This is a genomic window from Pseudomonas atagonensis (assembly GCF_011369485.1).
Classification (GTDB): Bacteria; Pseudomonadota; Gammaproteobacteria; order Pseudomonadales; family Pseudomonadaceae; genus Aquipseudomonas; species Aquipseudomonas atagonensis.
The window spans coordinates 1-56,722 of the sequence record NZ_VXCA01000015.1 but is presented as its reverse complement, the minus strand read 5'-3'; the positions used below and the strand labels follow the sequence as shown (position 1 = coordinate 56,722).

Sequence of the window (56,722 nt, the reverse complement as noted above, 5' to 3'; positions counted from 1 at the left end):
CCGCAGCGATGCCCAGGCGCCGGCCTGCGGCGTGACACTTTCCGGTAACCGCCAGACATACAGTGCCTGCAACACAAACAGCGCGAGCAATAACCAGTAGGTCAGTTGCAGCGGGGCCGGGGCGAACTCGGCGAGCAAGCCACACCCCATGCCGCCCAGCGCCATCCCCAACAACGGCGCCACACTGTTGATCAACGGCCCTTGGTGGCGGTCAGTGTCGAGCAATGTTGCGCTCAGCACCGCCGTGGCCATGCCAGTAGCAAAGCCCTGCAACACTCGCGCACTGATCAGCCACGCCACACTGTCGGCATAGATGAACAGCAGCATTGCCAACGCGTTGAGCAACACGGCACTGAAGATCACCGGCTTGCGTCCGACGTGATCGGACAGCGAACCGACGGTCAATAAAGCCGCCAGGAGGCTGAGTGCATATACACCGAAAATCAGCGTCAGCACTGCGGCCGAGAAATGCAGTTGATCCTGATACAAGTGGTACAACGGCGTCGGCGCGGTGGAAGCGGCGAGAAAACTGAGTAAGGTGATCGCCAGAAACCACAGGCTGGAACGGTTGGAAGCAAGGCTAATCATGTGCACACTCCGCAAAAGCTAATTTTTTGCTTTTGCGGAGTGTGCTACCGCCTCGCGCTTAAAGCAAATTCTTTGTGTTAAGGTCTGCCGCATGGCTATTAAAGAAGGTTTACGCCCCGGCGGCCGCAGTGCCCGGGTGCAAGAGTCGATTCATTCGGCTGTCCGCGCGCTGCTGCAAGAACAGGAGCGCTCCACGGTGACAGTGCCGCAAATCGCGGCGCGCGCCGGGGTTACACCGTCGACGATCTACCGGCGCTGGGGCGATCTCGCCGCGTTGTTGGCCGACGTCGCCCTCGCCCGCATGCGCCCCGACAGTGAGCCGGCACTAACCGGCAGCCTGCGCAGCGATATTCGGGCATGGGCCGAGCAGTATCTGGACGAGATGAGCTCCGAGCCTGGACGCAACATGATGCGCGACGTACAGGCGAGCGCGACGCCGGGGTATTGCGTGACGATCATTGCGGCACAGTTGCAGATCATCATTGACCGTCACCCCGAGGAAACCGCGCCGAGCATCGACCGCTTGATCAATTTGGTGGTGGCGCCGGTGGTGTTCCGGATTCTGTTTTCGGCGGCGGCGCTGGAGGTGGATGAGCTTCATCATCTGATCGATATTGCGCTGCGTCACAACTGACGCCTGCTCGCGATGAGGCCCGCCCGGTCAGCACAAAAACCACCCGGTTCCACACCTGCGACACCCCGCCACGCCACGACCTTGGTCGACACTGACTAACCGCCGCACTCATGCGAGACTGTCCGCCCGGGCTGGAATGCCCGGGCGTCTTTTGTCAGGAGTGATGCATGTCGTTGTCCACCGGGCTGATCGCCGCCGTCGCCCTGGCCTATATGGCCATCATGTTCGCCATCGCCTTCTACGGCGACCGTCGCAGCGCGCCGTTGCCGCCGCGAATGCGTGCGTGGGTGTACAGCCTGTCGCTGGCGGTCTATTGCACCAGCTGGACATTCTTCGGCGCGGTCGGTCAGGCCGCCGAGCAGCTGTGGTCATTCCTGCCGATCTACCTCGGGCCGATCCTTCTGCTGGTCGGCGCGCCGTGGGTGCTGCAAAAAATGGTGATGATCAGCAAACAGGAGAACATCACCTCCATCGCCGACTTCATCGCCGCGCGTTACGGCAAGTCGCAAACGCTGGCCGTGGTCGTGGCCCTGATTTGCCTGGTCGGCGTGCTCCCCTACATCGCCCTGCAACTCAAAGGCATCGTGCTCGGCGTGAATCTGCTGATCGGTGCTGGTGCCGACGCGATGGGCACGCGTGCCCAGGACACCGCGCTGATTGTGTCGCTGGTGCTGGCGCTGTTCACCATCGTCTTCGGCACGCGCAACCTCGACGCCACCGAACACCATCGCGGCATGGTACTGGCCATTGCCTTCGAGTCACTGGTCAAGCTGTTCGCATTTCTCGCCGTCGGCGCATTCGTCACCTTCGGTCTGTATGACGGCTTCGACGACCTGTTCAATCAGGCGATGCTCGCCCCGCGCCTTGAGGAATACTGGAAGGAAACCGTCAACTGGCCATCGATGGTGGTACAGACCGGTGTGGCGATGATGGCGATCATCTGCCTGCCCCGGCAATTCCACGTCACCGTGGTCGAGAACATCGATCCACAGGATCTGCGTCTGGCCAAATGGGTATTTCCCGCGTACCTCGCACTGGCAGCATTGTTCGTAGTCCCAATCGCCCTGGCCGGTCAGATGTTGTTACCGAGCGACGTACTGCCAGACTCGTTCGTGATCAGTCTGCCACTGGCCCAGGCCCATCCGGCGCTGGCAGTGCTGGCGTTCATTGGCGGCGCGTCGGCGGCCACCGGCATGGTGATTGTCGCCAGCGTGGCGCTGTCGACCATGGTCTCCAACGACATGCTGTTGCCGTGGTTGCTGCGGCGCAACAATGCCGAGCGCCCGTTCGAAGTGTTCCGCCAATGGATGCTCTCGGTGCGGCGCGTGAGCATCGTGGTGATCCTTTTGCTGGCGTACGTCAGCTATCGTTTGCTCGGCTCGACGGCGAGTCTGGCGACCATCGGCCAGATTGCCTTCGCCGCGGTCACGCAACTGGCACCCGCCATGCTCGGTGCGCTGTACTGGAAACAGGCCAACCGGCGCGGCGTGTTCGCCGGTCTCGCTGCCGGCACGTTCCTATGGTTTTACACATTGATTCTGCCGATTGCAGCACACAGTCTCGGCTGGTCGCTGAGCAGTTTCCCTGGGCTGGCGTGGCTGCACAGTAACCCGCTGAACCTACCGATCACCCCGCTGACCCAAGGCGTGGTGCTGTCGCTGGCCGGCAACTTCACGCTGTTTGCCTGGGTCTCGGTGCTTTCGCGCACTCGGGTCTCGGAGCACTGGCAGGCCGGGCGCTTCATCGGCCAGGAAATCAGCGCCCGCCCCAGTGCGCGCTCGATGCTGGCGGTGCAGATCGATGATTTGTTGCAACTGGCGGCACGCTTCGTCGGTGAGGAACGCGCCCGACAGAGCTTCATTCGGTTCGCCTACCGCCAGGGCAAAGGCTTCAATCCCAACCAGAACGCCGACGGCGAATGGATCGCCCACACCGAACGCTTGCTCGCCGGTGTTCTCGGCGCTTCTTCGACGCGAGCCGTCGTAAAAGCCGCCATTGAAGGTCGGGAAATGCAGCTGGAAGATGTCGTGCGCATCGCTGACGAAGCCTCGGAAGTGTTGCAGTTCAACCGCGCCTTGCTGCAGGGCGCGATTGAAAACATCACGCAAGGCATCAGCGTGGTCGACCAATCGCTGAAACTGGTGGCCTGGAACCGTCGCTACCTGGAGCTGTTCAACTACCCGGATGGCTTGATCAGCGTTGGCCGCCCGATTGCCGACATCATTCGCTACAACGCCGAGCGCGGCTTGTGCGGCCCCGGCGAAGCCGAAGTGCACGTCGCCCGGCGCCTGCACTGGATGCGCCAGGGCCGTGCGCACACTTCCGAACGTCTGTTCCCCAATGGCCGGGTGATCGAACTGATCGGCAACCCGATGCCGGGCGGCGGTTTCGTCATGAGTTTCACCGACATCACCGCGTTCCGCGAGGCTGAACAGGCGCTGACCGAGGCCAACGAAGGCCTGGAGCAACGCGTCAGCGAGCGCACTCAGGAACTCTCGCAACTCAACGTCGCGTTGACCGAAGCCAAAGGCAACGCCGAAGCGGCGAATCAGTCGAAAACCCGTTTTCTCGCGGCGGTCAGCCATGACCTGATGCAGCCGCTGAACGCTGCGCGACTGTTCTCCGCCGCCCTCTCCCATCAGGACGACGGTTTGAGCGGCGAGGCGCAGAAACTGGTGCAGCACCTCGACAGTTCGCTGCGCTCAGCCGAAGACCTGATCAGCGATCTGCTGGATATTTCGCGACTTGAAAACGGCAAGATCAACCCGGATCGCAAGCCGTTCGCGCTCAATGAGCTGTTCGACATTCTCGGTGCCGAGTTCCAGGCGCTGGCGCAGGAGCAAGGCCTGAAATTCCGCGTGCGCGGCAGTCATCTGCGCATCGACAGCGACATCAAACTGCTGCGGCGGATTCTGCAGAACTTCCTCACCAATGCTTTCCGCTACGCCAAAGGCCCTGTGCTGCTGGGCGTACGACGGCGCGACGGCGAGTTGTGTCTGGAAGTGTGGGATCGCGGCCCGGGCATTGCGCTGGATAAACAGAAAGTCATTTTCGAAGAATTCAAACGCCTCGACAGCCATCAGACCCGCGCCGAAAAAGGCCTGGGCCTTGGCCTGGCGATTGCCGATGGTTTATGCCGCGTGCTTGGCCATACATTGCGTGTGCGTTCATGGCCGGGACGCGGCAGCGTTTTCAGCGTCAGTGTGCCGCTGGCCCACTCACAAACCGTACCGGCCAGCGCGATCAGCGAAATCAACGGCAAACTGCACAGCGGCGCGCAGGTGCTGTGCATCGACAATGAAGACAGCATCCTGATCGGCATGAACAGTTTGTTGAGTCGCTGGGGTTGTCAGGTCTGGACGGCGCGCAATCGTGAGGAGTGCGCTGCGTTGCTCAACGAAGGCGTACGACCGCAACTGGCGCTGGTGGATTACCACCTCGATGACGGCGAAACCGGTACCGAGCTGATGGCGTGGCTGCGCACGCGCCTGGGCGAACCGGTGCCGGGGGTGGTAATCAGCGCTGACGGCCATCCCGAAACGGTGGCGCAGGTGCATGCGGCGGGGCTGGATTATCTGGCCAAACCGGTGAAACCGGCGGCGTTGCGGGCGTTGTTGAGTCGGTATTTGCCGTTGTAAAACCTTGACACCACAAGACCTGTGGCGAGGGAGCAGGCTCCCTCGCCACAAAATCGGGTTTACTCAGGCAACTCGACCAATCCGTCGACATCCGTCATCGCCCGCTCCAGCAAATCGGCCGGCAAGCTCTTGCTCGCGCGCGCGCCCAACAGTTTCAGCTGTTCGCTGCGGCTGACCAGGTTGCCGCGCCCTTCAGTGAGTTTGTTGCGCGCCGAGCTGTAGGCTTTGTCCAATTGCTGAAGACGATTTCCGACTTCATCCAGATCCTGAATGAACAGCACGAACTTGTCGTACAGCCACCCGGCCCGCTCGGCGATTTCCCGGGCGTTCTGACTCTGGCGTTCCTGCTTCCACAGGCTGTCGATCACGCGCAATGTCGCCAGCAACGTGGTCGGGCTGACGATGACGATGTTGCGATCGAAGGCCTCCTGAAACAGCGCTGGCTCTGCCTGTAGCGCTGCGGAAAACGCCGCTTCGATCGGCACGAACAGCAAGACGAAATCGAGACTGTGCAAGCCTTCCAGACGTTTGTAATCCTTGCCCGCCAAGCCTTTGACATGATTGCGCAGCGACAGCACGTGTTGCTTGATCGCGATTTGCCCGAGGGAGTCGTCCTCGGCCGCTACGTACTGCTGATACGCGGTCAGGCTGACCTTCGAATCGACCACCACCTGCTTGTCGCCCGGCAGATAAATGATCACGTCCGGCTGGAAGCGCTCGCCGTCCGGACCCTTGAGATTGACCTGGGTCTGGTACTCGCGACCCTTCTCCAGCCCGGCGTGTTCCAGCACCCGCTCAAGAATCAGCTCGCCCCAGTTGCCTTGGGTTTTCTGGCCTTTTAGCGCACGGGTCAGGTTGGTGGCTTCATCACTCAGGCGCAGGTTAAGTGCCTGCAAACGCTCCAGTTCCTTGGCCAGCGAGAAACGCTCGCGGGCTTCGGCCTGGTAACTTTCTTCCACGCGCTTTTCGAAGGATTGAATGCGTTCTTTCAACGGATCGAGCAACTGCCCGAGGCGCTGCTGGCTGGTCTCGGCGAAACGCTGTTCACGCTCATCGAATATCTTCCCGGCCAGTTCGGCGAACTGTGCACGCAGTTCATCGCGCGAACCTTGCAGGTCGCTCAGACGTTGTTGGTGGCTTTCCTGTTGCTCGCGCAGCTCGGCATTCAGTGAGGCGGCTTGAGCGTCGAGACGGCGCAGTTCGGCTTCCTTGTTGGCGCGTTCGATATTCCAGGCATGGGAGGCGTCACGCGCATCGTCGCGCTCGATCTGCAACAACTCGACTTCGCGGCGCAGCGCTGCCAGATCAGCCTGTTTGGCAGCGTTGGCCTGACCGAGATCGGCAACCTCATCACGACTGGCGTCCAGCTGCGCGGTAAGTCCGTCCTGCGCCAGTTGCGCCATGGCCAGCCGCTCTTCCAGCAGGGCCACTTCGGCCTGGCCGCTACTCGCCCGGCGCTGCAGTTGCCAGGCCAGCGCCAATAACGGCAGCCCTGCCCCTGCGAGACCGAGCAATACGCTGGTCAAGTCCATAGCCATAGCGACTCCTGCCGTTGGAATAAAGCCTGAAGGTTAACCAAGGTGTCAGAACTTGGACAGCTCAGTCTTCGATGAGCCCGAGTTCCTGCTGTGCACGCAGATCGCCGGCGCGAGCGGCCTGGCGAAGAAGGTCCTGACCGATACGGCGATCCCGAGCATTGCCGCATTCGCGGCACATCAATTGGCCGAGACGGCTTTGCGCAACGACCACGCCTTCGCGCGCTGGTTGCTTGAGCAGGCGGCCGGCGAGGTGTTTGGCGTTGTGACTGTCACTCAGGCGCGGGCTGTCGAGCAGCCATTCGGCCACGCGTACAGAAAATCGCTTGGGCGAGGTAACACGAGGGGATTGTGAGGTAACAGAGTCTGATACTGAGCGAAACTTCATAAAGCACTGTGGGACAGATCGGAAGGCGCGCCACTCTACTCTCTTTTTCTTACAGGTAAAGTCGAAAAAAACTCGGCACGCCCGTCCTAGAGCAAGCGCTCGGGACAATCCACAGAAGCTGTGGATAACTCAGTGGACAACCGTCTTCAATCCGCCGCAAAGCCTTGTGGAATGGGGGCTGCGCTCAAACTGACGATTTTTTCACCAACAAAAAAAAGCGATGTTTTTCATTGACTTAAACTTTCGTTACAGGCAGCCACCGGGGTCAGGTTTGGTGTGACAGCGACGTTACAGCCTGCGCAACTAATGTGCACAAGTACCTGTTACCCGGTTATATCGATGCGCTTTTTCGGGTCATTTTGGCCCTTGACCTGGGGATAAGCCATTTGGCGACGGATATGGACGCACGCTTTTGTGGCGACGGATGGTCGACTTTCCGATTGGATGGACCCGATCTACACGTCATCACTCGCACCGTCGCTACCGTTTATAATCTTTTTTGCAGGTGGGTTTGCTTTGCCCGGGACGATCCGTTAGTATCCGCGGCGTTAGTACCAAGCTGAAAGTCAATTCCGGTCGAACACATCCCCACGGTCAACCTTCTTCCCAGAAGCCTTCACCGAAAAAAGCGGGAACGACCCCTCGATGGTTTCCAGGTAAATCTTTCGACGACACTGCCTTTGAATGATGCAAAGGGTGTTGCGAAGACCACTTACTCTGACCGAACCAGCCTGCAAATTGATCAGGATCTTCACCCCGGGCCCAGAACCTTTGCCCTTGATGTGTTGCCTGCCCTCCTAAGTACCTACCTGCCAGCCCAAGCGCGCCAACTTATCAGCGCTTCAAACTGGCTGCTTTGTTCCAGTCGGGTTCTTTGTTCGACCAATGGTGGTCGACATTACTGGAACGTTTTAACGTTGCACGGTTCTTATCCGTGTCATTTGTAGGAACACCTAATAACTATGTCTACTCAAATCCAGACTCAGGATGCCATTCGCACCCTAACCAACGCTTTTGCTCCAATGAACTGCCTGATCATGGCCGCTCGCAAAGGCTGCTTCAGCTTCACCGTGGTCAATGAACACGGGATCGCGCGCCACAGCGAGCGTCTGTACCCCGATCAATACTCCAGCGCCGAACCGCTGCAGGCCGTGATCGATCGTACACGTCAGGCATTGATTGCCTGAGAGCCGAAAAGGCTGCAAAAGCAAAGCCCCGCCTGAAACGCGGGGCTTTTTATTGCCCGATGTTTCACTTTTGAGCATTTATGCCTAAGCACCATCCGATATAACGGTTATAACTCGAAGCCGGAAATATTTTAAAAACAGTCCTTTACCTCACCAAGATGACACTACACTTCAACTCAAGCGGCTTGATCCGCTTCCGGCGAACCTGAGTCGATCCACCGCTGCCAAGGCCCCTTCAGGTTTCGCCGCCCAATAACAAGATTCGAGGGCTTTATGGGTATCGCTGCCAGCGAACTGTGCCGCTACGTGATCCGTCCTACATTAATCTACCTGGGACGCCACTGCGCAACTGCCGAATCCCTGCTGCTGGGCATTGCCGCCAGCCAGTCCGCTCTCGGATCCGCCCTGCATGACCGCCGTGGCCACGGCCTCTACCGCATCGCCGAGCATCGCCATCAAGCGCTTTGGGATCATTACCTGGCGCTCGATCCGGAGCGTGCCAGCCTGGTTCGCGGACTGGCCAGCCAGCATGCTTTCCTCAGCGGCCCACACCTCGAATTGACCGTTAACCTGCGTTACGCCACCGCCATCGCCTGGCTGCTGGTCGAAGAACAACACACCACCCTCCCCGCCGCCGACGATTTACTCGGGATGGCGCGTATCTGGCGTCAAACCTTTCAGCCTCAGGGTCGCCTGCGCGACTTTACGTGCGCCTGGCAAACCTGTGTTTCACCGCTGAATCAGGTCGCTTGCTGACTGGCCGGTTTCACAAGATCGCACAACGAGTCGCGATTTTGGTCGGATTGTCCTACAAAACCGCTCTAACTCAAGGCATACGGACTATAGCGCCGGAGCGAAAATGTTGGTAATTTTCGCCCCGGTGATCACCAGGAGTTCTAATAATGAAAAAAGTAATGCTCAAAACCACCCTTAGCCTCGCCGTTACCATGGCATCCACCCAGATTTTCGCAGCTGGCTTTGCCATCAACGAACACAGTATCAGCGGGATGGGCACCGGTTACGCTGGGCGATCTTCTTCTGCCGACGACGCAAGCACTGTTTACGGCAACCCTGCCGGCATGTCGCGCATCAAGCGCGAACAAGTCACCGGCGGTGTTGCATTCCTCGACGCAAAAACCGATATCAGCGACGCCAGCTCCAGCCCTAATGGCGGCAGCAACAAAGGCGACATGGTGCCCTTCACCTCCGTACCTATGGGTTTCTATGTAAAACCGATCGATGATCACTGGGCCTTCGGCCTCGGTGTCTACGTGCCGTTCGGCCTGATTACCGACTACGAAAGCGGCTTTGCCGGCCGTTACTTCGGTAGCAAGTCGGAAGTACAAGTCATCACCTTCCAGCCGACCATCAGCTACGCCTTCAACGATAAGGTGTCGATCGGTTTCGGCCCGACCATCAACCGCATCGACGGTACGCTGGAGTCCAACCTGTCGATCACTCAGGCTTTGCCGGACGGCAAGGTCAAGATCAAGGGTGACGACACCGCGCTGGGTTACAACATCGGCGTGCTGGTACAAGCCACCGACACCACGCGCCTGGGCCTGACTTACCACTCGAAAGTCGACTACAAGCTAGAAGGTGATACCAAGGTCAACTACGGCGCACTCGCGGCAGTGGGCTTGGGTGCCAACCAGAAGTACGACGCCTCGCTGAAGATCACCACGCCTGAATCGATCGACTTCTCGGTCACTCAAGCGATCAACGACCGCTGGAATGTCTACGCCGGTTCGACCTGGACCCGCTGGAGCCAGCTGGAAAAAATCACTGTCAAGAACTCCGGTGTACAGCCACTGCTGGCCGGCCAGTTCGGCGAGATCACCGAAGATCAGAACTGGCACGACTCCTGGGCTTATGCCGTGGGTACTTCGTACCAGTTGAACAAGGAATGGGTACTGCGTACCGGTCTGACCTTCGACCAGTCGCCGACCAACAACGTCGACCGTTCGCCACGTATTCCTACGGGCGACCGGACCATCTTCAGCATCGGTGCCGGCTGGAGCCCGACCGAAGACCTGACCATCGACGTCGCTTACTCGTACCTGAAGGAAGAGTCGGTCAAGATCCGCAACGAAAACGATCGTGGTCAGACCTACAATGCCAAGTATGAAAACTCGGCAAACGGTTTCGGTGTCGGCGCGACCTACCGCTTCTGATGCTGCACGGCGAGGTTGATCCCTCGCCGACAAAAAGCCCCGCCCTCTTCGCAGAGGCGGGGCTTTTTTGTGGGTGACTATCAGGGTTTCAAAGGTTTCGAGGCGATGGCCTTCTCGATTGCCGCGATAAATTCCGGATCGTCCGGTTTGGTCAGGCTGGAAAAATTGGCGATGACCTTGCCCTGACGGTCGATGACGTATTTGTAGAAATTCCACTTTGGCGCACTGCTCTGTGCCGCCAGCACCAGAAACAAGTGCGTGGCGTTATCACCGCGAACCTTTTGCGGCTCAGTCATGGCGAACGTCACGCCGTAGTTGGCGTAGCAAACCTTGGCGGTCTCGGCGCTGTCTTTGGATTCCTGCTTGAAGTCATTGGAGGGGACGCCGAGCATTTCCAGGCCTTGCCCTTCGTAGCGTTTATGCAGCGCCTCAAGGCCTTCGAACTGTGGTGCAAATCCGCAGAAGCTCGCGGTGTTGACCACCACCAGCGGCTTGTCGGCGTAGCGTTGACACAGGTCGATGGATTCCTTGGCGCGCAATTTCGGTAGCGAACCTTGCAACAGTTCCGGACAGTCAGCGGCCTGGGCCAGGCCGGTCAACGCCATCAGCAACGCGGGAACAGCACACCAGCGCATGAGCATGTCGAGCATCCTTGAGCAGTCGTCAGACCTCGACGTTACTCGCCGCGTCCGGTTCTAGCAAATGCTCATGCCCAATTGCATCAGCGCCAGACCGCCCTGATGCCATCCCCACCACACCAGCGCCAGCAGAGCGGCGCCGAGTGCGGTGAAGGCGATTCGCGGCCAGAGTCGGCTCATGCGGCGCTCACACGTGGCTGCAGGCGTTCGACCGGTCGCTCACGCACCGGCCAGTTCAACGCGGCCGCCAGCAGACTCAGAAGAATTGCCACCTGCCAGATCAAGTCATAACTCCCGGTACGGTCATACACCACCCCACCCAGCCAGCCGCCGAGGAACGAGCCGAGCTGGTGGAACAGGAACACGATGCCACCGAGCATGGACAGATTTCGCACACCAAACAAGGTCGCCACGGTGCCGTTGGTCAACGGCACCGTCGACAGCCACAGGAAACCCATGGCCATGCCGAACAGGTAGGCGGATGTCGTCGTCACCGGCAGCCACAGGAACAACACGATCACCACCGCGCGCAGCAGGTACAAGCCGGTCAGCAATCGCGGTTTCGACATGCGCCCACCGAGCCACCCGGCGGTGTAGGTGCCGAAGATGTTGAACAACCCAATGAGCGCCAGCACCGTGGTGCCGACGGTAGCCGGCAAGTGCTGATCGACCAGATACGCCGGCAAGTGCACGCCGATGAATACTACCTGAAAGCCGCAAACGAAAAAGCCGAACGCCAGCAGCCAGAATCCCGAATGCGAACAGGCTTCGCGCAGTGCTTCAGAGAGTGTCTGCTCATGACCGAGCACCGGCAGCGGCTTGTCCTTGAGCATGCTCACCAGCGGCACGATCATCGCCACCAGCAGGCCCAGCACCAGTAGCGCGGCAGACCAGCCGAGCCAACCGATCAGACCGAGGGTGCCGGGCAACATGGCGAACTGACCGAAAGAACCGGCGGCGCTGGCGATGCCCATACCCATGCTGCGCTTCTCTGGCGGAACGGCGCGGCCGACTACGCCGAGGATGACTGAGAAGGACGTGCCGGACAGACCGATGCCGATCAGCAAACCGGCGCTCAACGAAAGAGTCAGCGCCGAATCCGACAAGCCCATGAACACCAGGCCCAAGGCGTAGAGTACGCCGCCGACCAGCACCACTTTCGCCGCACCGAAACGGTCGGCGAGCGCGCCAGTGAATGGCTGCGCCAGTCCCCAGATCAGGTTCTGCAAGGCGATGGCGAAGGCAAACACTTCACGCCCCCAGCCAAACTGCGCACTCATCGGCGACAGGAACAGACCGAAGCCGTGTCGCACGCCCAATGACAACGCCAGGATCAGCGCACTGCCCAGCAACACCCAACCGCACGTACGCCACATCGATGTCATTGTTATTCTCCAGTCGCGGGTATATACCCGCTTGAATCCGAAAAAACTGGCATCAAGCCAGTTCATCCAGCAATTTGAGCAAGGTTTCACGCTTCTCGGCACCCAGACGATCAATCAACCGCTGTTGCGCCGCTTCCCAGGCCGGCAACGCCGCTGCCAGACGCTGCGCACCGGTTTCGGTAAGCCGGACGATGCGGTTACGCATGTCTTCGCCCTCGGCCAGCGCCACCAGTCCCTCACCTTCCAGCACGCGCAGATTGCGCCCCAGGGTGCTGCGATCCAGGCCCATGGCTTCGGCCAGTTCCGAGATGCTCGGTTGATCCAGCCGCTGCAGATTGCACAGCAGAGAATACTGGGCAACGTTGATCCCGAAGCCATCGAGAGCGCCGTCGTAATGCCTGCTGACGCCACGCGCGGCGCGACGCAGGTTGGTGCACAAACACTGAGAAGGAAGCATGATGCGTGTATATACCCGCGACTGTGTTAAATCAAGTTACAGATGAGTTTACCCGTCACATTTGTGACACCTGACAGACCGCCTTCGGGAGAAAGCCCCCTCCCACATTAGATCTCTGGTGCACAAAAAATCCTGTGGGAGCACTTTCCAGACTGGATCTCTGGTGCACAAAAAATCCCTGCGGGAGGGGGCTTGCTCCCGAAGACGGCGGCACGGTTACAGAGATCTTTCAGATCAGAACCAACCCAACAAGCACCGCCATCTCCAACAACTCCAGCAATGCCCCCGCCGTATCGCCAGTCGTGCCACCCAACCGCCGCACCATCAAATGCCGCAACCAGACGAACACAACGACCGCCACCAGCAGCGCAATAACTGCCTTGAATCCGGCAATCACCACACAGGCAAGCGCGCTCACCGCCAAAACCCGCCACCCGGCTCTGCGCGGCAAATGATCGGCCAGCGCCTGGCCCAATCCACCCGCCCGCACATACGGCGTGGTCAGGAACAACCCGAGCAGCGCCGCCCGCCCCAGTAGCGGCACGATGATCAGCGCCAGCGTCTGCTGCTGCTCGATCAGCGCCAGCAATGCGGCAAACTTGAGCAGCAACACCAATACCAGCGTCACCACCGCAATCGGCCCGCTGCGCGGATCTTTCATGATCGTCAGCGTGCGCTCGCGATCACCAAAGCCGCCGAGCCAGGCATCGGCGCTGTCCGCCAGACCATCCAGATGCAACGCACCGCTGAGCAGCACCCAAACCGTCAACAGCGATGCCGCGTGCAACAACAGCGGCGCGCCAGCCAAGGCCAGATTCAGCGCCCAGAGAATCACGCCAAACAGCAACCCCACCAGCGGATAAAACAGCAGCGAACGCCCGAGCTGTTCCGGCGTCGGCATGCCCGGCAAACGAATCGGCAAACTGCTGAGAAATTGCAGGGCGATCCACAGCGGCAACATGTCAGCAACCTTCCTTGAGCGAGCCATCAGCTTCGACGGTCAGCGAGAACAATGCGCCATGCCCGACTTCGACATTCAGCAGTTGCTCACGAGGCAAACCCCGCGCCCGCGCCAGCAACAGGCGCATCACTCCGCCGTGACTGATCAGCAGCACCCGCTCACCCGCGTAGGCCGCCTGCAACCGTGCGACCGCCGCGAGTACCCGAGCGGAGAAATCGCTGACCGGCTCACCCTGCGGCGGCGGGAATGCATACGGATCCGCCCAGAACAGCCCCAACGCATCGGCATCGGTGTCCATCAACGCCGCCGCGCTCTGCCCTTCCCACGCGCCGAAGTGCAGTTCCTGCAGATCCTTGTCCAGATGCACCGGCATATTCAGTTGCTCGCCGAGTTCAGCGGCAAACCGTGCACATCGTTGCAACGGCGAACTGATCAGATGCTCCCAGGGCCCGCCCGCGACCACGGCTGCACGCATCTGCGCCCAGCCCTTTTCAGTGAGCGCATCATCAAGACTGCCGCGCAAGCCGCCGCCCAGTTCGGTCTCTCCGTGGCGCAGCAGATCCAGGCGCAAGGTCATGCCGGACGGTCCGCCACTGCTGCCTCGGCGAATGTCGCCATCTGTCCATGCAGATCACAGGCCAGACGCATCAGCGGCACGGCCAACGCGGCACCGCTGCCCTCGCCCAGACGCAGACCGAGTTCCAGCAACGGTTCGGCGTTCAACGCTTCCAGCACATGGCGGTGGCCCGGTTCCGCGCCACGATGACCGAACAACAGCCACTCGCGGCAGGCCGGATTCAGGCGCACGGCCACCAGCGCGGCGACCGTGCAGATAAAGCCATCGACCAGCACCGCTACACCTTCCTGCGCGCAGGCCAGATAGGCACCGACCAACGCCGCCATTTCAAAACCGCCGAGGTTGAACAGCGTCTGCAACGCGTCACCACGTTGCGCCGCGTGCAAGGCCAGCGCGCGTTCGATGACTTGCGCTTTATGGCTGACACCTTCGGCATTCAGCCCGGTGCCCGGGCCGGTCAGGTGCACCACCGGGCAATCGAGCAAGGCACAGGCCAGCGCACTGGCCGCCGTGGTGTTGCCGATGCCCATTTCACCGCCGATGAACAACTGAGTGCCCGCCGCTTTCGCCCGTAACACGCTGTCACGCCCGGCCTGCAAAGCAAGTTCGCCCTGGGCCTGGGTCATCGCTGCGCCCTGGACAAAATTCGCCGTGCCCGCACCGATGTTCAAGTGACGCACGCCCGGCAAATTCAGCGACGGCGTCACCGTGCCCAGATCGACCACTTCCAGTTGCGCCTCAAGCTTGCGCGCCAGCACGCTGATCGCCGCCCCGCCACTGACGAAGTTGAGCAGCATCTGCCCGGTGACTTCCTGTGGAAACGCGGAAACGCCTTCAGCGACCACGCCGTGATCGCCGGCGAAGATCGCAATCCAGACCTGTTCGAGCGTCGGCTTGACCTGACCTTGCAGACCGGCCAGTTGCACGGCCACCGATTCCAGACGACCGAGCGAACCGGCCGGTTTGGTCAGTTGCTGCTGGCGTGCCGCCGCTTGCTCGACAACGTCGATGTTCACCGGTTTGCACGGGTTCAGCCACCAGGTTTGGGTCATAACGCAGGTCCTTTCAGAGTCAGGGGCAGGCCGGCGACGGTCAGGACAACACGCTGACAACGCTCGGCCAGAGCTTGATGCAGCCAACCGGCTTCATCGACGTAGCGGCGAGTCAATTCGCCCAGCGGCACGACACCCATTCCGGTCTCGTTGCTGACAAAAATGATTTCCCCCGGCAGTGACGCCAGGCAGTCGAGCAGGGCTTCTCGCTCGGCGGCGAGGCGTTCGGCATCGTCGAGCATCAGCAGATTGGTCAGCCACAGGGTCAGGCAATCCACCAGCAGGCAACGCTCGGCGGCGGCGTTTTCACGCAGCACGCGAGCCAGTTCCAGCGGTTCTTCAATGAGTGCCCACTCAGCAGGACGGCGAGCGCGGTGATGAGCGACGCGCTCGCTCATTTCACCGTCCAGCGGTTGGCTGGTGGCGATGTAGGTCACGGCCAGATGGCTTTCGCTGGCGAGTTTTTCTGCCAGGCGACTTTTGCCGGAGCGGGCGCCGCCGAGGATCAGTTGAAGCATAAGGACATCCTGAAAAATGTACGGCGAGACAATTCAAATCCCACAGAGCTGACGCAACAAACCGGTATCCAGATGCTTCTCCACCAGATCCGCCAGCCGCTCGATATCGCGCTCGCGCAAGCCGTGGTAATCCACCTCCTGCACGTCACTCAACCCGGCCCAGCGCAACAATGCCGCACTGGCTGCCGGTGATTCGAACAAGCCATGCAGATAGGTGCCGAACACCTGTCCGTCAAGACCTTGCGCACCGTCGCAACGACCGTCATCCAGATGCACCGCCGCATGCTTCAGCGCCGGCCCGCTGGTCACACCGGCATGAATTTCATAGCCACTGACCTCGGCATCTTCCAGCGCCAGACGCCCGCGCACGTTGCGCAATTGTTTCTCGGCTTCCAGCGTGGTTTCGAACGCCAGCAAACCCAGACCGGCACTCGAACCGGGCGCACCTTCCAGGCCGAGCGGGTCGTGCACCTGCTCACCAAGCATTTGCAGACCGCCGCAAATCCCCAGCACTTTGCCGCCGTAACGCAGGTGACGGCTGATCGCGGTTTCCCAACCGTTGGCGCGTAGAAACGCCAGATCACTGCGCACGCTTTTCGAGCCAGGCAGGATGATCAAGTCCGCCGGTGGAATCGCCTGGCCCGGGCCGACAAACTGCAGGTCGACTTGCGGATGCAAACGCAGCGGATCGAAATCGGTGTGGTTGCTGATCCGTGGCAGCACCGGCACCAGCACTTTCAACACTTGTTCAGCCTTGTCGGTCTGGCGCTGATCGATACCGTCTTCGGCCTCAAGGTGCAGATCCATCACGTATGGCAGCACGCCGACCACCGCTTTGCCGGTGCGCTGTTCGAGCCAGTCGAGGCCCGGTTGCAGCAAGGCAATGTCGCCGCGAAAACGATTGATGATGAAGCCTTTGACCCGCGCCTGCTCGCTCGGCGACAGCAGCTCCAAGGTGCCGACCAGATGGGCGAAAACCCCGCCGCGATTGATATCGGCGATCAACAACACCGGGCAATCCACCGCTTCGGCAAAGCCCATGTTGGCGATGTCGCCAGCGCGCAGATTGATCTCTGCCGGAGAGCCCGCGCCCTCGACCATGACCAGCGGATACGCAGCGCTGAGCCGTTCGTGCGAGGCCAGCACGGCTTGCATCGCGATGGCTTTGTAATCGTGATACGCCACGGCGTTCATGCTGGTGACGGCACGGCCATGGATAATCACTTGCGCGCCGGTGTCACTGTTCGGTTTGAGCAGCACCGGATTCATATCGGTGTGCGGTTCGAGGTTTGCCGCTTGCGCCTGTACCGCTTGCGCACGACCGATCTCGCCGCCGTCAGCAGTCACCGCGCTGTTCAGCGCCATGTTCTGCGGTTTGAACGGCACCACCGCGATGCCCTGACGCGTTGCCCAGCGGCACAACGCCGTCACCAAAGTGCTTTTGCCGGCGTCGGAGGTGGTGCCTTGCACCATCAGGGTGGTCATTGGTTTTCCTTGGCGAATGCTTGCAATGCTTGTTCGAGTCGCGTCTCTTCAGCCGCATCGGCCGGCAGGCCGAAACGCAAACTGCTGTTGTGGGTAAAGATGCGCAGGAGGATGCCGCGTCGGGCCATGAATTCATGCAGCGCTTGCGCCTGCTCGGTGATCAGCCACTGAAACAGCGCGCAACCGCCCTGCGGTTTGAAGCCATAGCGTTCCAGCAACAGGGCCAGGCGCTCGCTCGTTTCATCACTGCGAATCCGTTGACGCGTATGCCCTTCGGTGTCTTGCAGACAGGCCTGGCCGAGCACCCGCGTCGGCCCGCTGACCGCCCACGGCCCGACCTGTTCGGCGAGCAATCTGAGCAACTTGCGCTCGGCCAGCACAAAGCCCAGACGCACGCCGGCCAGACCGAAAAACTTGCCGAACGAACGCAGCACAATCAGCCCGACTTGATGCGCGTAAGGCGCCAGACTGAGTTGCGGCGTGTTGTCCATGAACGCTTCATCGACTACCAGCCAGCCACCACGTTGCGCGAGCCGCGCATGCCAGTCGAGCAAGCGCGCCGGCGTCAGGCTCAGGCCGGTCGGATTGTTCGGATTGACCACCACCAGCACATCGAGGCTGTCGAGAAAGAACTCGACTTCCTGTTCCAGCACTTCGCGCACGATATAGCCACTGCGTCGCCACGCCTCGGCGTGCTCGGCATAACACGGCGACAACACGCCGACCTTGCCGGCACGGCGCAAGCGCGGCAGCAACTGAATGGCCATCTGCGAACCGGCCACCGGCAGCACTTGTGCGGCACCGTAGTAATCGCACGCGGCCTGCTCCAGTCCGTCATCGGTTTCCGGCAATCGCGCCCAGGCGCGCAGCGGAATCTCGGGAATCGCAAACGGCCACGGCGCCAGACCGCTGGACAGGTCGAGCCAGTCCGCCTCGGCAATGCCGTAATCGAGTGCGGCCTTGCGCAGCCGGCCACCGTGCTCAAGCATAGAATTCAGCCCCCACGCAGAGAATCAGCAGCCATAACCATACCCCGCGCTGAACCAATTGCCAGCCACGATCAATGGAATCGGCATCGGCCGCCGGGCCTTCACCGAGTTGCGGACGCTCGTGCAGTTCGCCGTGATAGATCGCCGGGCCGCCCAATTCCACGCCCAACGCACCGGCGCCAGCGGCCATCACGGGGCCAGCGTTGGGGCTGTCCCACTTCGGCGCCTGGGTCCGCCAGCATTTCAAGGCGAGTCGGGTTTTGCCGAGCAGCGCGTAGGTCAGCGCCACCAGCCGCGCAGGAATGTAGTTGAGGACATCGTCGATTTTTGCCGCACACCAGCCGAATCGCTCGAAGCGTTCGTTGCGATAGCCCCACATCGCGTCGAGCGTATTGCTCAAGCGATAGAGCACCACGCCGGGCGCACCGGCCACGACAAACCAGAACAGCGCGGCGAATACTGCATCGCTGCCGTTCTCCAGCACCGATTCAGTGGCAGCGCGGGCGACGGCGCTGCTGTCGAGTTCGCTGGTCTGGCGGCTGACCAGATAACCGACACGCTTGCGTGCCTCGTCCAGATCGTCAGCGCGCAACGCCTTGGCGACTGGCTCGACATGTTCGCCGAGACTGCGCATGCCGAGGGCGCAATACAACGCCAGAATGTCGACGACCCAGCCCACGTACGGCGCCCAGGAAAACGCCGTGGCGAGCAAGGTCAGTGGCAGCACTGCGATCACCCACGCCGTGACGCCATGGCTGCGCCAGCCACGCCCCCCGGCGTTGAAACGTTGCTCGATGCGCCCGGCAAAATTGCCGAACGCCACCAGCGGATGCCAGCGTTTCGGTTCACCCAGCAGCGCATCCAGCGCAACCGCGGCGACACTCAACAACGCCACACTCATTGACTCACTCCCCAATAATTCTCAAACAGCAACTCATTGAGCGGACGCGCCTGCGCCCACCCTTCGAGTACCAGCATCGGCGCCGGATAGAATTCCTTGACCGGGCCTAGACACAAAACGGCCAAAGGCTTGGCGCCGGCCGGCAATTTCAGCAGATCGGCGAGCGCCTGCGGTTCGAACAACGACACCCAGCCCATGCCCAGGCCTTCCGCACGGGAGGCCAGCCACAGGTTTTGAATCGCACAGGACAACGAAGCCATGTCCATTTCCGGCAACGTACGGCGACCGAAGATGTGCTTCTCGCGATCATCCATCAACGCGGCGACCAGCACTTCGGCGCAGTCGGTTATGCCTTCGACTTTGAGTTTCATGAACTCGTCGCTGCGCTCGCCGAGGGCTGCGGCAGTGCGTACCCGCTCCTCTTCCACCAAATGCTGGATCTGCTGGCGCAGACTGCGGTCGCTGATGCGGATGAAACGCCAGGGCTGCATCAGGCCGACGCTCGGGGCCTGGTGGGCGGCTTCGAGCAAACGGCGCAGCAGTTCGGGCTCGACGGTGCCGCCGATGAAGTGGCGCATGTCGCGGCGCTCGGCAATGGCTTTGTAGAGCGCTTCGCGCTCGGCTTCGGTGAATGCGTTGTCGCTCATGGCACCAACAGTGCAGCAATCGCCGATGGATTCGACGGGAAATAAAAATGCACGTACGAAGCCGTCATCCGCCCATCCCGGTAAACCGCTTCGGCGCCGCGACCGCCGTTGGGGCTGAGGCCTCGGGCAATCGGCGTCAGTTCAGTGGTGGTCAGGGAATGGTGATAGGTGTGGCCGCGTAACGAACCTTCCGGCAGTTCGACCGCTTGCAGAGCCAACGCCGCGAGACGCTTTTGCATCACCGCATCACCCGCCAGCAAACCGACCAGCTCTGCGCGGATGCCTTCCACGTCGGTCAGGGAATCGAGCAGGTAAAGCATGCCGCCACACTCGGCGAGCAGCGGTTTGCCAGCCTCATGATGTGCGCGGATCGCATCGAGCATCGCAGTGTTCTGCGACAACGCAACGTGGTGCAGCTCTGGGTAACCACCGGGCAGATACAGGCTGTCCGCCTCGGGCAATTGCCTATCGCGGATCGGCGAGAAGAAGCTCAATTCGGCGCCCATTGCTCGCAGCAAGTCGAGGCTCGCGCCGTAGGTGAAGGCAAACGCTTCATCACGGGCAACGGCAATGCGCACGCCTTTGAGCAACGGCTCGGCAGCGATCACGTCAGGCGCGGCGAACGCCACGGCCGGTGGCAGCGCTACCTCGCAACTGTTGGCGAGGGCTGCGGCGGCCGCATCGAGACGCACGTCGAGGTCATTCAGTTCGCTGGCCTGCACGAGGCCGAGGTGGCGGCTCGGCAGCTCGATCCCGGTCTCGCGGGACAATGCGCCATACCAGCGCAAACCTTCGGTGAGGCTGCCTTCGAGCAACTGCGCGTGGCGCAAGGTGCCGACGCGATTGGCCAGAACGCCGGCAAACGGCAAGTCTGGCTGATAACGCGCCAGCCCCAATGCCAACGCACCAAAGGTCTGAGCCATGGCGGTGCCGTCGATCACGCCGAGCACCGGCACACCGAAATGCCGCGCCAGATCGGCGCTGGACGGCGTGCCGTCAAACAACCCCATCACGCCTTCGATCAGAATCAGATCAGCTTCAGCGGCGGCTTCCCACAACAGCCGACGGCTTTCCTGCTCGCCGACCATCCACATGTCCAGTTGATACACCGGCGCACCGCTGGCGCGCTCGAGAATCATCGGGTCGAGAAAGTCCGGCCCGCATTTGAACACGCGAACCTTGCGCCCCTGATTGCGGTGCAAACGAGCGAGCGCAGCAGTAACGGTGGTCTTGCCCTGGCCGGAGGCCGGCGCGGCGATCAGAACCGCCGGGCAGTGACGTGGTTGATTCAAAGTTCGACGCCTTTCTGCGCTTTGATGCCAGCCTGGAAGGCGTGTTTGAGCATGCCCATTTCGGTGACCGTGTCGCCCATCTCGATCATTTCCGGCTTGGCCGCGCGACCGGTGACGATCACATGCTGCATCGGCGGACGCGCCTGCAAGTCGCTGAGCACCTGATCGAGATCGAGGTAACCGTGCTTGAGGGCGATGTTCAATTCATCGAGCACCACCAGACCGATCGACGGATCGCGCAGCAGTTCACGTGAAACAGCCCAAGCGGCTTCGGCAGCGGCGATGTCACGCTGACGATCCTGGGTTTCCCAGGTGAAACCCTCGCCCATCACGTGAAAGCGCACTTGCTCGGGAAAGCGGCGGAAAAACAGCTCTTCACCGGTGCTGTTGCGACCCTTGATGAACTGCACGACGCCGCACTGCATGCCGTGGCCCATGGCGCGGGCGAGCATGCCGAACGCCGAGCTGCTTTTGCCTTTGCCGTTGCCGGTCAGTACCAGCACTAGGCCGCATTCGTCAGGCGAGTTGGCGATGCGTTCGTCGATGACGGCTTTTTTGCGTTGCATACGCGCCAGATGGCGTTCGTCACGCTCGGGGGAATCAGTCATGGGGGAGCTCTCCGTTGAGGCTGGATAACGGCGGGCAGGCACAAGAATAGACGGCAAAAAGCCTGGCATCGCCCACCGTGATGCCGCTGGATGGATCAGGCCGGTCTCCGGGCTCATGAGCGGCGAATCGCCTGGCTGCGCGCCTTCCCGCTTGTGTCGAAGCAGTGGCTCAAGGCGCAGCTTTTACTCATTTACCGTTGCGGGGGCAGCGCCGGGATCGTGGTGAATCTTCGCTTGAAGACAACCCTCACCGGCTTCCCTGTTTCACTCTGTCGACGCAGGTCACAGAGCACCTGAAACAAGCCGCGAAGGTTAGAGGGTTGGGGGTGGAGCGTCAATTAAAGAGGGGGTCAACGGGTGAATAACTGCCGCCGATCAATTAACTGGCGCCAATCTTGTGCCATGCTGAAACAAGTGATATCAAAGAGCCATGCTTTTCTCGAAAAAGCCATCACAACAATAAGGATGATTACGATGCAAGGCATGATCATCAGCAATCCGCGCCTGGAATTCCTGCGCCCGGTGCTAGAACGCTGGTTTGACTGTATCGACCGCTACAACGCCGTGCGCGGTGACAGCGACACGCCTTACTGGCATGACGAGAAAGCCAATCTCGGATTGCTCTCGGCCGCAGCATGGATGGCCGAACTGGTAACCCTCAACGACACGCCCACACGCAAACAAAATGAGGAAGGCGAGCGCAACGCCCGCGCCGATCTGTTTCTGGCCGGCAGTGAAGATCGCGCGTTCATTCAGGCCACGCAACGCTGGCCACGGGTCAACAACCTCAATCTGACCCAGGCCTTGCTGGACATCACCAGCGACGCCAAACGCATCAGCTACGCCAGCGATCTCAAGCTGGGCTGCCTGTTTGTCGCGCCGCAGAAAGCCCAGCACAGCGCCACCCCCGAAGAACTCCAGGACATGGTCGACGACCTGCAAAAGGAACACACCTGCGCCGTAGCCTGGTATTTCCCTTATGCCTACCGCAAGTTGCGCAGCGAGGCCGGCAACTACCATCCGGGCATCGCCGTGCTGTTCAAGGAAGCTCGCGGCTGAGCAGTTGAACCATCGGGCTTGCGCCCTCCTCTATGATTAAGAATGCATTCATAGGGAAGATCAGCAATGCGCAAGCCCCCGTTCGTTTTAGTCATCGCCCTCGCCGGAGGACTCACTGCCTGCGGCGAATCCTCCAGCCTGCAAGTCATCGACGGCACCGGTCCGTCGCCCAAGTTGCCCGAACCGAACAAAACCCTGATCCCCACGGTGAACATTGCCCCGGCGATTGGCTGGCCCGAGGGCGGCAAACCGACCGCTGCCGCCGGCACTCAGGTGGCGGCATTTGCCGAAGGCCTCGATCACCCGCGCTGGCTCTATGTGCTGCCAAACGGCGACGTGCTGGTGGCAGAAACCAATGCGCCGCCCAAACCTGACGACAGCAGCGGCATTCGTGGCTGGGTGATGAAAAAAGTCATGGGCAAGGCTGGCGCCGGTGTACCGAGCCCGAATCGCATCACCTTGCTGCGCGACGCTGACCACGACGGTGTGGCCGAAACGCGAACAGTGTTTTTGCAGAATCTCAATTCACCCTTTGGCATGACCCTGGTCGGCAACGACCTGTACGTCGCCGACACCGATCGCCTGCTGCGCTTCCATTACGAGGCCGGCGCGACCGAGATCAAAACGCAGCCGATCAAAGTGGCCGACCTGCCGGGCGGCACGCTGAACCACCACTGGACCAAGAACGTTATCGCCAGCAAGGACGGTAGCAAGCTCTACGTCACTGTCGGCTCGAACAGCAACGTCGGTGAAAACGGTCTGGACAAAGAGGAAGGTCGTGCAGCGATCTGGGAAGTGGATCGCGCGACCGGCAATCACCGGATCTTCGCCTCGGGCATTCGCAATCCAAACGGCCTGGCCTGGGAACCCACCAGTGGCGCGTTGTGGACGGCGGTCAACGAGCGTGACGAAATCGGCAGCGATCTGGTGCCCGACTACATCACCTCGGTCAAGGATGGCGGCTTCTATGGCTGGCCGTTCAGTTACTACGGGCAGCATGTCGATGTGCGTGTTTCGCCACAAAATCCGGATCTCGTGGCCAAAGCCATCGCCCCGGACTATGCGGTTGGCCCGCATACCGCCTCGCTGGGTTTGACGTTCGCCGAAGGCAACACGTTGCCGGCACAGTTCAAGGACGGCGCCTTCATCGGCCAGCACGGTTCATGGAACCGTAAACCGCACAGTGGCTATAAAGTGATTTTCGTACCGTTTGCGGCGGGCAAGCCGAGCGGTAAACCGGTGGACGTGCTGACCGGCTTCCTCGACAAGGACGAAAACGCCATGGGTCGCCCGGTGGGCGTGGTGATCGACCAGCAGGGTGGATTGCTGGTGGCCGATGATGTCGGGAACAAGGTGTGGCGAGTGTCTGCCAGTAAATAACTTGTTGCCTGGCACAAAACAACTGTAGGAGTGAGCCTGCTCGCGATGACGGTGTCACATTCAACATCAATGTTGATTGATCAACCGTTATCGCGAGCAGGCTCACTCCTACATTGGATGGCGAGCAATTTGAATTACGGGTTATGCGCCAGATGCTCCGGCTGCAGCACCCGCTTGGCACTCAGATAAGCCTTCTGCCAATACGCCTTCGACAGGCTGTCGAGTTTCACCGTGCCGCCAGTGGCCGGTGCATGTACGAAGCGCCCTTCTCCGACGTAAATCCCCGCATGACTGACCTGCGAGCCGCCGTTGGTGGCGAAGAAAATCAGGTCGCCGGTCTGCAAGCCTTCCTTACCGACATTCGGCGCCTGCATGACGATCATTTCGCGTGTGGAGCGCGGCAAGGAAATGCCCGCCGCATCACGGTAGACAAAGCCGATCAGGCCGCTGCAATCAAAACCCGAATCCGGCGTGTTGCCGCCCCAGCGATAAGGCGTGCCAACCAGACCGAGCGCGCGGAACAGCACGTCTTCAGCAGCAGGTGAAAAAGCTTGGGAAGGTCCGAATACTACCGGCGCGCGAACCACAGGCGCAGGCGGCGGAGTACGGCTGGCACAGGCGCTGAGCAGCGCTGCGAAGAACATCAATGCGAGGCGGGCCGACATGGTCATAAGCAGAACATCCTGATCTGGCTGCGGCTTTCTCTGCCGGATGGACAGAAAACAAAACCGCCTGCGCAGCACGCAGGCGGTTTGCCATCAATATAGATTCAGGATTCTAGCGGCTACGCGGCAAACTTCAAGTAAGACTTTAACTTCACCTTGTAAAGTCTAAGTCTACTCCGTTGCCGGGAGCCGTTGTCGCCGCCTCGGACGTGGCGACAACAGGGGAATTACTTGCGGGCGGTGACCACGGTCGGCGCCATGGCGAGAGCGCGCTTGGCTTCGATGAAGGTCTTGCTCCAGTAGCTGTCACCCAGGCTGTCGATGCGGACACCGCCACTGCGACGGCTGCTGGAGTGGATGAACTGGTTGTCGCCCAGGTAGATTCCGGCGTGGCTGACACGACCGCGACGACCGTTGGTGGCGAAGAACAGCAGATCGCCCGGCTCGAGATTGCTGCGCGATACCAGCGGCGCGTCCACGTTGATCATTTCGCGGGTGGAGCGTGGCAGATTCATGCCGGCTTCTTTGCGGAACAGGTAGCCGATGAAGCCGCTGCAGTCGAAACCGGCTTCAGAAGTACCGCCGAAACGGTAACGGGTACCGATCAGGGACATGCCGCGTTCGAGGATGCTGTCGGCCAGAACAGGAAGCTCGTAAGGCTTCTTGTTGAAATCCGAGAGTTCTTTTTCGGTGTCCAACTCTTCCTGATAAATAACGGAAGACTGGGCGGTGGCAGAATTTTTGACCTGTTGAGGCTGCTCTTGGACTGGAGAATGAGCAGCGCAACCGTACAACAGGGTGACGAGTGCGAGAGGCACGAGGGGTGCGAAGCGCTTTAGCATGGGCACGACCGTGGCTGATAGTTGTAAAGAAGCCGAGACTATGCCCGCTATCAGCCTCATTTGCAAATTCAATCGATCTTTTTGTGACTTCTCGGTTTCTCGTTTACATCTAAGCGCTTAAGCCCATTTGAACGATTACGCGGCCTGCACACCCTGCAGGAAAGCGGTTTTTCTGGCGCCTGAAATCTGCCGAAACTCGCTGAAAGCCGCAGAACCAAAGGGATGGCTACCAGCCGAGGGTTTCTTTGAGAAAGGGAATGGTGAGCTTGCGTTGCGCCTGCAACGAGGCCTGATCGAGCTGTTCGAGCAAGTCGAACAACGCACTCATGCTGCGAGTGCCGCGAGTCAGAATAAAATGCCCGACTTCATCAGTCAGGTGCAGACCGCGACGCGATGCGCGCAATTGCAGGGCACGCAATTTGTCTTCATCGGAAAGTGGGCGCATCTGAAAAATCAGCGCCAGGGTCAGGCGCGATTTCAAGTCCGCCAGTTTGACCGGCAGTTCACGCGGTGAGGTTGAAGCGGCGATCAGCAGACGCCGACCGCTGTCACGCAGACGGTTGAACAGATGAAACATCGCCTCTTCCCAGTCAGGCTTGCCGGCAATCACCTGCAAGTCATCAAGGCAGACCAGTTCGTACTGCTCGAGGTTGTCGAGAATTTCGATACCGCGATCCATCAACTCGGCCAACGGCAGATACACCGCCGGCTCCCCCATCTGCTCGAAACGCAGACACGCTGCCTGCAACAGATGCGTGCGCCCTACGCCGTGCTTGCCCCACAGGTAGATCAGGCTTTCTGTCCAGCCGGCGTCGGCTTCGCATAGGCGCTCGACATAGCCGAGTGCAGCGGCATTGGCGCCTGGGTAGTAGTTGATGAAGGTGGCGTCGTCACGCAGACGCACACCTAGGGGCAGCTGAATCGGTTTCATGCTGACTGAACAGTTCCCAAGGAACCGTTAGTGGCCTCTGTGTAAAGTTTGCGAAGTTTATACCCGTGAAGCTGAGCGCACAATGCGACAGAGTCCAGCCAAATCAAAGGTTTGCGTTAACACACTGGTTTTATGACAGATTCTCTGACGCCAAACCCTGCATGACACGGGCCAACCCGGCGATTCGCCGGGCACCCCTTGATACCATTACAACTCGGGCTCGTCCGCCCCGCTATAAATGTCGGAGTCCTTGTACAAGTCGTGTACATGCCGCACCAGCACCATGATCACCGCCGCCACCGGCAGTGCCAGCAACACACCGGTGAACCCGAACAGTTCGCCACCGGCCAGAATCGCAAATATCACCGCCACCGGGTGCAGACCGATCCGGTCCCCGACCAGCAATGGCGTGAGCACCATGCCTTCCAGCGCTTGCCCGACCATGAACACCGCGACAATCCCGATCATCGGGTAAAGGTCCCCGCCGAACTGGAACAGCCCGGCGATCAGCGCCGCACCGATGCCAATCACAAAGCCCATGTACGGCACGATCGCCGCCAACCCGGCGATCAAGCCGATCAACAGACCCAGCTCCAGACCGACGATCATCAGGCCCGCTGCGTAAATCACCCCCAACGCCACCATCACCAGCAACTGACCGCGGACAAACGCCCCGAGCACCTCATGGCATTCGCCAGCCAGCGACACGATGGTTGCTTCACGGTCACGCGGCAGCAGGCTGCGGATCTTCGCCATCATCACGTCCCAATCGCGCAGCAGGTAGAAACTCACGACCGGGATCAGCACCAGATTGGCCAGCCAGCCGATCAGCGCCAGGCTCGACGCAGTCGCCTGACTGAGCACCACACTGACAATGTCGGTGGTCTGGCCCATGTGCTCGCTGATGGCCGCTTTGACCTTGTCGAATTTCCAGAAACCATCCGCCAAGCCAAGTTTCGCCTGCGCCCACGGCAGTGCCGTGTGCTGCAACCAGTCGAGCATCTGCGGCGCCAGTTCGTACAGGCGCAGCAACTGTTTGGCGAGCATCGGCACCAACACCAGCAACAGTGCCGTGACGATCAGGGTGAACAGGGCAAACACCGCGATCACGCCCCAGGTTCTGGACAGGCCGAGCCGCTCCAGACGATCCACCAGTGGATCGAACAGATACGCCAGCAGCAGCGCCACCAGAAACGGCGTGAGGATCGGATGCAGCAACCATACAAACGCGCAAAGCAGGACTACCCCACCGAGCCAGAACCAACGCCGCGTATCGGCCATGTACCACTCCTGATGCTTCTATATAAGGAAAGACTTACCAGCGAAACCGCAACGACGGTGCTGCCGGTGCCGGGACGGGCGCTGCAACAGGTGCTGCACCGGCCACTGCTGACTGCGGCGCTGCCGCCGGAGCCGGCGCTTCGGCGGGCAACTCCTGCAACTTCGCCAGCGACAACTGCGCACGCATCTGATCGGCGCTGCCATTGACCCGATACACAATGCGATCACCTTCAACACTTTGCAGACGCACGCCAAACGGTTCGAGTAACCGCAACAGCGTGGCGTAGTGCTCAAGATTCATGCCCTGCACCTCCAGGGCCTGCTGCCCCGACGCCCCGGGCTTGGCGACAAAACGCGGCGCCAGACGCTCGGCCACCGCCAGCATCACTGCGTCAGCCACGGCAGCCTGATCGGCGCCCTGTACGCTGCCAGCCTCTTTTTGATCGCCTAGCCATAAATGCCACTTGGCTTGCCACTGCCCGCCCTCTTCGCGCGCATGCACAGCCAGCAAAGCATCAGCGTTGTAACGCTCGGAAGCACCGCGCAATGGTGCCGGGTCCGTGCCTTCCAGCGCCGGGGCCGTCGCGACCAGTTGCTCGCTCAGGTCTGCCAGCGGCAAACGCAGCGGCAGTCCGCGATGTTGAGCCGCTGCACGAAGTGGTGCGGCAGACGCCTGACCGTCACCGACCAGACTCGAGCCTTCGGTTGAATCGTTCAGCCACCAACTCAGAATCGACGGCCGACTGGCGCCCCACAAGGACAACCCGGCGCGGCGCAGAGCCTGCTCGGTGGTACTCGGGTCGAAATCGACCTTCAGCACTTCCGGCGGCCCGGCATCAAAACCGAACTGGCTGATGATCTGCTGCGGATCCTTGCGAATCGCCGCCAGCCCCGGGTTCTGCGGGGCTTTGGGATCACCGGTCAGGCGCAGCACCAGCGTATCGAGCGCCGCCTGAGTGGCGCGATCACGCTCTTCCGGTGCCTGGCCGTTGACCGGTTCACGCACTTGATAAAGGCCTTTGAGGTTTTCGGCATGACTCGCCAGGCTGACCACAGACAAACAGCCCACAAACAACAATTTACAAAAACGCATGGAAAATTCCCGTCGACAGGAGCGGCTGGAACAGGCCGCGTGAACCGGTTAAGCAAGGCTGTGACCCTCGGCCGTTGCAAAACATTCACACGGCGGCGGTAAGTTTTTGCACAGTGATAACGATAGACGGTTAATTGCCACACCTTATACAGGCAGCCCAGCGCCTCAATTGCAAAAAATTTCCGCCGATATGGCCCTGCCCGTCGGTGCGAGGATGGCCGCTGCCCCTCAAGCCTGATAAAATCGCGCGCCTTCGCAGACCGGCAACAGCCGGGCACCTCGAAACTCGCGTGAGGCCATCGCCCTCTCGATTTCGATGTTCCCGCTGAACTCGGTCGTTACCCCTGAATCCCCTCCCCTAAAGGCCTGGATCATGAGCAAGCAACCCTCCCTGAGCTACAAGGACGCCGGTGTAGACATCGACGCCGGTGAAGCATTGGTCGAACGCATCAAGAGCGTCGCCAAGCGCACTGCGCGCCCGGAAGTCATGGGCGGCCTGGGCGGTTTCGGCGCCCTCTGCGAAATCCCGGCCGGCTACAAGCAGCCAGTGCTGGTGTCCGGCACCGACGGCGTCGGCACCAAGCTGCGTCTGGCACTGAACCTGAACAAACACGACAGCATCGGTATCGACCTGGTTGCGATGTGCGTGAACGACCTGGTCGTTTGCGGCGCCGAGCCACTGTTCTTCCTCGACTACTACGCCACCGGCAAACTCAACGTCGACACCGCTGCACAGGTTGTTACCGGCATCGGCGCCGGTTGCGAACTGTCCGGCTGCTCGCTGGTCGGCGGCGAAACCGCTGAAATGCCAGGCATGTACGAAGGCGAAGACTACGACCTGGCCGGCTTCTGCGTCGGCGTCGTGGAAAAAGCCGAAATCATCGACGGCTCGAAAGTCGCCACCGGTGATGCGCTGATCGCGCTGCCATCGTCCGGCCCGCACTCCAACGGCTACTCGCTGATCCGCAAGATCATCGAAGTGTCCGGTGCCGACATCGAAACCATCCAGCTCGACGGCAAACCGCTGACCGACCTGCTGATGGCCCCGACCCGTATCTACGTGAAGCCGTTGCTCAAGCTGATCAAAGACACCGGCGCCGTCAAAGCCATGGCCCACATCACCGGTGGCGGCCTGCTCGACAACATCCCGCGCGTTCTGCCAAAAGGCGCTCAGGCCGTGGTTGACGTGGCCAGCTGGACTCGCCCGGCCGTCTTCGACTGGCTGCAAGAGCAAGGCAATGTTGACGAGACCGAAATGCACCGCGTCCTGAACTGCGGCGTCGGCATGGTCATCTGTGTGGCTCAGGAGCACGTTGAAGTTGCCCTGAACACCCTGCGTGACGCTGGCGAACAACCTTGGGTCATCGGTCAGATCGCCGTAGCCGCTGAAGGCGCTGCTCAGGTCGAGCTGAAAAACCTTAAGGCTCATTAATGTCCGCAACCTGTGATGTCGTGGTGCTGTTGTCCGGCACCGGCAGTAACTTGCAGGCCTTGATCGACAGCACGCGGACCGGCGACAGCCCGGTTCGCATCGCTGCGGTGATTTCCAACCGCGCCGACGCCTACGGCCTGCAACGCGCCAGTGACGCGGGTATCGCCACCCGCTCGCTGGATCACAAGGCATTCGAAGGTCGCGAGGCCTTCGATGCTGCTCTGATCGAACTGATCGACGAATTCAATCCCAGACTCGTGGTACTGGCCGGCTTCATGCGCATTCTCAGCGCTGATTTCGTTCGCCACTATCAGGGTCGCCTGCTGAATATCCATCCGTCGCTGCTGCCCAAATACAAAGGGTTACACACTCATCAGCGCGCGCTGGAGGCCGGCGACACGGAACACGGCTGCTCCGTGCACTTCGTCACCGAGGAACTCGATGGCGGACCACTGGTCGTACAGGCAGTATTACCGGTAGAGTTGCACGACACGCCGCAGAGTCTGGCGCAGCGAGTGCATGTTCAGGAACACCTGATCTATCCGATGGCGGTACGCTGGTTTGCCGAAGGGCGACTGGCACTCGGTGAGCAAGGTGCTTTACTGGATGGCCAGTTACTCGCGGCCAGCGGCCACTTGATTCGACACTAGGAGATATTATGCGTCGCGCCCTGCTCTTCGCTTGCGCACTGCTCGCCCTGCCTTTCGCGCAGGCGGCAGACCTTCAACCGTTCTCCGCCAGCTACACCGCCGACTGGAAGCAGTTGCCCATGAGCGGTACCGCTGAACGCAGCCTGACCAAGGAAGCGAACGGCGTCTGGAAACTCAGCTTCAAGGCCTCGATGATGATCGCCAGCCTGAGTGAAGAAAGCACCCTGACCCTGGACAAGGACACCTTGCTGCCGCAGTCCTACCACTTCGAACGTGGTGGTCTGGGCAAAGCCAAGAAAGCTGATCTGGATTTCGACTGGAACAGCAAAATGGTCACCGGCACCGACCGTGGCGACGCGGTGAAAATCCCGCTGAACCGTGGCATGGTCGACAAGTCGACCTATCAACTGGCACTGCAGCATGACGTGGCGGCCGGCAAGAAGACCATGAGCTATCAAGTGGTCGATGACGGCGAAGTCGATACCTACGACTTCCGCGTTTTGGGCTCGGAAAAAGTCGAGACCAAGGCTGGCAAGATCGACGCAATCAAGGTCGAGCGCGTACGCGACCCGACACAAAGCAAGCGCATCACCGTCCTCTGGTTCGCCAAGGATTGGGATTACCTGCTGGTTCGCCTGCAACAGGTTGAAACCGACGGCAAGGAGTACAACATCATGCTCCAGGACGGCACGGTCAACGGCAAGGCAGTCAAAGGCAGCTGATCCAACGAAAAGCCCCGCAAATGCGGGGCTTTTTATTGCCTGCGTTTTTCATAGCGACACAGCCCGCTCCCACAGGGTTTCGCAGAGTGATCAATAACCGGATCAAACCGAGAACCTGGCCACCATATTGTTCAAATCCACCGCCAGCCGCGACAGCTCCTGACTCGCCGCACTGGTCTGGTTTGCCCCCGCCGATGTCTGCATCGCCAGATCACGGATATTCATCAGGTTGCGATCCACCTCCCGCGCCACGGCCGCCTGCTCTTCCGAAGCACTGGCGATCACCAGGTTGCGCTCGTTGATCAGGGTGAACGCCGAGGCGATCTCCTCCAATGCCACGCCCGCATTTTTTGCCAGTTCCAGCGTCGAGCGAGCCCGGGCGTTACTTTGCTGCATCGAACTGACTGCCGAATCAGTGCCCTGCTGAATGCCGCCAATCATCTGCTCGATTTCCTGGGTCGATTGCTGGGTGCGATGGGCCAAGGCCCGCACCTCATCGGCCACCACGGCAAAACCACGCCCGGCATCCCCGGCCCGGGCCGCCTCAATCGCCGCGTTGAGCGCCAACAGATTGGTCTGCTCGGCAATCGAACGAATCACCTCCAGAACCTTGCTGATGCTGTAGACCTTCTGCGCCAGATCCTCCACCTGACTCGCGTTGGCCGTCACATCATCGGCCAGCGATTCGATGGACAACACCGTTTGATGCACCTGCTCGCGACCATGCTGGGCGATGCGGTCGGATTCACGCGAAGCTTCAGAGGTCGCCACCGCATTGCTGGCCACTTCTTCCACCGCAGCGGTCATCTGGTTGACCGCCGTGGCCGCTTGCTCAATTTCCAGACTCTGCTGATGCAAGCCTCGCGTGGCGTCTTCCGTGACGCAACTCAGTTCTTCCGAAGCTGAAGCCAGCTGACTGGAAGACTCGGAGATCTGGCGGATAGTGTCGCGCAGGTTGTGCTGCATGTTTTTCAGCGCGTGCAGCAGCCGCGCCGGTTCGTCCTTGCCAGAAATACTGATGTCGCCGGTCAGATCGCCGCCCGCCACGACTTCCGCCACGCCCAGTGACTGCGCCAGCGGCAGCACGATACTGCGTGTCAGCATCAACGCCAGACCGATGGTGATCAGCGCGGTAATGCCGATCATCACCCCGACCCACACCCGCGATTTGATAAACACCAGACGCGCCGCCTCGGTGGCGAGGTTGGCGTTGTGCTTGTTGAGTTCCACCAGATCCCGCAGGGTCACCGCCATATCGTCGGCCAAGGGACTCATTTGCGTGTTGAGAATGCTCGCAGCCTCCTCGACTCGATTCTGCGCGGACAGCTGCATGACCTGCGCTTGAAACTCCAGATACTGATGCTCGGCAACTTTGAAGCGATCAAACAGCTTGCGCTCTTCGGGCAGCACGATCAGCACGTCATATCGTTGCTGGGCTTCACTGAGCACGCCGCGCAGGTCGTTGAGTTTGGCGACATTCTGCTCCAGCGCCTGCGGATCGCGATTGAGCAACAGGCGCATGGTCAGTGCGCGCAGGCGCAACATGTCCTGACTCATCTCGCCCACCGCCATCACGCTGGGCAGCCAATTGTTATCGACCTCCTCGGACTGCGCGCGCATGTTCGACATTTGCAGCAGGGCGAACGCCCCCAAGGCAAACACCATGAGCGCCAACACGCCGAAACCGAGACCTGCACGCGGGGCAATATTGAGACTGCGGATACTCATTGCTCTGGTTCCTTCCAAAAGCGCTGCATCAACCCTGCAGCTGGTTGCTTAAGAAGGTATCGGCCCTTCGCAAATTTGCGTAAGACGAAAAGGTGATATCAAAAGGCCTTAATACTTCGAACACTCGGCATTAACGATTCAGCGCGGTTTTCCCGGACTTTGGCACCGTTCGCGGCAAGATCGCCAGGAAGTTATCTTTGGCGACTTTTTCTGCAATGTCTTGTGGCAGTGCATCAAGGAAAGGCTGGAAGCTGCGCATCTCCTGACCCAGTTTGTTGAAACGTCCGACCACGTCGGAGCCCAGCATGAAGCGCTCCGGGTATTTCTCGACCAGTGCCAGCCATTCGGCGCGCGGTTTGCCCTGCTCGTCGAGCAGATACGGCGTCAACATGCTCCACGACAAGTCGATAAACAGGTTGGGATACGCCTCAAGCATGCGCGTCAGCGTTGGCAGAAGGAATTTCAGCTGGGTCTGATGCCGATGGATTTCAGCACTGGTGCCGGCATGCGCCCAAATGAATCGCGTGTGCGGATGATTACGCAGCGGCTCTTCGACTTCCCGCAGATACAACGGATTTTTCTCACGCTTGGAGGTGATGTTGGAGTGCAGCATCACCGGCAGATCATTTTCCGCCGCCAGGTGATAGACCCTGGTCATCGCCTCGTTGTTGGCCCGCGGCGTGTCACCGGCGGTCAGCGCCGTCAGGTCATCATGGCGAGTGAACACCTCCCCAATCCCCTGCCACAACCCCGGATACAGATCGAGCATGCGCTGGATGTGCGCGGCGGAGTTCTTGTCGTTGGGATTGAAACCCGAGAGGAACGGATGAAAGTACGGACGCTGCTCAGGCGTCAGTTTCTGCACCGCTTCGGCGACGATCACGTCGGTGGCGCTGTACCAATAGGCATCGGCGTCATCGCCGGCGTAGTAACGAGGACGCTTCGGCTCGTCCTCGTGCCATTTTTTCGCCACGGGGATGCCGGAGATCATCACGTGCTCGACGGAATTTTCCTTCATGGCCGTCAGCAGTTTCTCCATCCCGGCGGTTTCCTGAAAGAAATCCACATAGTGCAGGTGCGCATCGCTGTAGGTGTATTCCCGCGCACTGGCCGCACCGGCAAATACCAACAGGCAGGCAAGACTCAAACGAAACAAGGACACAAGTAATCTCCGGCAGGTGGGCATAGCCTAGACCCCGATCCGACAACAAGGGTTCATCCCGCAGGAAAGTGGAACGCGCACCGGTGGGAATGCTCTATAACTGCAAGGTCTTTTTTGATCGAACGACTTTTTCCTACTGCTTGCGAGGTTCCCATGACTGTTACCGTCAATACCGTCTCCGCTGAAGGTTTTCGTCACACCGTACAGATTGATGACCACGAACTGTTTGCCGACGTACCGAAATCTGCCGGTGGCGAAGGCTCGGCACCTGAGCCGCACGACTATTTCGACGCCGCGCTCGGTGCGTGCAAGGCCTTGACCTTGAAGATGTACGCGAAGAAGAAAGACATCCCGCTGACCGGCGTGGGCGTCGAAGTGAAACGCGACAACAGCGAAGAGCAGAAAGGCAAATACGCCCTGCACGTCACCCTCACTCTCAAAGGTGTGCTCACCGACGCCCAGCGCGAAGAATTGCTGCGAGTGGCCGACCGTTGTCCGATCCACAAGCTGATGACCACCAGCGAAGTGACCATCGAAACCCACGCCCCACAAGGCTTTGACAGCCAGTAATCACCACAGCGCCAGCGGCGGGTTATGCTTCTGGCATCACCCGCTCAGCCTGGAATGCACCATGGACACGCCACCCCTGATCATCCGCCCGCGCGCCGAAGACGTCGAAGGCCAGCCGATCCTGCGTCCGCTACCGTCAGCCAAATGCCGCAGCGTCGGGCCTTTCGTATTTTTTGATCACATGCTCGAGACGGTTTATCCGACGGGCAAGGGCATGAACATCCGACAGCATCCGCACATCGGTCTGTCGACCCTTACGTATTTGTTTGCAGGGCAGATCCAGCACAAGGACAGCCTCGGCTCCGATCAGGTGGTCAGTGCGGGCGATGTCAGCTGGATGACTGCGGGCAGCGGCATTGCTCACGTTGAGCGCACGCCTGAGCCGCTGTGGAACCAGCCTTTCACGATGCACGGCCTGCAGATCTGGCTGGCCTCGCCCAAGGATCACGAACAAGGCCCGGGGCATTACAGCCATCATCCGGCCGCGACCTTGCCGGTCAGCGACAACCTCGGCGTGCAGATTCGCATGATCGCCGGGTCAGGCTTTTGCCTGGAATCACCGGTACCGGTGCTTTCTCCTACGCTGTATGCGGAAGTGAAGATGCAAACCGCGACCACGCTGCTGATCCCCGGCGAACACGAGGAACGCGCAGTGTATGTGCTGAGCGGAGATGCGCAGTTGAATGGCGAAACGATTGAGCCGCACGCGCTGGTGGTGTTGCCGGCCGGGGAAGAGATGAGTCTGTTTGCCGACAGCGATGTGCATGCCGTGATATTCGGCGGCGCGCCGCTGGACGGGCCTCGGCGGATCAACTGGAATTTTGTTGCGAGCGATCCGGCGGCGATTGATGAGGCACGGCGCAAATGGGCGGCCGGGGACTGGCCGACGGTGCCGGGGGAAGTTGAGCGGATTGAATTACCGCGTTAAACCGCCTGCCCTCACCCCAGCCCTCTCCCGAAGGGAGAGGGAGCTGACCGAGGTGTCTTGCGTGATACATCGACCTGAAACACCGAGTCGATTATGGATTCAACAATGCAAGTTCAGGTCGGCGTAGATCTCAAATATGCCCCAATCAGTCCCCTCTCCCTTCGGGAGAGGGTTAGGGTGAGGGGCTCTTGCTGTTAAAGCATTTGCTCCTCAGGCTTCAGCCCTTGAACACTTCATCCAGCAAATCATGCATCGACTTGAATGCGCGCCTGGCGGTCTTCTCGTCGTACATCATCTTGCCCGGCACATTGGCGTGCGGATCGGTAAACGAATGCACCGCACCGCCGTAGCTCAGCAACTGCCAATCCACGTTCGCGGCGTTCATCTCGTCTTCAAATGCCGGCAACTGCTCTTTCGGCACCAACGGATCGGAAGCGCCGTGCAGCACCAGCACCGAGCCTTTGATGTTTTTCGCATCCACAGGATTCGGCGAATCCAGAGTGCCGTGGAACGACACCGCCGCTTTAACAGCCGCGCCAGTGCGTGCCAGATCCAGCGCACAGCAGCCGCCGAAGCAGAAACCGAACACCGCCAGTTTCGACGTGTCGACCACTGCTTCACCCTGCTTCTGCAACTGCTCGAACGCGGCCTGCATGCGCTTGCGCAGCAGTGCACGGTCGTCCTTCAGTGGCATCATCGCCGCGCCAGCCTGATCGGCGTTCTGCGGGCGCACGGACTGGCCGTACACGTCGGCAATCAACACCACATAGCCCTTGGCCGCCACCGACTTGGCGATCTCTTCAGCGCCGGCGCTGACGCCCATCCAGTTCGGCGCCATCAACAAACCCGGGCGCGCGTCTTTGTGCTCGGCATCGAACGCCAGACGACCTTCATACGGCTGGCCGTCGATCTGATAGATCACGGAACGTACTGTGACTTGGCTCATTTCTGACTCCTGATTGGTTAAACACCAGAATGAAAAAACCCGCCGAAGCGGGTTTTTCTCCAACTTGATTAAACCGACAGTTCAACCAGCAGCTTGTTCAGTCGGCGCACATACGCGGCCGGGTCTTTCAAGCTATCGCCGGCCGCCAGCGCGGCCTGATCGAAGAGGATGTGCGACAGGTCGCCAAAACGCTCTTCGCTCTGCTCGCCGTCGAGTTTCTCGATCAGCGGGTGGCTCGGGTTGAATTCGAAGATCGGCTTCGAGTCAGGCACTTTCTGGCCGCTGGCTTCAAGGATCTGACGCATTTGCAGACCCAGATCCTGCTCGCCAATGGCCAGGATGGCCGGCGAATCGGTCAGACGATGCGATACGCGGACTTCAGCCACAGAGTCGCCCAGCGCAGTTTTCAGACGCTCGACCAGACCTTCTTTGGACTTGGCGACTTCTTCTGCAACCTTCTTGTCCTCTTCCGAGTCCAGGTTGCCCAGATCGAGGTCACCGCGTGCCACGTCAACGAAAGTCTTGCCGTCGAATTCGCTGAGGTAGCTCATCAGCCACTCGTCGATACGGTCGGTCAGCAGCAGCACTTCGATGCCTTTCTTGCGGAAGACTTCAAGGTGCGGGCTGTTCTTGACCTGCGCGTAGGTTTCGCCGGTGAGGTAGTAGATCTTGTCCTGACCTTCCTTGGCGCGTGCCAGATAGTCAGCCAGAGCGACGATCTGCTCGCCGTCGTCGCCATTGGTCGATGCGAAACGCAGCAGACCGGCAATTTTTTCCTTGTTGGCGAAATCTTCTGCCGGGCCTTCTTTCATGACCTGACCGAAGTTTTTCCAGAAGCCTTTGTATTGCTCAGGCTCGTTCTTCGCCAGTTTTTCCAGCATGTCGAGCACACGCTTGGTCAGCGCGGTTTTCATCGAATCGATGATCGGGTCTTTCTGCAGGATCTCGCGCGACACGTTCAGCGACAGGTCGTTGGAATCGACCACGCCCTTGATGAAGCGCAGATACAGCGGCAGGAACGACTCGGCCTGATCCATGACGAACACGCGTTGCACGTACAGCTTCAAGCCTTTCGGCGCTTCACGCTGGTACAGGTCAAACGGTGCGCGGGCCGGCACGTACAACAGCGAGCTGTATTCGAGCTTGCCTTCGACTTTGTTGTGGCTCCAGGCCAGCGGATTTTCAAAGTCGTGAGCGATGTGTTTGTAGAACTCCTGGTATTCCTCGTCCTTCACCTCAGTGCGCGGACGGGTCCACAAGGCGCTGGCGCGGTTGACGGTTTCCCATTCAACGGCAGGCTTCTCTTCGCCCTCGGCAGCCGTGACTTCTTTTGGCAGCTCGATTGGCAAGGCGATGTGGTCGGAGTACTTCTTGATGATGTTGCGCAGACGCCAGCCATCAGCGAACTCGTCTTCACCGGATTTCAGGTGCAGCACGATGCGAGTGCCACGCTCTGGTTTCTCGATGGTGGCGACTTCGAATTCGCCCTCGCCTTTCGACGACCAGTGTACGCCTTCGCTGGCCGCAGTACCGGCGCGACGGCTGTATACGTCAACTTTGTCGGCAACGATGAAGGCGGAGTAGAAACCTACGCCGAACTGACCGATCAGGTGCGAATCCTTCTTCTGATCGCCGGACAGGTTTTTCATGAAATCAGCGGTGCCGGACTTGGCGATGGTCCCCAGGTGGGTAATCACATCGTCGCGGTTCATGCCGATGCCGTTGTCTTCGAGAGTGACGGTCTTGGCGTCCTTGTCGAAGCTCACACGGATTTTCAGATCAGCGCCACCTTCGAGCAACTCAGGCTTGGCCAGGGCTTCGAAGCGCAGCTTGTCGACAGCGTCAGAGGCGTTCGAGATCAATTCGCGAAGGAAGATTTCCTTGTTGGAATACAGCGAATGGATCATGAGGTGCAGCAGTTGCTTCACCTCGGTCTGGAAGCCCAGGGTTTCCTTTTGAGTTTCCACACTCATGGTCATCAAACTCCAATCAGATGGCATTGGCCGCGACCCGAATCGTCGGCGGCGGGTTGTCATCTGAGTTTGGGGCAGTGTTCAGGATTTCAAGGGCTCTTCAATTTTGAAGTGCGCGCGGGCGGTGGCAATCGGTTCGCTTTCGGTGCTTTGCCAGGCCGTGACCGCCACGTTCGCCACGCGCCGCCCCTGCCGGCAGACCTGACACTTGGCCCAAGTGTCGCGAAATTGCCCGGCGCGCAGGTAGTCGAGGGAGAAGTCGATGATTTTCGGCACACCCGGCGCTTCAGTGAAGATCAACAAATGCAGGGCGGCGGCCAGTTCCATGAACCCGGCAATTACCCCGCCATGGATGGCTGGCAGTAAAGGGTTACCAATGTTGTCCTTGTTCGCCGGCAGCTTGAACAGCAACTCATCGCCGACCCGCGAACATTCAATGCCGATGAGACCTGCGTAAGGGATCAATTTCAACAGCGGTGCGTAGTCGCCCTGAGCGTGAGCTTTATTCAACTGCTCCTTGAGATCATTGCTCATTGACCTTCTCCCTTGATCGCGCCGCCAAAGCCTTTGGTGCCTTTGAGACCCTTGCCCATGCGCATGAACGTGCCAACGACGTGGGCAATCGGCTGCTCGGGATCGTCCTGATAGGCAAAACCCCGGGCGAAGATCACATCGGTCGTGACCCGATAGCACTGGGCGAAGCCGTAGACATCTTTATTGGGCTCGGCGGCGTGCATGTAATCGATGCGCAGATCGAGTGTCGGACAGACCTCGAACTCCGGCAGCACGCACAGCGTCGACATGCCACACGCGGTGTCCATCAATGAAGTGATCGCCCCGCCGTGAATAACGCCCGTTTGCGGATTACCGACAATTTTCGGGCTGTACGGCAGGATCACAGTGAGCCCTTCGCTGGAGGCGCTGAGCACCTTCAGACCCAACACCTGACAGTGGCGCAACGCCGAAAGAAATCGCGTCGCACGCTCAAAAACGGGGTTTTCAGCCATTCGATAATTACTCTCGTTAGAGCCTTTTGCCAGTAGTGAGAAACACGGCAAAAGTTCCGTATAAAAACAAACTTATATATCTGAAAGAAATGAGGAACTTAACCCTCAGGGCCAAGCTCTTAAGGCCAGTAGTTATTTTCCATAAGGAGAAACACCCCATGCGTAAGACTTTAGCTATTGCCTTGATGTTGACCGCTTCCCTCGGTCTCGCTGCCTGCGATAAAAAATCCGAGGACAAAGCTCAAGATGCCAACCAACATGCTGAACAAGCTCAGCAAGACATGAATAAAGCTCAGGATAAAGTGAACGACGCCGCGAAAGAAAACGCCGAAGCTGCCAAAGCTCAGGCTGAATCGAACCAGGCTGCACAAGAAGAAGCTGCCAAGAAGCAATAATTCGCTTCTGGTACGCAAAAAAAGAAACCCGCCAAGTGCGGGTTTTCTTTTGCCTGTCATTTTTCGGTAATGCCTTGTTAGAGCAAAACTGTTCTAAAAGTCGGACTAATCATCAGCAACAACGAACACACTAAGCCAACCAGCCAGACCAGACTGCGCAGCTTGGGTAGATCCGCCAGGTAGAACCATAAGTAGATGATTCGCGCGATAACAAAAATGATCGCCAATGCATCGATCAACCATCCCTGGGTCTGCGTGGTATGCGCCATCAGCACACCGACGGCAAACAAGATGAACGCTTCAATACTGTTCTGGTGTGCCGCCAGCGCCCTCGCCCCATAACCGGTGAGTTGCGCCTGCTGTTGGCGTGGCAAGTGGTTGTTGTAACCGCCCTGCTCTTTCATGGCCTTGCCCACCGGCAGGCGCGCGATATAGATCAACAGTGCACTGATAAACACACACCAGAACGGAATACTCATCAAGCGGCCTCTTTGTTCGCCTCGGGGATGGGCGCCTCTGTAGGGGTATAGACCATTACGTCGAGAACGTCGGAATGAAACTCGCGGCGGTACAGTACCAACACCACGCCGGCACTCATCAGCATGAACAGCCACGGGCTGACGAACCACGCCAGCATGGTCATGCCGAAATAATAGGAACGCAGGCCGAAGTTGAACTGGTTGGCCGCCATGGAAATGACCCGGGCCGCCCGAGAGGCAAACGCCTTGCGCTCCTGCTCCGACACATGCCGCTCACCGACCATCGGCGCCGACCCCACCAGAACGGCGGCAAAGTTGTACTGACGCATGCACCAACTGAACGTAAAGAACGCATAGACGAACACCAGCGCCAGGCACAGCAACTTGATTTCGGACATCCCCTGGGAGGCCTGTTGCACCATCGGAATATCCGCCAGCAATGACACCGCCCGCTCGGAAGCACCCAACACGGTGAGAATACCGGCAAGGATGATCAAGGTGCTCGAGGCGAAGAACGAGGCGTTGCGCTCCAGGTTGCCGATCACACTGGCGTCGGCGATGCGGTTGTCGCGCAGCAACATGCGGCGCATCCAGTCTTCGCGATACAGGTGCAATACACTGGCCAGACACGCGGTGTCGCGCGCCTTCCAGCTGGCGTAGCGGGTGTAACCGCCCCAACAGATGACAAACCAGAGTGCGGCGAGCAGGTGAATCAGGTTGGCTTGGATGAACGACATGCGGGTCCCTGTGATGGATGGAAGCTGGCCCAGATAAAATCTGTGCAGTGCTTCGACGTTAGCTCAGGAAAAAAGACACTGCCTGACACCCATAAAAAATGCCCCGTATCGATTGATACGGGGCATTTCTGTTTAAGCGTTGAAGACCCGCTTGTGGCGGGTCAACCAACATCAGGCAATGACTTCGCTGCGCTTGCCCAGCAGACGATCGCAAACCACCGCGACCACCAGCGTCATCACACACGGCACCAGCCAGGCCAGACCCTGCTCGCTCAGCGGCAGGTGCGAAAGCTGCGTCGGCATCCAGTCAGCCAGACCGGCGCCTTTCAGCGCATCGATGGTGCCGAACAGGAACGACACCAGCATCACCGGGCCGAGAATGCGCGCATGTTCATGCCAGAAGTCTTTGCAGAAGCTCAGCGCCACCAGCACGATGCACGGCGGGTAGATCGCCGTCAGCACAGGAATGGAGAACGCAATCAGCTTGGTCAGGCCCAGGTTGGACACCAGCAGCGAGAACGCGGCGAGGATGATGACCAGTGTCTTGTAAGACAGTGGCACCACACGGCTGAAGTACTCGGCACAGGCGCAGGTCAGACCGACCGCCGTTACCAGACAGGCCAACGAGATCAGCACCGCCAGGAACCCGCTGCCCAGCGAACCGAAGGTGTGTTGCACGTAAGCGTGCAGCACCGCCGCGCCATTGGTGGCACCGACAGCGACTTCATGACTGCCGGAACCGAGGCGGAACAGGCTGACATACACCAGCGCCAGACCGACGCCGGCAATCAGCCCGGCAATGATCGCGTAACGGGTGATCAGTGCAGGCGACTCGACGCCGCGGGAGCGGATCGCGTTGACGATGACGATACCGAACACCAGCGCGCCCAGGGTATCCATGGTCAGGTAACCATTGATGAAACCTTGGGAAAACGGTGCAGCCACGTATTCCGGCGTGCCATGACCAATGTCACCGGCCGGCAGGGCAAATGCCGCGATGCCCAGTACCGCCAGGGCAATGATCTTCAGCGGCGCGAGGAAACGCCCGACGGTATCCAGCAAACGGCCTGGATAAAGCGAGATGAAGAACACCAGCAGGAAGTACACCGAGCTGTAGAGGAACAGCGCGAGTGGGCTTTCGCCGGTCAGTGGCGCCAAACCAACTTCAAAGGACACGGTCGCGGTGCGCGGGGTAGCGAACAACGGGCCGACCGCCAGGTAGCACGCGGCCGCCAGAATGCCGCCGGCGATCTTGCCGATCGGGCTGCTCAGTGCGTCCATCGCCCCACCGACCTTGGCCAGTGCGACGACAGTGATCACCGGCAGACCGACCGCGGTGATCAGAAAGCCCAGCGCCGCCATCCAGACGTGAGGTCCGGCCTGCAAACCGACGATAGGCGGGAAGATGATGTTGCCAGCCCCGACGAACAGGGCAAATGTCATAAAACCAAGTGCCAGGATGTCCTGACCTTTCAAAACTTTCATTAAGGAAACCACACTACTGAATCGGAATTTAGGAGGGATTTCCCTGTGGGGTTAGGGAAATGCTGTCGATCCGTATGGGACTGACCCGTTTAGCGCGTTGCCACCTTGTGGGCGGCGGACGCAAAAATGGCTGTTAGCCTAACGAATTTGGCTTGCAAACGCACTGTTAGAGGGCGAACTAACCGATACGCGACGTTTCTGTGTCGCGTTTACGTATCTATTTTTCATATCCCGAACCTGTAGTCAAAACAGGAAACCTGTGGCGAGGGGATTTAGCGAAACGTCGCACCGCCCCGTTGGGTAGCGCAGCTGCCCCAAGGAATATCAACCGGGATTACCTGACTGGTCGCCGGTGCTTGTACTGGGGCTGGTGCGCAGCCCAACGGGGCGGTGCGACGTTTCGCTAAATCCCCTCGCCACAAAAAGCCTTCGCAACATTCCTTATTGCAGAAACGACAAAGGCCACCCGAAGGTGGCCTTTGTTTGGTAAAGCGTCAGCTAAGCGCGAGGCTTACTTGACAGCCCAACCAGTCAGCTCGGCCAGGGCCTTGCCGATGTCTGCCAGCGAACGCACGGTTTTTACGCCTGCGTCTTGCAGCGCAGCGAATTTCTCGTCTGCAGTGCCTTTGCCGCCAGAAATGATTGCGCCAGCATGGCCCATGCGCTTGCCCGGAGGAGCAGTCACACCAGCAATGTAGGAAACAACCGGCTTGGTCACGTGCGCCTTGATGTAGGCAGCCGCTTCTTCTTCAGCCGAACCGCCGATCTCGCCGATCATTACGATCGCTTCGGTCTTCGGGTCTTCCTGGAACAGTTTCAGGATGTCGATGAAGTTCGAACCCGGGATCGGGTCACCGCCGATGCCGACGCAAGTCGACTGACCGAAACCGGCGTCAGTGGTCTGCTTCACAGCTTCGTAGGTCAGGGTGCCGGAACGCGAAACGATACCGACTTTGCCTGGCAAGTGAATGTGACCTGGCATGATGCCGATCTTGCATTCGCCTGGGGTGATCACGCCTGGGCAGTTAGGGCCGATCAGGACTACGCCCAGCTCGTCGCACTTAACTTTAGCGTCCAGCATGTCCAGGGTAGGAATGCCTTCGGTGATGCAGACGATCAGCTTGATGCCGCCGAAAGCAGCTTCCAGGATCGAGTCTTTGCAGAAAGGAGCCGGAACGTAGATCACGCTGGCGGTAGCGCCGGTAGCAGCTACTGCGTCTTTGACGGTGTTGAACACTGGCAGACCCAGGTGCTCGGTGCCGCCTTTACCAGGAGTAACGCCACCCACCATTTTGGTGCCGTATTCGATGGCTTGCTGGGTGTGGAAACTACCTTGCGAACCGGTAATACCCTGGCAGATAACTTTGGTGTCTTTATTGATCAGGACGCTCATTATTTGCCCTCCGCAGCTTTGACAACTTGTTGAGCAGCGTCGGTCAGGCTGGTAGCAGCGATGATGTTCAAACCGCTTTCTGCCAGTACTTTAGCGCCCAGCTCAGCGTTGTTGCCTTCAAGGCGAACAACAACCGGGATTTTCACGCCGACTTCTTTCACAGCGCCGATGATGCCTTCGGCAATCATGTCGCAGCGAACGATGCCGCCGAAGATGTTAACCAGTACTGCAGCGACGTTAGTGTCGGACAGAATGATTTTGAATGCTTCGGTAACGCGTTCTTTGGTAGCACCACCACCTACGTCAAGGAAGTTGGCTGGCTTGCCGCCGTGCAGGTTGACGATGTCCATGGTACCCATGGCCAGGCCAGCACCGTTGACCATGCAGCCGATGTTGCCTTCCAGTGCTACGTAGTTCAGTTCGAACTTGGCAGCGTGCGCTTCGCGCGGATCGTCTTGCGACGGATCGTGGAAAGTCTTCAGCTTAGGCTGACGGTACATGGCATTGGCGTCGATGTTGATCTTGGCATCCAGGCAGTGCAGATCGCCGTCAGCCTTGATCACCAGCGGGTTCACTTCCAGCAGAGCCAGGTCGTGATCCTTGAACAGCTTGGCCAGACCTACGAAGATCTTGGCGAACTGAGCAACCTGCTTGCCTTCCAGACCCAGCTGGAATGCCAGCTCGCGACCCTGGAATGGCTGAGCGCCAACCAGTGGATCGATAGTGGCTTTCAGAATTTTTTCTGGAGTGTCGTGAGCGATTTTCTCGATGTCCACGCCACCTTCGGTGGAAGCCATGAACACGATGCGACGGCTCGAACGGTCAACGACAGCGCCCAGGTACAGCTCTTTAGCGATATCAGTGCACGATTCAACCAGGATCTTGGTGACTGGCTGGCCATTGGCGTCAGTCTGGTAAGTCACCAGACGCTTGCCCAGCCACTGCTGTGCGAAGGCTTTGGCGTCTTCTTTGCTGCGAACCAGCTTGACGCCGCCCGCTTTACCGCGACCACCGGCGTGGACCTGGGCTTTGACAACCCACTCGCTGCCGCCGATTTTGTCGCAAGCTTCTGCTGCTGCTTCCGGGGTGTCTACTGCGTAACCAGTGGAAACTGGCAGGCCGTATTCAGCGAACAGCTGCTTACCCTGATACTCGTGAAGATTCATGCTTTTTACCGTCTTCGTTAGGTACTGCGCATTCGGCGCTGCGCTCTTTATGAGTGCCGCGCCACCTGTGACTGCTGCTTGCGTAACCTTTCCGGATACCCGGTGCAGCTACGCAAGACTGCGTCCAGCGGACATTCCGCGGTGAGACTTGCTCGCAAGGCTCACGACGGGCCGTTACCGCCGTGGTTTCTTATTGTCTATTAACGCTTCTTGCGGTTGGCAATGTGGATGGCGCCGCCATTCACAGCCAGAGCAGCTTCGTGCAAGGCTTCAGACAGGGTCGGATGGGAGAAAACCATCATGCCCAGGTCTTCAGCGCTGGTGCCGAATTCCATACCGATCGCGCCCTGCTGAACCAGTTCTGCAGCGCTCGGGCCAATCACGTGCACGCCCAATACACGGTCAGTCTTGGCATCTGCGATGACCTTGACGAAACCACCGGTATCGTTGGCGGCCATGGCACGGCCGGAAGCGGCGAACGGGAAGGTGCCGACGTTAACTTCAACGCCTTCAGCTTTCAAGGCCTGCTCGGTTTTGCCAACCCACGCGATTTCCGGGTGAGTATAAATAACCGAAGGGATCAGGTCATAGTTCATCTGGGCCTTGTGACCCTTGATGCGCTCGACAACCATAATGCCTTCTTCCGAAGCTTTGTGAGCCAGCATCATGCCGCGAACCACGTCACCGATGGCGAAAACGCCCGGTACGGTGGTGGCGCAGTGATCGTCAACGTGCACGAAACCGCGCTCGTCCAGGGTCACGCCGCTGTCGGCAGCCAGCAGATCAGTGGTCACCGGACGGCGACCAACGGCTACGATCAGCTTGTCGAAAGTGATGGTCTGTTCGCCGTTGGCATCGGTGTAGTTAACAACGACTTCGTCGCCGTTGACTTTCGAACCGGTTACGCGAGCGCCCAGTTTGATGTCCAGACCTTGTTTGGTCAGGGTTTTCAGCGCTTCCTTGGAAACAGCGGTGTCCGCTGCCATCAGGAAGGTGTCCAGTGCTTCGAGGACAACTACTTCAGAACCCAGACGCGACCACACCGAACCCAGTTCCAGACCGATCACGCCAGCGCCGATCACGCCCAGACGCTTGGGAACGGTTTGGAATTCCAGTGCGCCCGTCGAATCGACGATGACTTTCTGGTCAACCGGAGCCGGTGGAATGTCGATTGGACGCGAGCCCGGTGCCAGGATCACGTTTTCAGCTTCGATGACTTCAACCGAGCCGTCAGGCTTGGTGACTTCGACTTTCTTGCCAGCCAGCAGTTTGCCGTGGCCCTGGATCGAAGTAACGCCGTTGGCCTTGAACAGGGTGGCAACGCCGCCGGTCAGGTTCTTGACGATGCCAGCCTTGCGGCCAACCATCGCAGCGACGTCCATTTTGACTTCGCCGGTCGAGATACCGTGAACGTTGAAGCTTTCTTTGGCTTCCTTGTATTTCCAGGAGCTGTCCAGCAGCGCCTTGGAAGGAATGCAGCCGACGTTCAGGCAGGTACCGCCCAAGGCTTGCTTGCCTTCGGCGTCGGTGTACTTCTCGATGCAGGCAGTGGTCAGACCCAGCTGCGCGGCCTTGATGGCAGCTACGTAACCGCCAGGGCCGGCACCGATCACTACTACGTCAAATTTCTGCGACATTCAAAAAATCCTCTTTAGCGAAAAGCTTCAAGCCACAAGCTTCAAGCCAAGCCGCCTTTTCTTGCGGCTTGTCGCTCGAAGCTTGCAGCTGCTTCTATCAGATATCCAGCAACAGACGAGCCGGATCTTCCAGCAGGTTCTTGATGGTCACCAGGAAGGTTACAGCTTCTTTGCCATCGATCAGACGGTGATCGTAGGACAGTGCCAGGTACATCATCGGACGGATAACGACCTGACCATTGATGGCCATAGGACGCTGGATGATGTTATGCATGCCCAGAATCGCTGCCTGCGGCGGGTTGACGATCGGGGTCGACATCATCGAACCGAAGGTACCACCGTTGGTGATGGTGAAGGTACCACCGGTCATCTCGTCCATCGACAGTTTGCCGTCACGGGCTTTCTTGCCGAATGTTGCGATGCCGCCTTCGATTTCAGCCAGGCTCATCAGCTCGGCGTTACGCAGAACCGGAACAACCAGGCCGCGGTCGCTGGAAACGGCAACGCCGATGTCAGCATAACCGTGGTAAACGATGTCGCCGCCGTCGATCGACGCGTTGACAGCCGGGAAGCGTTTCAGCGCTTCGGTAGCTGCTTTGACGAAGAACGACATGAAGCCCAGGCGTACGCCGTTGTGGGACTTCTCGAACAGATCCTTGTACTTCGAACGCAGCGCCATGACTTCGGTCATGTCGACTTCGTTGAAAGTGGTCAGCATCGCCATGTTCGACTGAGCTTCTACCAGACGCTTGGCCACGGTGGCACGAACGCGGGTCATCGGTACGCGCTTCTCGATGCGGTCGCCAGCAGCGAACACAGGCGCGGCGGCCGAAGGGGCAGCAGCCTTGGCAGGCGCGGCAGCCGGAGCGGCTTTCTTGGCAGCAACGGCTGCAACCACGTCTTCCTTGGTCACACGACCGCCCTTGCCGGTGCCGGCAACGGAGGCGATGTTGATGCCGTTTTCTTCAGCCAACTTGCGGGCAGCCGGTGCAGCCACAGGATCTTCTTCGCCTTCGGCAGCAGCCGGTGCAGCAGTAGCAGCGGCCGGAGCAGCAGCGGCAGCCGGAGCAGCGGCAGCAGCGCCGCCTTCAACGATGGAGCCCAGCACTTCGTCGGACAGGACGGTTTCGCCCTCGCCCTTGACGATTGCGCCCAGCACGCCGTCGGCGGTAGCCAGAACTTCCAGTACGACTTTGTCAGTTTCGATGTCGACGATCAGTTCGTCACGCTTGACGGCGTCGCCCGGTTGTTTGTGCCAGGTGGCAACGGTGCCATCGGCAACCGATTCCGGGAAAGTGGGGGCTTTGATCTCGATAGCCATTATCTGTGGTTCCTTAAATTCGGTTTCAGGTGCGCGAAGGCGTTAAACGGTAAACGCGTCTTGCAGCAGTTTTTCCTGCTGCTCGGCGTGCATCGATGCGTAACCACATGCAGGTGCAGCAGAAGCCTCACGGCCCGCGTACTCAAGTACGAGAGATTTGTCGAGGTTGCTGATGCTGCGACGCAAGTGGTGCTGGCTGCAGTACCAGGCGCCCTGGTTCATCGGCTCTTCCTGACACCAAACGGCGTGTTTGACGTTGGTGTATGGAGCCAGGACTTCTTTCAAGTCGTCCTCAGGGAACGGGTACAACTGCTCGATACGCACGATGGCGATATCTTCGCGGCCTTCGGCACGGCGTTTTTCCAGCAGGTCGTAGTAGACCTTGCCGCTGCACAGAACCACGCGCTCGACCTTTTTCGGGTCCAGTGCATCGATTTCCGGGATAACGGTCTGGAACGAACCTTCGGCCAGATCTTCCAGCGTCGAGATGGCCAGCTTGTGGCGCAGCAGCGACTTCGGAGTCAGAACAACCAATGGCTTGCGCAGCGGGCGAATCACCTGACGACGCAGCAAGTGGTAGATCTGTGCCGGCGTGGTCGGCATGCACACCTGAATGTTGTGCTCGGCGCACAGCTGCAGGTAACGCTCAAGACGTGCCGAGCTGTGCTCAGGGCCCTGACCTTCGTAGCCGTGTGGCAGCAACATGGTCAGACCGCAGAGACGGCCCCACTTGTGCTCGCCGCTGGTGATGAACTGGTCGATAACAACCTGTGCACCGTTGGCGAAGTCGCCGAACTGGGCTTCCCAGATCACCAGCGCGTTTGGCGTGGTGGTCGAGTAACCGTATTCGAACGCCAGTACCGCTTCTTCCGACAGGAACGAGTCGTACAGGTCGAAGCGTGGCTGACCGTCGTACAGGTTCTGCAGCGGAATGTAGGTGCCCGCGTCTTTCTGGTTGTGCAGCACAGCGTGACGGTGCGAGAACGTACCGCGGCCGATGTCCTGACCGGTCATGCGGATCGGGTGACCTTCGAACGCCAGGGTCGCGTACGCCATGGTTTCGGCGTAACCCCAGTTGATCGGCAGGCCGCCGGCTTGCATCTTCTGACGGTCTTCGTAGATCTTCGCGACCTGACGCTGAACCACGAAGCCTTCCGGAATTTCCAGCAGCTTGGCGGACAGTTCCTGCAAGGTCTTCAGATCGAAGCGAGTGTCATGACGCGCAGTCCAGGCATGGCCCAGATACGGACGCCAGTCCACGAACAGCTCTTTGTTCGGCTCTTTGACCAGCGATTTCACGACGTGCAGACCGTTGTCCAGCGCGTTGCGGTATTCGTCGACTTTCGCCTGAACACGCTCGGCATCGAGCACACCGCCCTGGGTCAGACGATCAGCGTACAGCTCACGGGTGGTGCGCTGTTTGGTGATCTGCTGATACATCAGAGGCTGGGTGCCGCTTGGTTCGTCGGCTTCGTTGTGGCCGCGACGACGGTAGCAGACCAGGTCGATCACCACGTCACGCTTGAACTGCATGCGGTAGTCGATGGCCAGCTGGGTCACGAACAATACGGCTTCCGGATCATCACCATTCACATGGAGGATCGGCGCCTGGATCATTTTCGCAACGTCGGTCGCGTACTCGGTGGAGCGCGAGTCCAGCGGGTTGCTGATGGTGAAACCAACCTGGTTGTTGATCACGATGTGCACGGTACCGCCGGTCTTGAAACCGCGGGTCTGCGACATCTGGAAGGTTTCCATCACCACGCCTTGACCGGCGAATGCCGCGTCACCGTGGATGGAGATCGGCAGAACCTTCTCGCCGGTAGGGTCGTTACGACGATCCTGACGGGCGCGAACCGAACCTTCAACCACCGGGGAAACGATTTCCAGGTGGGACGGGTTGAACGCCATGGCCAGGTGAACTTCACCGCCGGCGGTCATCACGTTGGACGAGAAGCCCTGGTGGTATTTAACGTCACCGGAACCCAGCTCGACCTTCTTCTTGCCTTCGAACTCGTCGAACAGCTCGCGCGGGTTCTTGCCGAAGGTGTTGACCAGCACGTTCAGACGGCCACGGTGGGCCATGCCGATGACGACTTCCTTGGTGCCGTAGGAACCGGAACGCTGGATCAGTTCGTCGAGCATCGGAATCAGGCTTTCGCCGCCTTCCAGACCGAAACGCTTGGTGCCCGGGTATTTGGTGCCCAGGTATTTTTCCAGGCCTTCACCGGCAGTCACGCGCTCAAGCAGGTGGCTCTTGATGTCGGCGGAGTACGTCGGACGACCACGCACGCTTTCCAGACGCTGCTGGAACCACTGGCGCTGCTCGGAATCGGTGATATGCGTAAATTCAGCGCCGATGGTGCGGCAATATGTCTGCTGCAACGCTTCGTGAATTTCGCGTAGGCTCGCTTCCTCTTTGCCGATGAACAGGTCGCCGGCACGGAAGGTCGTATCAAGATCGGCATTGGTCAAGCCGTAATGATTGATCGACAGGTCTGCAGGTGCAGGACGCTGCCACAGCCCCAGCGGGTCAAGCTGGGCTGCCTGGTGGCCACGCATACGGTAGGCCTGGATCAATCGCAGCACTTCAACTTGCTTCTTCTCGTGCTCACTGCTCACGCTGCCGGCGGAAACCGGTTGGGCGCGGCGCTGGTTCTTTGCCAGCAGCACAAAATGATCGCGAATTGTGGAGTGCGAAACATCAGTGGCAGAGTTGCCGTCGGCAGGCAACTTCTGAAAGTAGGTGCGCCACTCTTCTGGCACAGCGTTAGGGTCGTGCAGGTAGAGCTCATAAAGCTCTTCCACATAGGCAGCGTTTCCACCTGAAAGGTAGGCGCTGTTCCACATGCGCTGCATCACGCTTTCTTGCATGCTTGGTCACCCTCGGTTAGGGGAACACCATCGGCGTCGACACCGAGCAAACTTGCAGAAGTCCGAATGCAGCGACCAAAACAAGCCACCTAGGATCACGCTGATAGTCCGGGTACCAGCCCGGATGCCCCTGCTTGTCTCATTTCTTCAAAATAAGAGCCGCAGCTTATGGCTGCTGCTCTGGTTATAGCCATGACGCGGGTTGAAGCCCGCGCCACAGCCTCTACGGTACAGCGGTTACAGCAGCTGAATCACACGCCGCTCGAAAGCAGCATGTTACGGATGTGACCGATGGCCTTAGTCGGGTTCAGGCCTTTCGGACATACGTTGACGCAGTTCATGATGCCCCGGCAGCGGAATACGCTGAACGGGTCATCGAGCGAAGCCAAACGCTCGTTGGTCTTGGTGTCACGGCTGTCTGCCAGGAAGCGGTAGGCTTGCAGCAGTGCAGCTGGACCCAGGAACTTGTCCGGGTTCCACCAGAAGGACGGGCAAGAAGTCGAGCAGCAGGCGCACAGGATGCACTCGTACAGACCGTCAAGCTTTTCACGCTCTTCTGGCGACTGCAGACGCTCGATGGCCGGAGCCGGCGTGTCGTTCTGCAGGTAAGGCTTCACCTTCTCGTATTGCTTGTAGAAGATGCTCATATCGACGACCAGGTCACGGATAACCGGCAAACCTGGCAGAGGACGAACGATCAACTTGTTACCTTTTACGACGGCAGACAGCGGCGTGATGCACGCCAGACCGTTTTTGCCGTTGATGTTCATGCCGTCGGAGCCGCAGACGCCTTCACGGCAAGAGCGACGATAGGAAAAACCCTCGTCCTGCTCTTTGATCAGCGCCAGCACATCCAGCACCATCAGGTCTTTACCACCGGTATCGACCTGGAATTCCTGCATGAACGGCGCAGCGTCCTGATCAGGGTTGTAGCGATAAACACTGACTTGCAACATGGCGGTCACCCTTAATAAGTCCGGACTTTAGGTTCGAAAGTCGGAACAGTCTTCGGCGAGAAGTTCACGGCACGCTTGGTGACGCGCTTGTCACCCGGGAAGTACAGGGTGTGGCACAGCCAGTTTTCGTCGTCACGATCTTCGAAGTCTTCACGGGCGTGAGCACCGCGGGACTCTTTACGCACTTCGGCAGCGATGGCGGTAGCTTCAGCCACTTCCAGCAGGTTTTGCAGTTCCAGCGCTTCGATACGGGCAGTGTTGAACGCCTGCGACTTATCGTTGATCTTCACGTTGGCGATGCGGGTACGCAGGTCAGCGAGCTGAGCGATACCTTTCTGCATGTATTCGCCGGTACGGAATACACCGAAGTAGTTCTGCATGCAGCTTTGCAGCTCGCGACGCAGGGTTGCCACGTCTTCGCCATCGGTACGGCTGTTCAGCGCGTTCAGTCGCGACAGGGCTGCATCAATATCAGCTTCGGTGGCGTCGTCGTACTCGATACCGTCAGTCAGGGCTTTTTCCAGGTGCAGGCCGGCAGCGCGGCCGAATACCACCAGGTCGAGCAGCGAGTTGCCGCCCAGACGGTTGGCACCGTGAACCGATACGCAAGCCACTTCACCTACCGCGAACAGACCAGGAATGATCTGGTCCACGCCTTCGGCGTTCTGGGTGATCGCCTGACCATGAATGTTGGTGGCAACGCCGCCCATCATATAGTGGCAAGTCGGAACAACCGGAACCGGCGCAACAACCGGGTCAACGTGGGCGAAAGTCTTCGACAGTTCGCAGATGCCTGGCAGACGGCTGTGCAGCACTTCCTCGCCCAGGTGGTCGAGTTTGAGCATTACGTGGTCGCCATTCGGACCGCAACCGTTGCCGGCGATGATTTCTTTAACCATCGAACGGGCAACCACGTCACGACCGGCAAGGTCTTTGGCGTTCGGAGCATAACGCTCCATGAAACGCTCGCCGTGCTTGTTGATCAGGTAACCACCCTCACCACGGCAACCTTCTGTAACCAGTACACCGGCGCCGGCGATGCCGGTCGGGTGGAACTGCCACATTTCAATGTCTTGTACCGGTACGCCGGCACGCAGAGCCATGCCGACGCCGTCACCGGTGTTGATCAGGGCGTTGGTGGTGGACGCGTAGATACGACCTGCACCGCCGGTAGCCAGTACGGTGGCCTTGGCGCGGATGTAGGTGGTTTCGCCGGTTTCAATGCAGATCGCGATCACGCCGACGAATTCGCCTTCGCCATTTTTGACCAGATCAACAGCGTAGTACTCGTTCAGGAACGTGGTACCGGCTTTCAGGTTGCCCTGATAAAGGGTGTGCAGCAGCGCGTGACCGGTACGGTCGGAAGCGGCGCAAGTACGTGCAGCCTGACCGCCCTTGCCGTAGTCCTTGGACTGACCGCCGAACGGACGCTGGTAGATACGACCCTGCTCGGTACGCGAGAACGGCAGACCCATGTGGTCCAGCTCGAACACGGCAGCCGGGCCTTCCTGACACATGTATTCGATAGCGTCCTGGTCACCGATGTAGTCGGAACCCTTGACGGTATCGTACATGTGCCAGCGCCAGTCATCGTTCGGGTCGGCGGAGGCGATGGCGCAAGTGATACCGCCCTGGGCGGATACAGTGTGCGAACGCGTCGGGAAGACCTTGGTGATCACGGCAGTCTTGTGACCGCCCTGTGCCAGTTGCAGCGCAGCGCGCATGCCGGCACCGCCACCACCAATAATGATGGCGTCGAAAGAAATCGTTGGAATGTTAGCCATGAATCAGATACCCCAGAGAATCTGCACACCCCAGACGAAGTAAGCGAACATCGCGATGCCGCAAACTGCCTGGAAAAGGAAACGTACTGCAGTCGCGGACTTGCCCAGCGCCATCGGCGTCAGGTAGTCGGTCGCGATGGTCCACATGCCGACCCAGGCGTGAGCGCCGAGGGCAACGAGGGCCAGCAGACTGAAAATACGCATCCCGTTGTGAGCGAACAGGCCGTGCCACTGGTCGTAGCCAATGCCCGGATTCGCTGCAAGGTATCCGATCAGGAAGATGAAATAAGCCGCGAGAACAACCGCAGACACACGTTGCGCCATCCAGTCATAGAGGCCCGAACGCGAAAGGTTCGTAACGCTGGTTACCATATCCAAACTCCTGCCAGAACGATCAACACCACGGAAACGGCGATGATAATTTTCGAGCCCAGGCGGCCGCCTTCCAGCGTCTCACCGATGCCCATGTCCATGATCAAGTGGCGCACACCGGCTACCAGGTGATACAGCAGAGCGGACAGGAGGCCCCATGCTACGAACTTGGCCAGCGGACTGGTCAAGCATGCCTTCACTTCGGCAAAACCTTCCTCGGAACCCAGGGATTTGCCCAATGCATAAAGCATGAAGCCGAGGCCCAGGAAGAGGATGATGCCGGAAACACGGTGAAGAAACGACGTAACGCCGGTGATGGGGAGTTTGATGGTCCTTAGGTCTAGGTTTACAGGTCGTTGGCTTTTCACGGCTTTTTTTTCACACTGAAGAGCCCCTAACAATCAGGGCAAAGTTGTTGGGGAGTGCACTGGTCAGGTAACCACCACCCAGGGATGCGACCCCCAATAAAGCAGGCCCAAAAGCCCTTGGCGGTCGGTGGCCGAGTATAGACAGTTAGGCTACTAATGACAACGCAATCACCTACCCCAAATAGCTGATTGCACAACTCGTATAAAAGGCGTAAATGGCAGTCAATTTCGAGGAAAAAGTGCGCTTAAAGCCTTCTGGAGCAAGACTTTAGGCAAATTGACATTCGAATTTATCTCACTATAGTGGTGCGGGCCCTGCGTGGGGGGTCTGTCTGATGGTTCAAGCATAAATAGGAGGCCACATGGCTGACAAAAAAGCGCAGTTGATCATCGAGGGCGCAGCCCCCGTCGAGCTGCCCATTTTAACCGGCACCGTTGGTCCCGATGTAATCGATGTTCGGGGCCTGACGGCCACGGGCCGCTTCACTTTCGACCCTGGTTTCATGTCGACCGCTTCGTGCGAATCGAAGATCACCTATATCGACGGCGACAACGGCATTCTGTTGCACCGCGGTTACCCGATCGAACAGCTGGCTGAAAAGTCGGACTACCTGGAGACCTGCTACCTGCTGCTCAACGGCGAACTGCCGACAGCAGAACAGAAGGCCCAGTTCGTCAGCACCGTGAAAAACCACACCATGGTTCACGAGCAGCTGAAAACCTTCTTCAACGGTTTCCGTCGCGACGCCCACCCGATGGCCGTCATGTGCGGCGTAGTCGGCGCCCTCTCGGCCTTCTACCACGACTCCCTGGACATCAATAACCCGCAGCATCGCGAAATCTCCGCGATCCGCCTGGTTGCCAAGATGCCAACCCTGGCAGCGATGGTTTACAAGTACTCCATGGGCCAACCCATGATGTACCCGCGCAACGACCTGACGTACGCGGAAAACTTCCTGCACATGATGTTCAACACCCCGTGCGAGATCAAACCGATCAGCCCGGTGCTCGCCAAGGCCATGGACCGGATTTTCATCCTCCACGCCGACCACGAGCAGAACGCATCGACTTCCACCGTGCGCCTGGCAGGTTCTTCGGGTGCCAACCCGTTCGCCTGTATCGCTGCCGGTATCGCCGCACTGTGGGGCCCTGCCCACGGCGGTGCGAACGAAGCCGTTCTGACCATGCTGGATGAGATTGGCGACGTTTCGAACATCGACAAGTTCATCGCCAAGGCCAAGGACAAGAACGATCCGTTCAAACTGATGGGCTTCGGTCACCGCGTTTACAAAAACCGCGATCCGCGTGCCACCGTGATGAAACAGACCTGCGACGAAGTGTTGAAGGAACTGGGCATCAAGGACGACAAGCAACTCGAGCTGGCCATGCGCCTGGAAGAGATCGCCCTGACCGATCCGTACTTCATCGAACGCTCGCTGTATCCGAACGTCGACTTCTACTCGGGGATCATCCTCAAGGCGATCGGCATTCCGACCAGCATGTTCACCGTGATTTTCGCCCTGGCACGCACTGTTGGCTGGATTTCGCACTGGAAAGAAATGCTCTCCAGCCCGTACAAGATTGGCCGTCCGCGCCAGTTGTACACGGGTTACGAGTCGCGTGATCTGACCAAGCTGGAAGACCGCAAATAAGACTTGTCTTGCGATAACGTCTTGAGTTGTACCGGGAACGGCCTCTATTTATATAGGGGCCGTTTTTGTTTGTCTGGGGT

The 56,722-nt window shown here is 59.4% G+C and carries 54 protein-coding genes, 1 pseudogene and 1 riboswitch (1 of these 56 cut by a window edge); of the genes and pseudogenes, 14 read left to right on the top strand and 41 right to left on the bottom strand.

Translation table 11 applies throughout. The features are described from left to right. On the bottom strand, positions 1 to 588 hold the 5' portion of the coding sequence (locus F2P67_RS11190) for an MFS transporter (RefSeq protein WP_166220292.1). 600 nt of this gene lie to the left of the window's left edge; the window shows 588 of its 1,188 coding nt (coding positions 1-588); it begins with the start codon at positions 586 to 588; the stop codon falls past the left edge of the window. A 91-nt stretch (positions 589 to 679) separates the two neighbouring features. Here F2P67_RS11190 and F2P67_RS11185 point away from each other — a divergent pair, with 91 nt between their 5' ends. Beyond that, positions 680 to 1,222: a TetR/AcrR family transcriptional regulator gene (locus F2P67_RS11185; protein ID WP_166220290.1), complete on the top strand. Its 543-nt coding sequence runs from the start codon at positions 680 to 682 to the stop codon at positions 1,220 to 1,222. Positions 1,223 to 1,389: 167 nt separating this feature from the next. Further along, positions 1,390 to 4,860 carry a hybrid sensor histidine kinase/response regulator gene (locus tag F2P67_RS11180; RefSeq protein WP_166220288.1) on the top strand — a complete coding sequence of 1,157 codons (3,471 nt, stop codon included), beginning with the start codon at positions 1,390 to 1,392 and terminating at the stop codon, positions 4,858 to 4,860. A 59-nt stretch (positions 4,861 to 4,919) separates the two neighbouring features. Here F2P67_RS11180 and F2P67_RS11175 read toward each other — a convergent pair whose 3' ends face one another. After that, a complete protein-coding gene (locus F2P67_RS11175) occupies positions 4,920 to 6,284 on the bottom strand; it encodes a DNA recombination protein RmuC (protein ID WP_166220305.1) in 1,365 nt (454 codons plus the stop codon). Positions 6,285 to 6,459: 175 nt separating this feature from the next. Then, entirely contained in the window at positions 6,460 to 6,783 is a 324-nt protein-coding gene (locus tag F2P67_RS11170; protein WP_166220286.1) for an SEL1-like repeat protein, read from the bottom strand. A 962-nt stretch (positions 6,784 to 7,745) separates the two neighbouring features. On the opposite strand from F2P67_RS11170, the gene F2P67_RS11165 reads away from it, so the two are divergent. The 3 genes from F2P67_RS11165 to F2P67_RS11155 all read left to right on the top strand — a co-directional run bounded on the left by F2P67_RS11165 (position 7,746) and on the right by F2P67_RS11155 (position 10,144). Beyond that, complete coding sequence (locus F2P67_RS11165) at positions 7,746 to 7,970, top strand: hypothetical protein (RefSeq protein WP_007950419.1); 225 nt, start codon at positions 7,746 to 7,748, stop codon at positions 7,968 to 7,970. Positions 7,971 to 8,243: 273 nt separating this feature from the next. After that, positions 8,244 to 8,726 (top strand): hypothetical protein, encoded by a 483-nt coding sequence (locus tag F2P67_RS11160; protein ID WP_166220284.1) that lies wholly within the window; start codon positions 8,244 to 8,246, stop codon positions 8,724 to 8,726. 146 nt (positions 8,727 to 8,872) lie between these two features. Beyond that, positions 8,873 to 10,144 (top strand): OmpP1/FadL family transporter, encoded by a 1,272-nt coding sequence (locus F2P67_RS11155; RefSeq protein WP_166220282.1) that lies wholly within the window; start codon positions 8,873 to 8,875, stop codon positions 10,142 to 10,144. 80 nt (positions 10,145 to 10,224) lie between these two features. On the opposite strand, the gene F2P67_RS11150 is transcribed toward F2P67_RS11155, so the two are convergent. From F2P67_RS11150 to cobO, 14 genes are all read right to left on the bottom strand, one after another. Beyond that, positions 10,225 to 10,785 carry a glutathione peroxidase gene (locus F2P67_RS11150; protein ID WP_166220280.1) on the bottom strand — a complete coding sequence of 187 codons (561 nt, stop codon included), beginning with the start codon at positions 10,783 to 10,785 and terminating at the stop codon, positions 10,225 to 10,227. A 54-nt stretch (positions 10,786 to 10,839) separates the two neighbouring features. Continuing rightward, complete coding sequence (locus F2P67_RS27925; RefSeq protein ID WP_281355889.1) at positions 10,840 to 10,962, bottom strand: hypothetical protein; 123 nt, start codon at positions 10,960 to 10,962, stop codon at positions 10,840 to 10,842. After that, positions 10,959 to 12,167: an MFS transporter gene (locus tag F2P67_RS11145; RefSeq protein ID WP_166220278.1), complete on the bottom strand. Its 1,209-nt coding sequence runs from the start codon at positions 12,165 to 12,167 to the stop codon at positions 10,959 to 10,961. The genes F2P67_RS27925 and F2P67_RS11145 overlap by 4 nt, the downstream gene beginning before the upstream one ends. 52 nt (positions 12,168 to 12,219) lie before the next feature. Further along, complete coding sequence (locus F2P67_RS11140) at positions 12,220 to 12,624, bottom strand: MarR family winged helix-turn-helix transcriptional regulator (RefSeq protein ID WP_166220275.1); 405 nt, start codon at positions 12,622 to 12,624, stop codon at positions 12,220 to 12,222. A gap of 229 nt (positions 12,625 to 12,853) precedes the next feature. Beyond that, positions 12,854 to 13,585, bottom strand: a complete 732-nt coding sequence (locus F2P67_RS11135; RefSeq protein WP_166220273.1) for an adenosylcobinamide-GDP ribazoletransferase — start codon at positions 13,583 to 13,585, stop codon at positions 12,854 to 12,856. A gap of 1 nt (position 13,586) precedes the next feature. Further along, complete coding sequence (gene cobC / locus F2P67_RS11130) at positions 13,587 to 14,162, bottom strand: alpha-ribazole phosphatase family protein (protein ID WP_166220271.1); 576 nt, start codon at positions 14,160 to 14,162, stop codon at positions 13,587 to 13,589. After that, complete coding sequence (gene cobT / locus F2P67_RS11125; protein ID WP_166220269.1) at positions 14,159 to 15,214, bottom strand: nicotinate-nucleotide--dimethylbenzimidazole phosphoribosyltransferase; 1,056 nt, start codon at positions 15,212 to 15,214, stop codon at positions 14,159 to 14,161. Before cobT ends, cobC begins: the two co-directional genes overlap by 4 nt. Further along, positions 15,211 to 15,732, bottom strand: a complete 522-nt coding sequence (gene cobU / locus F2P67_RS11120; protein WP_166220266.1) for a bifunctional adenosylcobinamide kinase/adenosylcobinamide-phosphate guanylyltransferase — start codon at positions 15,730 to 15,732, stop codon at positions 15,211 to 15,213. Before cobU ends, cobT begins: the two co-directional genes overlap by 4 nt. A gap of 33 nt (positions 15,733 to 15,765) precedes the next feature. Further along, complete coding sequence (locus F2P67_RS11115; RefSeq protein ID WP_166220264.1) at positions 15,766 to 17,217, bottom strand: cobyric acid synthase; 1,452 nt, start codon at positions 17,215 to 17,217, stop codon at positions 15,766 to 15,768. Continuing rightward, positions 17,214 to 18,206, bottom strand: a complete 993-nt coding sequence (gene cobD, locus F2P67_RS11110; protein ID WP_166220262.1) for a threonine-phosphate decarboxylase CobD — start codon at positions 18,204 to 18,206, stop codon at positions 17,214 to 17,216. Before cobD ends, F2P67_RS11115 begins: the two co-directional genes overlap by 4 nt. Continuing rightward, entirely contained in the window at positions 18,199 to 19,107 is a 909-nt protein-coding gene (gene cbiB / locus F2P67_RS11105) for an adenosylcobinamide-phosphate synthase CbiB (RefSeq protein ID WP_166220260.1), read from the bottom strand. The genes cobD and cbiB overlap by 8 nt, the downstream gene beginning before the upstream one ends. Next, positions 19,104 to 19,754 (bottom strand): 5,6-dimethylbenzimidazole synthase, encoded by a 651-nt coding sequence (bluB, locus tag F2P67_RS11100; protein ID WP_166220258.1) that lies wholly within the window; start codon positions 19,752 to 19,754, stop codon positions 19,104 to 19,106. The genes cbiB and bluB overlap by 4 nt, the downstream gene beginning before the upstream one ends. Then, positions 19,751 to 21,046 carry a cobyrinic acid a,c-diamide synthase CobB gene (locus F2P67_RS11095; RefSeq protein WP_166220256.1) on the bottom strand — a complete coding sequence of 432 codons (1,296 nt, stop codon included), beginning with the start codon at positions 21,044 to 21,046 and terminating at the stop codon, positions 19,751 to 19,753. Before F2P67_RS11095 ends, bluB begins: the two co-directional genes overlap by 4 nt. Further along, entirely contained in the window at positions 21,043 to 21,654 is a 612-nt protein-coding gene (gene cobO, locus F2P67_RS11090) for a cob(I)yrinic acid a,c-diamide adenosyltransferase (protein WP_003223053.1), read from the bottom strand. The genes F2P67_RS11095 and cobO overlap by 4 nt, the downstream gene beginning before the upstream one ends. Before the next feature lie 81 nt (positions 21,655 to 21,735). After that, positions 21,736 to 21,966: riboswitch (cobalamin riboswitch) on the bottom strand. Positions 21,967 to 22,128: 162 nt separating this feature from the next. Here cobO and F2P67_RS11085 point away from each other — a divergent pair. Together F2P67_RS11085 and F2P67_RS11080 are read left to right on the top strand one after the other, a co-directional pair. Further along, positions 22,129 to 22,713: a hypothetical protein gene (locus F2P67_RS11085; protein WP_166220254.1), complete on the top strand. Its 585-nt coding sequence runs from the start codon at positions 22,129 to 22,131 to the stop codon at positions 22,711 to 22,713. 66 nt (positions 22,714 to 22,779) lie between these two features. After that, positions 22,780 to 24,093, top strand: coding sequence for a PQQ-dependent sugar dehydrogenase (locus F2P67_RS11080; RefSeq protein ID WP_166220252.1), 1,314 nt, complete (start codon positions 22,780 to 22,782; stop codon positions 24,091 to 24,093). A gap of 134 nt (positions 24,094 to 24,227) precedes the next feature. Here the strand turns inward: F2P67_RS11080 and F2P67_RS11075 are convergent, their stop codons facing one another. The 5 genes from F2P67_RS11075 to F2P67_RS11055 form a co-directional block, all read right to left on the bottom strand. Then, on the bottom strand, positions 24,228 to 24,764 hold the full coding sequence (locus F2P67_RS11075; protein ID WP_064117348.1) for a C40 family peptidase: 537 nt from the start codon (positions 24,762 to 24,764) through the stop codon (positions 24,228 to 24,230). A 221-nt stretch (positions 24,765 to 24,985) separates the two neighbouring features. Then, positions 24,986 to 25,600, bottom strand: coding sequence for a C40 family peptidase (locus F2P67_RS11070; protein ID WP_166220250.1), 615 nt, complete (start codon positions 25,598 to 25,600; stop codon positions 24,986 to 24,988). Positions 25,601 to 25,826: 226 nt separating this feature from the next. Continuing rightward, entirely contained in the window at positions 25,827 to 26,531 is a 705-nt protein-coding gene (gene hda, locus F2P67_RS11065; RefSeq protein WP_025111852.1) for a DnaA regulatory inactivator Hda, read from the bottom strand. 207 nt (positions 26,532 to 26,738) lie between these two features. Continuing rightward, the gene (locus F2P67_RS11060; protein ID WP_166220248.1) at positions 26,739 to 27,812 is read right to left on the bottom strand and encodes an AI-2E family transporter; all 1,074 of its coding nucleotides are present in this window, start codon (positions 27,810 to 27,812) and stop codon (positions 26,739 to 26,741) included. Between the two features lie 34 nt (positions 27,813 to 27,846). Then, positions 27,847 to 28,905: a DUF2066 domain-containing protein gene (locus tag F2P67_RS11055; protein WP_166220246.1), complete on the bottom strand. Its 1,059-nt coding sequence runs from the start codon at positions 28,903 to 28,905 to the stop codon at positions 27,847 to 27,849. Between the two features lie 373 nt (positions 28,906 to 29,278). Between F2P67_RS11055 and purM the strand changes: the two genes are divergently transcribed. Genes purM through F2P67_RS11040 form a run of 3 tightly spaced genes read left to right on the top strand, consistent with a single transcriptional unit; the run spans position 29,279 to position 31,709 of the window. Further along, on the top strand, positions 29,279 to 30,337 hold the full coding sequence (gene purM, locus F2P67_RS11050) for a phosphoribosylformylglycinamidine cyclo-ligase (protein ID WP_103306611.1): 1,059 nt from the start codon (positions 29,279 to 29,281) through the stop codon (positions 30,335 to 30,337). Further along, entirely contained in the window at positions 30,337 to 30,987 is a 651-nt protein-coding gene (gene purN / locus F2P67_RS11045; RefSeq protein WP_166220244.1) for a phosphoribosylglycinamide formyltransferase, read from the top strand. Before purM ends, purN begins: the two co-directional genes overlap by 1 nt. Before the next feature lie 8 nt (positions 30,988 to 30,995). Next, positions 30,996 to 31,709, top strand: coding sequence for a DUF3108 domain-containing protein (locus F2P67_RS11040; protein ID WP_166220242.1), 714 nt, complete (start codon positions 30,996 to 30,998; stop codon positions 31,707 to 31,709). Between the two features lie 102 nt (positions 31,710 to 31,811). Here the strand turns inward: F2P67_RS11040 and F2P67_RS28085 are convergent, their stop codons facing one another. The 3 genes and pseudogenes from F2P67_RS28085 to F2P67_RS11030 form a co-directional block, all read right to left on the bottom strand. Then, positions 31,812 to 32,675 carry a methyl-accepting chemotaxis protein gene (locus tag F2P67_RS28085; RefSeq protein ID WP_425511021.1) on the bottom strand — a complete coding sequence of 288 codons (864 nt, stop codon included), beginning with the start codon at positions 32,673 to 32,675 and terminating at the stop codon, positions 31,812 to 31,814. Further along, positions 32,667 to 33,437, bottom strand: a pseudogene (locus F2P67_RS28080) (MCP four helix bundle domain-containing protein); the annotation flags it as partial. The gene F2P67_RS28085 and the pseudogene F2P67_RS28080, both read right to left, overlap by 9 nt. Before the next feature lie 130 nt (positions 33,438 to 33,567). Continuing rightward, a complete protein-coding gene (locus tag F2P67_RS11030; protein WP_166220238.1) occupies positions 33,568 to 34,623 on the bottom strand; it encodes an amidohydrolase family protein in 1,056 nt (351 codons plus the stop codon). A 129-nt stretch (positions 34,624 to 34,752) separates the two neighbouring features. Between F2P67_RS11030 and F2P67_RS11025 the strand changes: the two genes are divergently transcribed. Then, complete coding sequence (locus F2P67_RS11025; protein WP_103306606.1) at positions 34,753 to 35,169, top strand: OsmC family protein; 417 nt, start codon at positions 34,753 to 34,755, stop codon at positions 35,167 to 35,169. A 61-nt stretch (positions 35,170 to 35,230) separates the two neighbouring features. Then, the gene (locus F2P67_RS11020; RefSeq protein ID WP_166220236.1) at positions 35,231 to 36,097 is read left to right on the top strand and encodes a pirin family protein; all 867 of its coding nucleotides are present in this window, start codon (positions 35,231 to 35,233) and stop codon (positions 36,095 to 36,097) included. 217 nt (positions 36,098 to 36,314) lie between these two features. Here F2P67_RS11020 and F2P67_RS11015 read toward each other — a convergent pair whose 3' ends face one another. From F2P67_RS11015 to F2P67_RS11000, 4 genes are all read right to left on the bottom strand, one after another. Further along, a complete protein-coding gene (locus tag F2P67_RS11015) occupies positions 36,315 to 37,043 on the bottom strand; it encodes a dienelactone hydrolase family protein (RefSeq protein ID WP_166220234.1) in 729 nt (242 codons plus the stop codon). 68 nt (positions 37,044 to 37,111) lie between these two features. Continuing rightward, complete coding sequence (gene htpG / locus F2P67_RS11010; RefSeq protein ID WP_166220232.1) at positions 37,112 to 39,016, bottom strand: molecular chaperone HtpG; 1,905 nt, start codon at positions 39,014 to 39,016, stop codon at positions 37,112 to 37,114. 81 nt (positions 39,017 to 39,097) lie between these two features. Further along, on the bottom strand, positions 39,098 to 39,550 hold the full coding sequence (locus F2P67_RS11005) for a PaaI family thioesterase (protein ID WP_166220230.1): 453 nt from the start codon (positions 39,548 to 39,550) through the stop codon (positions 39,098 to 39,100). After that, entirely contained in the window at positions 39,547 to 40,023 is a 477-nt protein-coding gene (locus F2P67_RS11000) for a PaaI family thioesterase (RefSeq protein WP_166220228.1), read from the bottom strand. The genes F2P67_RS11005 and F2P67_RS11000 overlap by 4 nt, the downstream gene beginning before the upstream one ends. 158 nt (positions 40,024 to 40,181) lie before the next feature. On the opposite strand from F2P67_RS11000, the gene F2P67_RS10995 reads away from it, so the two are divergent. Further along, positions 40,182 to 40,418 (top strand): hypothetical protein, encoded by a 237-nt coding sequence (locus tag F2P67_RS10995; RefSeq protein ID WP_007962865.1) that lies wholly within the window; start codon positions 40,182 to 40,184, stop codon positions 40,416 to 40,418. Between the two features lie 77 nt (positions 40,419 to 40,495). Here the strand turns inward: F2P67_RS10995 and F2P67_RS10990 are convergent, their stop codons facing one another. From F2P67_RS10990 to sdhC, 12 genes are all read right to left on the bottom strand, one after another. Continuing rightward, entirely contained in the window at positions 40,496 to 40,897 is a 402-nt protein-coding gene (locus F2P67_RS10990; protein ID WP_166220226.1) for an MAPEG family protein, read from the bottom strand. Further along, positions 40,897 to 41,634 (bottom strand): DUF599 domain-containing protein, encoded by a 738-nt coding sequence (locus F2P67_RS10985; protein ID WP_166220224.1) that lies wholly within the window; start codon positions 41,632 to 41,634, stop codon positions 40,897 to 40,899. The genes F2P67_RS10990 and F2P67_RS10985 overlap by 1 nt, the downstream gene beginning before the upstream one ends. 171 nt (positions 41,635 to 41,805) lie before the next feature. Next, positions 41,806 to 43,119: a branched-chain amino acid transport system II carrier protein gene (gene brnQ, locus F2P67_RS10980; RefSeq protein WP_166220222.1), complete on the bottom strand. Its 1,314-nt coding sequence runs from the start codon at positions 43,117 to 43,119 to the stop codon at positions 41,806 to 41,808. Positions 43,120 to 43,630: 511 nt separating this feature from the next. After that, the gene (sucD, locus tag F2P67_RS10975; protein WP_007919877.1) at positions 43,631 to 44,512 is read right to left on the bottom strand and encodes a succinate--CoA ligase subunit alpha; all 882 of its coding nucleotides are present in this window, start codon (positions 44,510 to 44,512) and stop codon (positions 43,631 to 43,633) included. Further along, positions 44,512 to 45,678 carry an ADP-forming succinate--CoA ligase subunit beta gene (gene sucC / locus F2P67_RS10970; RefSeq protein WP_007919879.1) on the bottom strand — a complete coding sequence of 389 codons (1,167 nt, stop codon included), beginning with the start codon at positions 45,676 to 45,678 and terminating at the stop codon, positions 44,512 to 44,514. The genes sucD and sucC overlap by 1 nt, the downstream gene beginning before the upstream one ends. Positions 45,679 to 45,878: 200 nt before the next feature. After that, positions 45,879 to 47,315, bottom strand: coding sequence for a dihydrolipoyl dehydrogenase (lpdA, locus tag F2P67_RS10965; RefSeq protein ID WP_102356807.1), 1,437 nt, complete (start codon positions 47,313 to 47,315; stop codon positions 45,879 to 45,881). Between the two features lie 97 nt (positions 47,316 to 47,412). Then, the gene (gene odhB, locus F2P67_RS10960) at positions 47,413 to 48,636 is read right to left on the bottom strand and encodes a 2-oxoglutarate dehydrogenase complex dihydrolipoyllysine-residue succinyltransferase (RefSeq protein WP_166220220.1); all 1,224 of its coding nucleotides are present in this window, start codon (positions 48,634 to 48,636) and stop codon (positions 47,413 to 47,415) included. A gap of 42 nt (positions 48,637 to 48,678) precedes the next feature. Further along, entirely contained in the window at positions 48,679 to 51,510 is a 2,832-nt protein-coding gene (locus tag F2P67_RS10955; protein WP_166220218.1) for a 2-oxoglutarate dehydrogenase E1 component, read from the bottom strand. A gap of 251 nt (positions 51,511 to 51,761) precedes the next feature. Next, positions 51,762 to 52,466 (bottom strand): succinate dehydrogenase iron-sulfur subunit, encoded by a 705-nt coding sequence (locus tag F2P67_RS10950; RefSeq protein ID WP_038364054.1) that lies wholly within the window; start codon positions 52,464 to 52,466, stop codon positions 51,762 to 51,764. An 11-nt stretch (positions 52,467 to 52,477) separates the two neighbouring features. Further along, complete coding sequence (sdhA, locus tag F2P67_RS10945) at positions 52,478 to 54,250, bottom strand: succinate dehydrogenase flavoprotein subunit (protein ID WP_166220216.1); 1,773 nt, start codon at positions 54,248 to 54,250, stop codon at positions 52,478 to 52,480. Between the two features lie 3 nt (positions 54,251 to 54,253). Beyond that, a complete protein-coding gene (gene sdhD / locus F2P67_RS10940; RefSeq protein WP_007919900.1) occupies positions 54,254 to 54,622 on the bottom strand; it encodes a succinate dehydrogenase, hydrophobic membrane anchor protein in 369 nt (122 codons plus the stop codon). Then, a complete protein-coding gene (sdhC, locus tag F2P67_RS10935) occupies positions 54,616 to 54,990 on the bottom strand; it encodes a succinate dehydrogenase, cytochrome b556 subunit (RefSeq protein ID WP_015096190.1) in 375 nt (124 codons plus the stop codon). The genes sdhD and sdhC overlap by 7 nt, the downstream gene beginning before the upstream one ends. A gap of 362 nt (positions 54,991 to 55,352) precedes the next feature. Here sdhC and gltA point away from each other — a divergent pair, with 362 nt between their 5' ends. Then, positions 55,353 to 56,642, top strand: a complete 1,290-nt coding sequence (gene gltA / locus F2P67_RS10930; protein WP_008077946.1) for a citrate synthase — start codon at positions 55,353 to 55,355, stop codon at positions 56,640 to 56,642. Positions 56,643 to 56,722 lie beyond the last annotated feature (80 nt).

Bases quoted from the DNA above. Each gene is read 5' to 3' on its own strand.
- F2P67_RS11055 (WP_166220246.1), bottom strand. From the start codon at position 28,905: ATGCGTTTTTGTAAATTGTTGTTTGTGGGCTGTTTGTCTGTGGTCAGC.
- F2P67_RS11140 (WP_166220275.1), bottom strand. From the start codon at position 12,624: ATGCTTCCTTCTCAGTGTTTGTGCACCAACCTGCGTCGCGCCGCGCGT.
- sdhA (WP_166220216.1), bottom strand. From the start codon at position 54,250: ATGGCTAACATTCCAACGATTTCTTTCGACGCCATCATTATTGGTGGT.
- F2P67_RS10955 (WP_166220218.1), bottom strand. From the start codon at position 51,510: ATGCAAGAAAGCGTGATGCAGCGCATGTGGAACAGCGCCTACCTTTCA.
- lpdA (WP_102356807.1), bottom strand. From the start codon at position 47,315: ATGTCGCAGAAATTTGACGTAGTAGTGATCGGTGCCGGCCCTGGCGGT.
- gltA (WP_008077946.1), top strand. From the start codon at position 55,353: ATGGCTGACAAAAAAGCGCAGTTGATCATCGAGGGCGCAGCCCCCGTC.
- F2P67_RS11170 (WP_166220286.1), bottom strand. From the start codon at position 6,783: ATGAAGTTTCGCTCAGTATCAGACTCTGTTACCTCACAATCCCCTCGT.
- purM (WP_103306611.1), top strand. From the start codon at position 29,279: ATGAGCAAGCAACCCTCCCTGAGCTACAAGGACGCCGGTGTAGACATC.
- F2P67_RS11005 (WP_166220230.1), bottom strand. From the start codon at position 39,550: ATGAGCAATGATCTCAAGGAGCAGTTGAATAAAGCTCACGCTCAGGGC.
- sucD (WP_007919877.1), bottom strand. From the start codon at position 44,512: ATGAGCGTCCTGATCAATAAAGACACCAAAGTTATCTGCCAGGGTATT.
- F2P67_RS11040 (WP_166220242.1), top strand. From the start codon at position 30,996: ATGCGTCGCGCCCTGCTCTTCGCTTGCGCACTGCTCGCCCTGCCTTTC.
- F2P67_RS27925 (WP_281355889.1), bottom strand. From the start codon at position 10,962: ATGAGCCGACTCTGGCCGCGAATCGCCTTCACCGCACTCGGCGCCGCT.
- cbiB (WP_166220260.1), bottom strand. From the start codon at position 19,107: ATGAGTGTGGCGTTGTTGAGTGTCGCCGCGGTTGCGCTGGATGCGCTG.
- F2P67_RS11060 (WP_166220248.1), bottom strand. From the start codon at position 27,812: ATGGCCGATACGCGGCGTTGGTTCTGGCTCGGTGGGGTAGTCCTGCTT.
- F2P67_RS10990 (WP_166220226.1), bottom strand. From the start codon at position 40,897: ATGAGTATTCCGTTCTGGTGTGTGTTTATCAGTGCACTGTTGATCTAT.
- F2P67_RS11020 (WP_166220236.1), top strand. From the start codon at position 35,231: ATGGACACGCCACCCCTGATCATCCGCCCGCGCGCCGAAGACGTCGAA.
- F2P67_RS10950 (WP_038364054.1), bottom strand. From the start codon at position 52,466: ATGTTGCAAGTCAGTGTTTATCGCTACAACCCTGATCAGGACGCTGCG.
- F2P67_RS11030 (WP_166220238.1), bottom strand. From the start codon at position 34,623: ATGCCCACCTGCCGGAGATTACTTGTGTCCTTGTTTCGTTTGAGTCTT.
- bluB (WP_166220258.1), bottom strand. From the start codon at position 19,754: ATGAGCGACAACGCATTCACCGAAGCCGAGCGCGAAGCGCTCTACAAA.
- cobU (WP_166220266.1), bottom strand. From the start codon at position 15,732: ATGCTTCAACTGATCCTCGGCGGCGCCCGCTCCGGCAAAAGTCGCCTG.
- F2P67_RS11180 (WP_166220288.1), top strand. From the start codon at position 1,390: ATGTCGTTGTCCACCGGGCTGATCGCCGCCGTCGCCCTGGCCTATATG.
- F2P67_RS10985 (WP_166220224.1), bottom strand. From the start codon at position 41,634: ATGTCGTTCATCCAAGCCAACCTGATTCACCTGCTCGCCGCACTCTGG.
- F2P67_RS11185 (WP_166220290.1), top strand. From the start codon at position 680: ATGGCTATTAAAGAAGGTTTACGCCCCGGCGGCCGCAGTGCCCGGGTG.
- purN (WP_166220244.1), top strand. From the start codon at position 30,337: ATGTCCGCAACCTGTGATGTCGTGGTGCTGTTGTCCGGCACCGGCAGT.
- hda (WP_025111852.1), bottom strand. From the start codon at position 26,531: ATGAAACCGATTCAGCTGCCCCTAGGTGTGCGTCTGCGTGACGACGCC.
- F2P67_RS11015 (WP_166220234.1), bottom strand. From the start codon at position 37,043: ATGAGCCAAGTCACAGTACGTTCCGTGATCTATCAGATCGACGGCCAG.
- F2P67_RS11155 (WP_166220282.1), top strand. From the start codon at position 8,873: ATGAAAAAAGTAATGCTCAAAACCACCCTTAGCCTCGCCGTTACCATG.
- F2P67_RS11165 (WP_007950419.1), top strand. From the start codon at position 7,746: ATGTCTACTCAAATCCAGACTCAGGATGCCATTCGCACCCTAACCAAC.
- F2P67_RS10995 (WP_007962865.1), top strand. From the start codon at position 40,182: ATGCGTAAGACTTTAGCTATTGCCTTGATGTTGACCGCTTCCCTCGGT.
- F2P67_RS28085 (WP_425511021.1), bottom strand. From the start codon at position 32,675: ATGCAGCACAACCTGCGCGACACTATCCGCCAGATCTCCGAGTCTTCC.
- F2P67_RS11000 (WP_166220228.1), bottom strand. From the start codon at position 40,023: ATGGCTGAAAACCCCGTTTTTGAGCGTGCGACGCGATTTCTTTCGGCG.
- F2P67_RS11150 (WP_166220280.1), bottom strand. From the start codon at position 10,785: ATGCTCATGCGCTGGTGTGCTGTTCCCGCGTTGCTGATGGCGTTGACC.
- odhB (WP_166220220.1), bottom strand. From the start codon at position 48,636: ATGGCTATCGAGATCAAAGCCCCCACTTTCCCGGAATCGGTTGCCGAT.
- F2P67_RS11145 (WP_166220278.1), bottom strand. From the start codon at position 12,167: ATGACATCGATGTGGCGTACGTGCGGTTGGGTGTTGCTGGGCAGTGCG.
- cobC (WP_166220271.1), bottom strand. From the start codon at position 14,162: ATGACCTTGCGCCTGGATCTGCTGCGCCACGGAGAGACCGAACTGGGC.
- F2P67_RS11070 (WP_166220250.1), bottom strand. From the start codon at position 25,600: ATGCTAAAGCGCTTCGCACCCCTCGTGCCTCTCGCACTCGTCACCCTG.
- F2P67_RS11135 (WP_166220273.1), bottom strand. From the start codon at position 13,585: ATGTTGCCGCTGTGGATCGCCCTGCAATTTCTCAGCAGTTTGCCGATT.
- sdhD (WP_007919900.1), bottom strand. From the start codon at position 54,622: ATGGTAACCAGCGTTACGAACCTTTCGCGTTCGGGCCTCTATGACTGG.
- F2P67_RS11025 (WP_103306606.1), top strand. From the start codon at position 34,753: ATGACTGTTACCGTCAATACCGTCTCCGCTGAAGGTTTTCGTCACACC.
- F2P67_RS11085 (WP_166220254.1), top strand. From the start codon at position 22,129: ATGCAAGGCATGATCATCAGCAATCCGCGCCTGGAATTCCTGCGCCCG.
- cobO (WP_003223053.1), bottom strand. From the start codon at position 21,654: ATGACTGATTCCCCCGAGCGTGACGAACGCCATCTGGCGCGTATGCAA.
- F2P67_RS11115 (WP_166220264.1), bottom strand. From the start codon at position 17,217: ATGACCACCCTGATGGTGCAAGGCACCACCTCCGACGCCGGCAAAAGC.
- F2P67_RS11075 (WP_064117348.1), bottom strand. From the start codon at position 24,764: ATGACCATGTCGGCCCGCCTCGCATTGATGTTCTTCGCAGCGCTGCTC.
- F2P67_RS11160 (WP_166220284.1), top strand. From the start codon at position 8,244: ATGGGTATCGCTGCCAGCGAACTGTGCCGCTACGTGATCCGTCCTACA.
- F2P67_RS11080 (WP_166220252.1), top strand. From the start codon at position 22,780: ATGCGCAAGCCCCCGTTCGTTTTAGTCATCGCCCTCGCCGGAGGACTC.
- sucC (WP_007919879.1), bottom strand. From the start codon at position 45,678: ATGAATCTTCACGAGTATCAGGGTAAGCAGCTGTTCGCTGAATACGGC.
- brnQ (WP_166220222.1), bottom strand. From the start codon at position 43,119: ATGAAAGTTTTGAAAGGTCAGGACATCCTGGCACTTGGTTTTATGACA.
- htpG (WP_166220232.1), bottom strand. From the start codon at position 39,016: ATGAGTGTGGAAACTCAAAAGGAAACCCTGGGCTTCCAGACCGAGGTG.
- cobD (WP_166220262.1), bottom strand. From the start codon at position 18,206: ATGCTTGAGCACGGTGGCCGGCTGCGCAAGGCCGCACTCGATTACGGC.
- cobT (WP_166220269.1), bottom strand. From the start codon at position 15,214: ATGACCCAAACCTGGTGGCTGAACCCGTGCAAACCGGTGAACATCGAC.